Source organism: Sinosporangium album (genome assembly GCF_900100605.1).
Classification (GTDB): domain Bacteria; phylum Actinomycetota; class Actinomycetes; order Streptosporangiales; family Streptosporangiaceae; genus Sinosporangium; species Sinosporangium album.
In genome coordinates this window covers 56,796-112,518 of record NZ_FNCN01000001.1, presented here as the reverse complement: position 1 = coordinate 112,518, position 55,723 = coordinate 56,796, and the positions used below count along the sequence as shown (strand labels likewise).

General features: G+C 68.3%; 53 protein-coding genes and 1 pseudogene (2 of these 54 only partly in view). 30 read left to right on the top strand and 24 right to left on the bottom strand.

Annotation, left to right across the window (positions count from 1 at the left end):
• Both BLQ73_RS00520 and BLQ73_RS00515 read left to right on the top strand, forming a co-directional pair.
• A protein-coding gene (locus BLQ73_RS00520; RefSeq protein WP_218125562.1) for a DUF2975 domain-containing protein crosses the window boundary here: on the top strand, window positions 1–377 show its 3' portion. Its footprint begins 94 nt before the window's first position; the window shows 377 of its 471 coding nt (coding positions 95–471); its start codon lies off the left edge, out of view; the stop codon is at window positions 375–377.
• Window positions 377–598, top strand: coding sequence for a helix-turn-helix domain-containing protein (locus BLQ73_RS00515; protein ID WP_093167090.1), 222 nt, complete (start codon window positions 377–379; stop codon window positions 596–598). Before BLQ73_RS00520 ends, BLQ73_RS00515 begins: the two co-directional genes overlap by 1 nt.
• 204 nt (window positions 599–802) lie before the next feature.
• On the opposite strand, the gene BLQ73_RS00510 is transcribed toward BLQ73_RS00515, so the two are convergent.
• The gene (locus BLQ73_RS00510) at window positions 803–1,582 is read right to left on the bottom strand and encodes an IclR family transcriptional regulator (protein WP_093167088.1); all 780 of its coding nucleotides are present in this window, start codon (window positions 1,580–1,582) and stop codon (window positions 803–805) included.
• A gap of 17 nt (window positions 1,583–1,599) precedes the next feature.
• Window positions 1,600–3,330: an acetolactate synthase catalytic subunit gene (locus BLQ73_RS00505; protein ID WP_093167086.1), complete on the bottom strand. Its 1,731-nt coding sequence runs from the start codon at window positions 3,328–3,330 to the stop codon at window positions 1,600–1,602.
• 153 nt (window positions 3,331–3,483) lie between these two features.
• Between BLQ73_RS00505 and BLQ73_RS00500 the strand changes: the two genes are divergently transcribed.
• Genes BLQ73_RS00500 through BLQ73_RS00490 form a run of 3 tightly spaced genes read left to right on the top strand, consistent with a single transcriptional unit; the run spans window position 3,484 to window position 5,745 of the window.
• Entirely contained in the window at window positions 3,484–4,251 is a 768-nt protein-coding gene (locus tag BLQ73_RS00500) for an alpha/beta fold hydrolase (RefSeq protein WP_176955197.1), read from the top strand.
• A gap of 20 nt (window positions 4,252–4,271) precedes the next feature.
• The gene (locus BLQ73_RS00495) at window positions 4,272–4,754 is read left to right on the top strand and encodes an aldehyde dehydrogenase family protein (protein ID WP_093167082.1); all 483 of its coding nucleotides are present in this window, start codon (window positions 4,272–4,274) and stop codon (window positions 4,752–4,754) included.
• Window positions 4,755–4,773: 19 nt separating this feature from the next.
• Window positions 4,774–5,745, top strand: a complete 972-nt coding sequence (locus BLQ73_RS00490; protein ID WP_093167080.1) for a phosphotriesterase family protein — start codon at window positions 4,774–4,776, stop codon at window positions 5,743–5,745.
• A gap of 26 nt (window positions 5,746–5,771) precedes the next feature.
• On the opposite strand, the gene BLQ73_RS00485 is transcribed toward BLQ73_RS00490, so the two are convergent.
• Window positions 5,772–6,023 carry a hypothetical protein gene (locus BLQ73_RS00485; RefSeq protein WP_093167078.1) on the bottom strand — a complete coding sequence of 84 codons (252 nt, stop codon included), beginning with the start codon at window positions 6,021–6,023 and terminating at the stop codon, window positions 5,772–5,774.
• Window positions 6,024–6,132: 109 nt separating this feature from the next.
• Complete coding sequence (locus BLQ73_RS00480) at window positions 6,133–7,614, bottom strand: MFS transporter (RefSeq protein ID WP_093167076.1); 1,482 nt, start codon at window positions 7,612–7,614, stop codon at window positions 6,133–6,135.
• A 147-nt stretch (window positions 7,615–7,761) separates the two neighbouring features.
• Here BLQ73_RS00480 and BLQ73_RS00475 point away from each other — a divergent pair, with 147 nt between their 5' ends.
• The 3 genes from BLQ73_RS00475 to BLQ73_RS00465 all read left to right on the top strand — a co-directional run bounded on the left by BLQ73_RS00475 (window position 7,762) and on the right by BLQ73_RS00465 (window position 9,118).
• Window positions 7,762–8,349, top strand: coding sequence for a TetR/AcrR family transcriptional regulator (locus tag BLQ73_RS00475; RefSeq protein ID WP_093167074.1), 588 nt, complete (start codon window positions 7,762–7,764; stop codon window positions 8,347–8,349).
• Between the two features lie 86 nt (window positions 8,350–8,435).
• The gene (locus tag BLQ73_RS33725) at window positions 8,436–8,888 is read left to right on the top strand and encodes an SDR family oxidoreductase (protein ID WP_338056568.1); all 453 of its coding nucleotides are present in this window, start codon (window positions 8,436–8,438) and stop codon (window positions 8,886–8,888) included.
• Window positions 8,885–9,118 (top strand): hypothetical protein, encoded by a 234-nt coding sequence (locus BLQ73_RS00465; RefSeq protein ID WP_093167072.1) that lies wholly within the window; start codon window positions 8,885–8,887, stop codon window positions 9,116–9,118. The genes BLQ73_RS33725 and BLQ73_RS00465 overlap by 4 nt, the downstream gene beginning before the upstream one ends.
• On the opposite strand, the gene BLQ73_RS00460 is transcribed toward BLQ73_RS00465, so the two are convergent.
• From BLQ73_RS00460 to BLQ73_RS00450, 3 genes are all read right to left on the bottom strand, one after another.
• Window positions 9,115–9,876, bottom strand: coding sequence for a class I SAM-dependent methyltransferase (locus tag BLQ73_RS00460; protein ID WP_093167070.1), 762 nt, complete (start codon window positions 9,874–9,876; stop codon window positions 9,115–9,117). The two genes, BLQ73_RS00465 and BLQ73_RS00460, sit on opposite strands and share 4 nt — an antisense overlap.
• A gap of 309 nt (window positions 9,877–10,185) precedes the next feature.
• Window positions 10,186–10,476 (bottom strand): DUF1905 domain-containing protein, encoded by a 291-nt coding sequence (locus BLQ73_RS00455; protein WP_093167068.1) that lies wholly within the window; start codon window positions 10,474–10,476, stop codon window positions 10,186–10,188.
• Between the two features lie 483 nt (window positions 10,477–10,959).
• Entirely contained in the window at window positions 10,960–11,319 is a 360-nt protein-coding gene (locus BLQ73_RS00450) for a VOC family protein (RefSeq protein WP_093167066.1), read from the bottom strand.
• Window positions 11,320–11,592: 273 nt separating this feature from the next.
• Here BLQ73_RS00450 and BLQ73_RS00445 point away from each other — a divergent pair, with 273 nt between their 5' ends.
• From BLQ73_RS00445 to BLQ73_RS34805, 4 genes are all read left to right on the top strand, one after another.
• The gene (locus tag BLQ73_RS00445) at window positions 11,593–12,627 is read left to right on the top strand and encodes a sigma-70 family RNA polymerase sigma factor (RefSeq protein ID WP_093167064.1); all 1,035 of its coding nucleotides are present in this window, start codon (window positions 11,593–11,595) and stop codon (window positions 12,625–12,627) included.
• A gap of 130 nt (window positions 12,628–12,757) precedes the next feature.
• Window positions 12,758–13,231, top strand: coding sequence for a WD40 repeat domain-containing protein (locus BLQ73_RS30825; RefSeq protein WP_176955196.1), 474 nt, complete (start codon window positions 12,758–12,760; stop codon window positions 13,229–13,231).
• 156 nt (window positions 13,232–13,387) lie between these two features.
• Window positions 13,388–13,861: a YybH family protein gene (locus BLQ73_RS00435; protein WP_143020057.1), complete on the top strand. Its 474-nt coding sequence runs from the start codon at window positions 13,388–13,390 to the stop codon at window positions 13,859–13,861.
• A gap of 152 nt (window positions 13,862–14,013) precedes the next feature.
• Window positions 14,014–14,589, top strand: coding sequence for an MFS transporter (locus BLQ73_RS34805; RefSeq protein ID WP_218125561.1), 576 nt, complete (start codon window positions 14,014–14,016; stop codon window positions 14,587–14,589).
• A 293-nt stretch (window positions 14,590–14,882) separates the two neighbouring features.
• Here the strand turns inward: BLQ73_RS34805 and BLQ73_RS00425 are convergent, their stop codons facing one another.
• Window positions 14,883–15,353 carry a PepSY domain-containing protein gene (locus BLQ73_RS00425; protein WP_093167059.1) on the bottom strand — a complete coding sequence of 157 codons (471 nt, stop codon included), beginning with the start codon at window positions 15,351–15,353 and terminating at the stop codon, window positions 14,883–14,885.
• A 324-nt stretch (window positions 15,354–15,677) separates the two neighbouring features.
• Between BLQ73_RS00425 and BLQ73_RS00420 the strand changes: the two genes are divergently transcribed.
• From BLQ73_RS00420 to BLQ73_RS00405, 5 genes are all read left to right on the top strand, one after another.
• The gene (locus BLQ73_RS00420) at window positions 15,678–16,712 is read left to right on the top strand and encodes a dipeptidase (protein WP_093167057.1); all 1,035 of its coding nucleotides are present in this window, start codon (window positions 15,678–15,680) and stop codon (window positions 16,710–16,712) included.
• A gap of 34 nt (window positions 16,713–16,746) precedes the next feature.
• Window positions 16,747–18,363 (top strand): ABC transporter substrate-binding protein, encoded by a 1,617-nt coding sequence (locus BLQ73_RS00415; protein WP_176955195.1) that lies wholly within the window; start codon window positions 16,747–16,749, stop codon window positions 18,361–18,363.
• A gap of 84 nt (window positions 18,364–18,447) precedes the next feature.
• The gene (locus BLQ73_RS30820; RefSeq protein ID WP_143020055.1) at window positions 18,448–19,320 is read left to right on the top strand and encodes a tetratricopeptide repeat protein; all 873 of its coding nucleotides are present in this window, start codon (window positions 18,448–18,450) and stop codon (window positions 19,318–19,320) included.
• A 4-nt stretch (window positions 19,321–19,324) separates the two neighbouring features.
• The gene (locus BLQ73_RS30815; protein WP_143020054.1) at window positions 19,325–19,528 is read left to right on the top strand and encodes a tautomerase family protein; all 204 of its coding nucleotides are present in this window, start codon (window positions 19,325–19,327) and stop codon (window positions 19,526–19,528) included.
• Window positions 19,525–20,505, top strand: a complete 981-nt coding sequence (locus tag BLQ73_RS00405; RefSeq protein ID WP_093167053.1) for a D-2-hydroxyacid dehydrogenase — start codon at window positions 19,525–19,527, stop codon at window positions 20,503–20,505. Before BLQ73_RS30815 ends, BLQ73_RS00405 begins: the two co-directional genes overlap by 4 nt.
• A 182-nt stretch (window positions 20,506–20,687) precedes the next feature.
• On the opposite strand, the gene BLQ73_RS00400 is transcribed toward BLQ73_RS00405, so the two are convergent.
• From BLQ73_RS00400 to BLQ73_RS00380, 5 genes are all read right to left on the bottom strand, one after another.
• Entirely contained in the window at window positions 20,688–21,368 is a 681-nt protein-coding gene (locus BLQ73_RS00400; RefSeq protein WP_093167051.1) for a response regulator, read from the bottom strand.
• A gap of 197 nt (window positions 21,369–21,565) precedes the next feature.
• Window positions 21,566–22,237 carry a GntR family transcriptional regulator gene (locus BLQ73_RS00395; protein WP_093167049.1) on the bottom strand — a complete coding sequence of 224 codons (672 nt, stop codon included), beginning with the start codon at window positions 22,235–22,237 and terminating at the stop codon, window positions 21,566–21,568.
• 99 nt (window positions 22,238–22,336) lie between these two features.
• Window positions 22,337–23,788 carry an aldehyde dehydrogenase family protein gene (locus BLQ73_RS00390; protein WP_093167047.1) on the bottom strand — a complete coding sequence of 484 codons (1,452 nt, stop codon included), beginning with the start codon at window positions 23,786–23,788 and terminating at the stop codon, window positions 22,337–22,339.
• A gap of 8 nt (window positions 23,789–23,796) precedes the next feature.
• Window positions 23,797–24,855, bottom strand: coding sequence for an ABC transporter ATP-binding protein (locus tag BLQ73_RS00385; RefSeq protein ID WP_093167045.1), 1,059 nt, complete (start codon window positions 24,853–24,855; stop codon window positions 23,797–23,799).
• Window positions 24,855–25,898, bottom strand: coding sequence for an ABC transporter ATP-binding protein (locus BLQ73_RS00380; protein ID WP_093167043.1), 1,044 nt, complete (start codon window positions 25,896–25,898; stop codon window positions 24,855–24,857). The genes BLQ73_RS00385 and BLQ73_RS00380 overlap by 1 nt, the downstream gene beginning before the upstream one ends.
• 107 nt (window positions 25,899–26,005) lie before the next feature.
• Between BLQ73_RS00380 and BLQ73_RS00375 the strand changes: the two genes are divergently transcribed.
• From BLQ73_RS00375 to BLQ73_RS00365, 3 genes are read left to right on the top strand one after another with little or no spacing between them, the layout of a single operon-like run.
• Window positions 26,006–26,506, top strand: a complete 501-nt coding sequence (locus BLQ73_RS00375; RefSeq protein ID WP_093167041.1) for an Lrp/AsnC family transcriptional regulator — start codon at window positions 26,006–26,008, stop codon at window positions 26,504–26,506.
• A 56-nt stretch (window positions 26,507–26,562) separates the two neighbouring features.
• On the top strand, window positions 26,563–27,510 hold the full coding sequence (gene nikB, locus BLQ73_RS00370; protein ID WP_218125560.1) for a nickel ABC transporter permease: 948 nt from the start codon (window positions 26,563–26,565) through the stop codon (window positions 27,508–27,510).
• Window positions 27,500–28,387, top strand: a complete 888-nt coding sequence (locus tag BLQ73_RS00365; protein WP_093167039.1) for an ABC transporter permease — start codon at window positions 27,500–27,502, stop codon at window positions 28,385–28,387. The genes nikB and BLQ73_RS00365 overlap by 11 nt, the downstream gene beginning before the upstream one ends.
• A gap of 53 nt (window positions 28,388–28,440) precedes the next feature.
• On the opposite strand, the gene BLQ73_RS00360 is transcribed toward BLQ73_RS00365, so the two are convergent.
• Both BLQ73_RS00360 and BLQ73_RS00355 read right to left on the bottom strand, forming a co-directional pair.
• Window positions 28,441–29,811 (bottom strand): amidohydrolase family protein, encoded by a 1,371-nt coding sequence (locus BLQ73_RS00360; RefSeq protein WP_093167038.1) that lies wholly within the window; start codon window positions 29,809–29,811, stop codon window positions 28,441–28,443.
• Window positions 29,812–29,850: 39 nt separating this feature from the next.
• On the bottom strand, window positions 29,851–30,915 hold the full coding sequence (locus tag BLQ73_RS00355) for a DMT family transporter (RefSeq protein WP_093167036.1): 1,065 nt from the start codon (window positions 30,913–30,915) through the stop codon (window positions 29,851–29,853).
• Window positions 30,916–31,157: 242 nt separating this feature from the next.
• On the opposite strand from BLQ73_RS00355, the gene BLQ73_RS00350 reads away from it, so the two are divergent.
• Window positions 31,158–32,057 carry a LysR family transcriptional regulator gene (locus BLQ73_RS00350; protein WP_093167034.1) on the top strand — a complete coding sequence of 300 codons (900 nt, stop codon included), beginning with the start codon at window positions 31,158–31,160 and terminating at the stop codon, window positions 32,055–32,057.
• A gap of 54 nt (window positions 32,058–32,111) precedes the next feature.
• Here BLQ73_RS00350 and BLQ73_RS00345 read toward each other — a convergent pair whose 3' ends face one another.
• From BLQ73_RS00345 to BLQ73_RS00335, 3 genes are all read right to left on the bottom strand, one after another.
• Complete coding sequence (locus BLQ73_RS00345; RefSeq protein ID WP_093167032.1) at window positions 32,112–35,648, bottom strand: S8 family serine peptidase; 3,537 nt, start codon at window positions 35,646–35,648, stop codon at window positions 32,112–32,114.
• Between the two features lie 80 nt (window positions 35,649–35,728).
• Window positions 35,729–39,226 (bottom strand): carboxypeptidase regulatory-like domain-containing protein, encoded by a 3,498-nt coding sequence (locus tag BLQ73_RS00340; RefSeq protein WP_093167031.1) that lies wholly within the window; start codon window positions 39,224–39,226, stop codon window positions 35,729–35,731.
• A gap of 76 nt (window positions 39,227–39,302) precedes the next feature.
• Window positions 39,303–42,887, bottom strand: a complete 3,585-nt coding sequence (locus BLQ73_RS00335) for a carboxypeptidase regulatory-like domain-containing protein (RefSeq protein WP_093167029.1) — start codon at window positions 42,885–42,887, stop codon at window positions 39,303–39,305.
• Between the two features lie 692 nt (window positions 42,888–43,579).
• On the opposite strand from BLQ73_RS00335, the gene BLQ73_RS00330 reads away from it, so the two are divergent.
• The 3 genes from BLQ73_RS00330 (at window position 43,580) to rpmB (ending at window position 45,557) form a co-directional block, all read left to right on the top strand.
• Window positions 43,580–44,713 (top strand): GTP-binding protein, encoded by a 1,134-nt coding sequence (locus tag BLQ73_RS00330; protein WP_245690637.1) that lies wholly within the window; start codon window positions 43,580–43,582, stop codon window positions 44,711–44,713.
• Between the two features lie 61 nt (window positions 44,714–44,774).
• Window positions 44,775–44,939, top strand: a complete 165-nt coding sequence (gene rpmG, locus BLQ73_RS00325) for a 50S ribosomal protein L33 (protein WP_093167026.1) — start codon at window positions 44,775–44,777, stop codon at window positions 44,937–44,939.
• Window positions 44,940–44,984: 45 nt separating this feature from the next.
• Window positions 44,985–45,557: a 50S ribosomal protein L28 gene (rpmB, locus tag BLQ73_RS35235; RefSeq protein ID WP_476712857.1), complete on the top strand. Its 573-nt coding sequence runs from the start codon at window positions 44,985–44,987 to the stop codon at window positions 45,555–45,557.
• 106 nt (window positions 45,558–45,663) lie between these two features.
• Here the strand turns inward: rpmB and BLQ73_RS00315 are convergent, their stop codons facing one another.
• From BLQ73_RS00315 to BLQ73_RS00305, 3 genes are all read right to left on the bottom strand, one after another.
• The gene (locus BLQ73_RS00315; protein WP_093167025.1) at window positions 45,664–46,116 is read right to left on the bottom strand and encodes a hypothetical protein; all 453 of its coding nucleotides are present in this window, start codon (window positions 46,114–46,116) and stop codon (window positions 45,664–45,666) included.
• A 136-nt stretch (window positions 46,117–46,252) separates the two neighbouring features.
• Window positions 46,253–46,540 (bottom strand): hypothetical protein, encoded by a 288-nt coding sequence (locus BLQ73_RS30810; protein ID WP_143020053.1) that lies wholly within the window; start codon window positions 46,538–46,540, stop codon window positions 46,253–46,255.
• Between the two features lie 323 nt (window positions 46,541–46,863).
• Complete coding sequence (locus BLQ73_RS00305; RefSeq protein WP_143020052.1) at window positions 46,864–47,154, bottom strand: hypothetical protein; 291 nt, start codon at window positions 47,152–47,154, stop codon at window positions 46,864–46,866.
• A 268-nt stretch (window positions 47,155–47,422) separates the two neighbouring features.
• Between BLQ73_RS00305 and BLQ73_RS00300 the strand changes: the two genes are divergently transcribed.
• Entirely contained in the window at window positions 47,423–47,647 is a 225-nt protein-coding gene (locus BLQ73_RS00300) for a hypothetical protein (protein ID WP_093167019.1), read from the top strand.
• Window positions 47,648–47,820: 173 nt separating this feature from the next.
• On the opposite strand, the gene BLQ73_RS00295 is transcribed toward BLQ73_RS00300, so the two are convergent.
• Window positions 47,821–48,651 (bottom strand): carbonic anhydrase family protein, encoded by an 831-nt coding sequence (locus tag BLQ73_RS00295; protein ID WP_093167017.1) that lies wholly within the window; start codon window positions 48,649–48,651, stop codon window positions 47,821–47,823.
• A gap of 375 nt (window positions 48,652–49,026) precedes the next feature.
• On the opposite strand from BLQ73_RS00295, the gene BLQ73_RS00290 reads away from it, so the two are divergent.
• The 3 genes from BLQ73_RS00290 (at window position 49,027) to BLQ73_RS00280 (ending at window position 52,898) form a co-directional block, all read left to right on the top strand.
• Window positions 49,027–49,803 carry an aminoglycoside adenylyltransferase family protein gene (locus BLQ73_RS00290; RefSeq protein WP_093167015.1) on the top strand — a complete coding sequence of 259 codons (777 nt, stop codon included), beginning with the start codon at window positions 49,027–49,029 and terminating at the stop codon, window positions 49,801–49,803.
• Window positions 49,804–50,165: 362 nt separating this feature from the next.
• Entirely contained in the window at window positions 50,166–51,719 is a 1,554-nt protein-coding gene (locus BLQ73_RS00285) for a carbohydrate binding domain-containing protein (RefSeq protein ID WP_093167014.1), read from the top strand.
• Window positions 51,720–51,947: 228 nt separating this feature from the next.
• Window positions 51,948–52,898 carry a phosphotransferase gene (locus BLQ73_RS00280; RefSeq protein WP_093167012.1) on the top strand — a complete coding sequence of 317 codons (951 nt, stop codon included), beginning with the start codon at window positions 51,948–51,950 and terminating at the stop codon, window positions 52,896–52,898.
• Between the two features lie 14 nt (window positions 52,899–52,912).
• Here BLQ73_RS00280 and BLQ73_RS00275 read toward each other — a convergent pair.
• Both BLQ73_RS00275 and BLQ73_RS00270 read right to left on the bottom strand, forming a co-directional pair.
• Window positions 52,913–53,152: pseudogene (locus BLQ73_RS00275) on the bottom strand (ATP-dependent Clp protease proteolytic subunit); the annotation flags it as partial.
• Window positions 53,153–53,190: 38 nt separating this feature from the next.
• A complete protein-coding gene (locus tag BLQ73_RS00270; RefSeq protein WP_093167010.1) occupies window positions 53,191–53,862 on the bottom strand; it encodes an ATP-dependent Clp protease proteolytic subunit in 672 nt (223 codons plus the stop codon).
• Between the two features lie 509 nt (window positions 53,863–54,371).
• Between BLQ73_RS00270 and BLQ73_RS00265 the strand changes: the two genes are divergently transcribed.
• Both BLQ73_RS00265 and BLQ73_RS00260 read left to right on the top strand, forming a co-directional pair.
• Entirely contained in the window at window positions 54,372–54,863 is a 492-nt protein-coding gene (locus tag BLQ73_RS00265; RefSeq protein ID WP_176955193.1) for a hypothetical protein, read from the top strand.
• Window positions 54,863–55,723 carry the 5' portion of a hypothetical protein gene (locus tag BLQ73_RS00260; protein WP_093167007.1) on the top strand. It continues 732 nt past the right edge of the window, so the window shows 861 of its 1,593 coding nt (coding positions 1–861); its start codon is at window positions 54,863–54,865; its stop codon lies beyond the right edge, outside the window. Before BLQ73_RS00265 ends, BLQ73_RS00260 begins: the two co-directional genes overlap by 1 nt.

Genomic DNA, 55,723 nt, shown 5'->3' with positions numbered 1-55,723 from the left:
ACGGGTCACTCCCGCTGACCCCGCTGCGCGTGATCACGATCCTGGGCATGGTGTCGGGCCAAGTCGCCCTGGTCGGCGTGTGGCGGCTGGTGACGATGGTGCAACGCGGAACCGTGTTCTCCCGCGCCGCCTTCCGGTACGTGAATGCCGTGATCGGGGCGATCGTGGCGGCTGCCCTCCTGTGGTTCGCGGTCACGGCCCTCAATGCGCCGGGCCAGCGGGCCGACCCGGGCGTCACCGTCATCATGGGCGGGGTCGGCCTGGCCATCCTGGGCTGCGCGCTCATCGTGCTCGTGCTGCGGATGCTGCTCGCCCAGGCCGTCGCGCGCGACGTCGAAGCGGCGCGGATGCAGGCCGAGTTGGACGAGGTGATCTGATGCCGATCGTCGTCGACATCGACGTGATGCTGGCCAGGCGGAAGATGTCCGTGGGCGACCTCGCGGACCGCGTAGGGATCACGCCCGCCAACCTGGCGGTCCTCAAGAACGGCCGCGCTAAGGCGGTGCGCTTCGCGACGCTCGCCGCGCTCTGCGAGGCACTCGAGTGCCAGCCGGGCGACCTGCTGCGCTGGGAGGCCGAGGGCGCCGCAGGCGGATGACGTGTCCCGGCTAGGGCTGCAAGGCCGGGGTGAGTGCGCCGTCACTCCGCTCGGCAAGCTGCTGGACGGCGGCCTCGTAGTGGATCTCTCCGGCCTCTACCTGCGCCCCGAGTAGCTTGATCTGATCTAAGAGGTACAAGAGAAGAAATGATCAACGCGGAACGTCTCACACTTCTCTCACAGCCCCCGATACGGCGTGCGGCCTCACGGTGCGAGACCGAGGACTGCCGTTGCCTTATGTGCTGCGTCGAGCACCGTGCCGACCAGTTTGTCCTGGGCTTCGCTGAACCGAGATGTCGGTGCGACGATTCCGACGGCACCGGCTATGGAACCGTCGTGTTCGAAGAACGGGGAACCGATCGCCGTGATGCCGGGGCTGGAGTCGATGTCAACGGCCCACCCCCGTGTCCGGACCTCCTCGAGTTCTTGGAGCAGAGAGGTGTGAAATCGCCGCTGGGCGGTCGGGGTCATGCCGGTCAGGTTGCGGGCGATGATCTCGTCCCGCAGCGTGGTGTCGGCGTGGGCGAGTACGGCCTTGCCCGCTGCGCGGTGTGGCTCGTTGCCTGTGAGGCCGATGTAGAGCCCGGTGACACGCAGCGGTTGCGATCCTTCGACCAGAATTTTCAAGATCAGGTTCCTGTCGTCGAGAGTCGACAGGAACGAGGTTTCGGCAGTCGTTCCGGCAAGCTCGCTGACGATGCCCGCGAGCTTGTCGTTGATGTTGAAATTGAGCTGGTAGGTCCGGAACAGGGCGCCCACGCCGGCTCCGAGTTGGAGTGTGGCGTCGGCTCGGCGCTCGAGGTAGCCGCGTGCGAGCAGAGTCCGCATCAGGTGGTAGCAGGTCGTGATGTTCAAGCCGAGGCCGACGGAGACCTGTTGCACCGTCGGTGCGGGCTCGGCGGCGGCCACGTACTCGAGAAAGCTCAGCGCTCGCTCGACTGTTTGCAGAGTCTGCGGGGCGGACTTGGCCGAAGTGCTGTTCACTATCTGAAATTATCAGATTACGGGGCGGGTCGGACCCGATGCGGTGGGGTGTTGAGCCGGTCGGTGGACACGTCGAACGCCCGGACAGGCGGATAGGCGTCGGGGTCGACGATCACGTCGATGACCGTGGTGCCGCTGGAGTCCAACGCTTTCCGCAATGCGGGGGCGATGGCGTCCGGATGCTCGACCACGATCCCCGCGGCTCCCACGGCGGTCGCGATGGCGGCGTGGTCCACGGGATCGAGCTCCACACCGGTGGTCGTTTCGCCGAACGCGGCATTCTCGGCATGTCGCTGGGCTCCCAGGACCGAGTTGTTGAGCACCACGACGGTCACCGGAAGGCGCTCTCGCACAGCGGTTTCCAGCTCGGACCAGACGTGTGCGAAGCCACCGTCGCCGACGACCGCGATGACACGCCGCCCAGGTGCGGCGATTTTCGCTCCCAGGGCCAGAGGCAGTCCCCAGCCGAGACCGGCCAGACCTCGTGGCATGAGGAAACGCTGGCCGGGCCGCTTCGCCAGGAGGTAGCCGGCGATCCAGAACGAGGAGTAACTGGCGTCGGCGACCACGATGTCGTCGGGGTCGAGGAGTCGGCCGAGTTCGGCGAAAAGGCGTTCCGGGGCGATAGGGGTCTCACCGGATTCCAGCAGCGGGGTGACGGCCTCGAAGTGCTGCTGACGGCCGGCGGCGATGGTGGCTCTGAGCTCTTCTGACCGGGCGACGCGGAGAGTGAGATCGGTTGCCGCCAGGGCGGCCGTGAGGTCCCCGAGCGCGGCCCGGGCGTCGCCGAGCAGGCGTAGGGACTCATAGTTTCGTCCCACCTCGAGCGGGTCGACATCGATGTGGATATAGGTGGCGTCGGGGGATGTCAGTGTCCAGGCCTCGGTGCCGTTCTCATTCGTCCGGGTACCGACCAGCAGGACGACGTCGGCTCCGGCGATCAAGGGAAGGTGAAAGTGCGCGGGTCCGCGCTCGCCGGTGATGTTGGCGGCGACTCCCAGTGACAGCGGACCCGATTCGTCCACGGCGCCCTTGCCCATGTTCGTCGTGACCACAGGGAGGTGGGCGATCTCCTGCAGCGCGGCCAGTTCGGCCACCGCACCCGAGCCGTGCACTCCGCCGCCCGCGACGACCAGGGGCGACCGCGCCGCGGCGATGAGCTGCGCCGCCCGCGACACCGCGGCGGCGTCAGGCCGGGGACGGTCGAGCGGGAAGGCCCCGAGATCCGCAGTGCGCGCGAATCGCCCCGGCGCAGCGGGCTTTCCGAGGACGTCCCGGGGGAGGAGCAGGACGACCGGCCCGGGTCGTCCGCTGTTCGCCATGGTCAAAGCCTGGTCGATGGTGTCCTCCACGCGCGTGGGGTCATCGATGCGCCGCGTCCACTTCGAGACGCTCGCGAACAGCGCGACGTGGTCCAGTTCCTGGAACGCGTTGCGGTCGCGATTGCCTGACGGCACCTCCTGCACCAGCACGAGCATCGGTATCGACGCTTTGAGCGCTTCTGCCATCGGGGCGACGAGCAGGGTTGCGGCAGGGCCGTTCTGGGCCGCCACCACCCCGATCCGGCCGGAGATCCGCGAGAACCCATCGGCCATCGCGCCGCCCGCGTTCTCCGTGCGGTAGAGGATCTGGCGGATTCCGATGCGCTCGGCGGCGAGCATCAACTCGGTCGGATTGCTTTGGGCCAGGATCGCCTCGACCCCGTGACGGGCCAGTGCGCCTGCGATGACGTCGGAGACAGTGGTCATGTCCCGGACCGTTTCAAACTATGAATCATATGTCAAATATCGAATATTTCATTATTTGAAATGAGATTCGAATATTGACATGCAGTGATGTGGCTCATACCGTCGGACGGTGAGCGCGCCTCGGCCCCTCATCACCGAAGATCTGGAGTTCTCATGACCATCGACACTGGTGAACCGCATCTGAGCCCGGTGCTCTGCCTGCACTCGCTGTTCCTCGATCCGCGCGCCTTCGACGGCCTCGCCGCCGCTGGAGCCGGGCGCTTCCGGTTCATCGCGCCGGAGTTCCTCGGGCAGGCCGGCCGCCTTGACGAGGTCGACGCGACCGTGACCATGGATCAGTGCACCGACGACGTGCTCGCCCTGGTCGACCGGCTCGGCCTCACCTCTGTGTCGATCGTCGGGCAGTCGATGGGCGGCGACGTCGCGGTCCGCATAGCGGCTCGCCGACCCGATCTGGTCGGCAGGCTGGTGCTGATGGGCTCGTCGGCAAGAGCCGAGACCGACGAGCATCTCGACCTGTTCGGAGCGTTCGTCGACAGGTTCGAGCGGGAGGGATTCACCCCGGAGGTCGTGGACTTCGTCAAGGGCATCCTTTTCGCGGCGACCGTTCTCAACGACCCGGCTCGCTCCGACATTCACGAGACGTGGACCAAGCGTCTCGGCGAGCTCTCTCCCAGGCTCGCTCATGCCGCACGGGGCGTCGTCCAGCGGGAGGACGCACTCGCCCTGCTGCCTCTGATCACCGCGCGGACACTCATCATCTCCGGGACCCAGGACCAGGCCCGCCCGCCGGCCTGGTCGGACGAGATGTTCGACGCGATTCCGAACGCCGAACTCTGGCGCATCAAGACCGCAGGTCACAGTCCCTGCCTCGAAGCCCCGGACGCCGTCATCCCGCGTGTCCTCGAGTTTCTCGCCTAGTGCGGGACGGAGAAGGCGACATGACCACTCCTCCCGGGCTTGCGGTGGACTTTCTTGCCTGGTCGCACCCGCTGTTCATCGACGGCGAGTTCGCCGATGCTCTCGACGGCAAGACATTCGAGACGATCGATCCGGGCACCGGCAAAGTGCTCAGCACGGTGGCGGAAGCATCGGAACGGGACGTCGATCGTGCGGTGGCCGCGGCCCGTCGCGCCACGGAAGGTCCATGGTCGGTCATGTCGCCCAGCGAGCGGGGCCGCATCGTGCACCGCATCGGAGACCTGATCGCCGAGCACGCTGAAGAACTCGCGGAACTGGAATCACTCGACACCGGAAAGCCGGCCGGCGCAGCGCTCACCGTCGAGATCCCGCTCGCCGCGGACATGTTCTGGTACATGGCCGGCGCGGCACGGCGGATCAAGCGGAGCGGCTGGGGCCGGGAGAAGGGCGACGCCGTACTGGAGCAGTACCTCGAAACCAAGTCCGTCGTCGTGGCGCTGTGAAATCCGAGAATGGGCAAACATGACCGACATACAGACAGTTGCCGGGCCTGTCGACTCCAGTGGGCTGGGCCGGACGCTCGTCCATGAACACGTCTTCGTGCTCGGCGAGGAGTACCGGCAGAATTACCAGGATGACTGGGACGAGGACCAGAAGGTGGAGCAGGCGGTCCACGACCTCAACGAGCTCAAGGCGCTCGGCATCGACACCATCATGGATCCCACGGTTCTGGGGCTCGGCCGGTACATCCCGCGTATAAAGCGCATCGCCGTGCGAACAAACCTGAACATCATCGTCGCGACCGGGCTCTACACCTTCAACGACCTTCCGCACCAGTTCATCAGTCGCGGGCCCGGCCTGCTCATCGACATCGAGGAACCGCTGACCGAACTGTTCATCCAGGACCTGACGAAGGGGATCGGCGACACCGGCGTGCGCGCCGCATTCCTCAAGTGCGCCATTGATGCGCAAGGTCTCACGCCCGGTGTGGAGCGCACGATGAGGGCGGTCGCGCAGGCCGGCGTCGAGACCGGGGCTCCGATCACCGTGCACACGCACGTCGGATCCGAGTCCGGACTGGTTGCGCAGCGGGTTCTCGCGGAAGAGGGCGTCGATCTGAGCCGGGTGGTGATCGGCCATGCGGGCGACAGTACCGATCTGGATTATCTCTGCCGCCTGGCGGATGCCGGTTCGATGCTGGGCCTCGACCGTTTCGGACTCGACGCGTTCCTGCCGCTCCAGCAGCGGATCGACACCCTCGTGGGCCTCGTGCGACGTGGCTACGCGGAGAGCATCGTTGTTTCGCATGATGCGTCCTGTTTCATGGACTTCGTCTCGGTAGAGGAACGCCCCCGATTGGGGGAGAAATGGAACTACCGCCTCATATCCACGGAGGTCATTCCCGCATTGCTCGAGGCTGGTGTCGCTGACCGCACCATCGAAACCATGCTCGTGGACAACCCTCGCCGGTACTTCGAGGGGGCGAGGGCATGACCGCGGCGAAGGGCCGCCGCCCGGCCTTATCCGCTGCCCTCTGGATTTTCGAGGACTTCGTCGTCGCTGATCTGGAAGCGCAGTCCGTCCATCAGGTGGTCGGGCGCGTGCGGGGCGTCGCCGAATACCGGGTCGGGCCAGGTGGGGTTGAAGGACACGATCACGCGACCGTCGCGGGCGTAGAAGGCGCCTAGATCACGGTCGGCGGCCCCGCTATGCGCCGTGTTCACCATGCGGAGTGAGGCGTTGAGAGAGGGAACCCAGTCATTGCCGACCATGCTGCCGTCAACGCCGATCGCTGCAAAGGTGGATCGGAACGGGTACTCGTCGCACTGCTTATTCGGATCGTCACGCGTGGCGCTTACCTCCTACTCATTATGTGTACCGTCACCCCTCCTTGAGGTCGGGACGCTTTCCGCGCACCACGAAGACCACGATCAGTAGCCCCACCACCGCGAAGAGGGAACCGAGGGTGAAGGCGGCGGAGACGCCCTCCGCCAGGGTCCGGCGAGCCGCCTCGGCCTCGCTCAGCCCGGCCGGGAGACGCTCCTGCGCCGCCCGCAGGGACCGGCCGAACGCCGTGACAAGGAGGGCGAGTCCGAGCGATCCGCCGACGGTCAGCATGGCCTGGAGGACGCCCGAGGCGGCCCCGGTGTCCTCCTCGGGCGTCTCGGACATCACGGTGAGGTTGTGCGAGACGAGCGCGAGCCCGGCGCCCAAGCCGAAGAGGACCAACGGCCCCAGCACCCCGGTGAGGTAGTCGCTGTCGGGGGAGAGCCGGGTGAGCCACGCGGTGGCCAGGCCGACGCTGACGATGCCGGTCACGGCCACCGGCTTGGTGCCGAACCGGGGGAGGATCTTCGGTACGAACTGTGAGGCCCCGAATACCGCGGCGGCCATGGGCAGGAAGGCGAGGCCGGCGGTCAGCGCGTCGTAGCCCAGGACGCCCTGGAGGAACTGGACCAGGAAGAACCACATGCTGGTGAGGGTGGCGGCGAGCAGCAGCAGGTTGACGTAGGCGCCTGCGCGGGTCCGCCGGGTGAACAGCCGCAGCGGCATGATGGGCTGCGCGGCCCGCCGCTCGATCGCAAGGAACGCCGCCATGAGCACGACCCCCACGGTGAAGGAGACCAGCGCCAAGGGGTCGCTCCAGGGGCCCTCGGAGACCCGGATGAAGCCGTAGACCAGGGCGGTCATACCCGCGGTGGAGGTCAGCGCGCCACCCACGTCGAACCGGCCGGGGTTGCGGCCGGTCTCCTTGATGTGGCGCGGAGCCAGGGCGACGACGAGGGCGCCGAACGGGATGTTGATGAACAGGACCCAGCGCCAGGACAGGCCGGTGGTGAGGATGCCGCCGAGGACGAGGCCGAGTGCGAGACCGGAACCGGCGACGGTGGAGTAGATGGCGAAGGCGCGGTTGCGTTCCTTGCCCTCCTGGAAGTTGGTCGCCAGCAGGGCGATGCCGGTCGGCGCGGCGAGGGCGGCGCCGACTCCCTGGAGCGCCCGGGCCGCCACCAGTGTCTCGGCGGTGGGCGCGAGCCCGCCGATCGCGGAGGCCACGGTGAACAGGACGGTGCCCGCGATGAAGACCTTGCGGTGTCCGAGGATGTCTCCGGCCCGCCCGCCGAGCAGCAGCAGTCCGCCGAAGGCGAGGAGGAAGGCGTTGATCACCCAGGAGAGTTGGGCCTCTCCGAAGCCGAGATCCTCCCGCACGGTGGGCAGGGCCACGTTCATGATCGTGGTGTCCAGTTGGAGCATGAACTCGCAGGACACGATGAGGGCGAGCGTGATCGCCGGGTTGCGGGTCAGTAATCCCGCCGCGGGGGTGGTCCCGTCTGCCTGACTCTGCTGCCGTGCTGACTGCGACATGTGCCGACTTTCTCCTGGGGGTTGGGACAGCGGGCGGGCTGTGCCAGGGTGCAAGAGGGGGGCAAGCGGAGATAGTCTCCGTCTGGAGTCAGAACCGTACCGGAGACACTGTCCGTTTTCAATGCGCCCGCGAGACGAGGAGTCCCCATGACCCCGGCCACCCCCGCCGACCAGCGGCGGCCCATGCGCGCCGACGCACGCAGGAACTACGACCTACTGGTGGCCGTGGCCACCGAACTCTTCCGCGAGCAGGGCGCGGACGCGCCCATGGACGACATCGCCAAACGGGCCGGGGTGGGCCCCGGCACCCTCTACCGCCACTTCCCGCACCGCGACGCCCTGCTCGCCGCCGTGGTGGCCGACAGCATCGACGCGCTGTACGCGCGGGCCGAGGAACTGCTCACGGAGGAGGACGCCGACGAGGCGCTCCGGCTGTGGCTCGTCGCCGCCACGCGGCACGCGGGTATCTGCCGAGGTCTCGCCGCGTCCCTGGTCAGCAGCATGTACGACGAGGGCTCGCCGCTGCGCGCCTCCTGCGACCGGATGCACGAGGCCGGGGCCCGGCTCCTGCGCCGCGCCCAGCAGGAGGGCAGCGCACGCGAGGAGTTCGACGCGGCGGTGCTCTTCGAGCTGGTCGCCGCCGTGGCCTGGGTCGCCGAGCGCTCCACCGATGGGCTCGCCTCGGCCGAGCGCCTTCTGCCCGCCCTCTCCAAGGGGCTCATCGCCGGTCGGTGAGCGGGCGCGACGCGCCTGGCCGCAGGCGATGTCGGCGCGCTGAAGCGCCGCAGTGATCTTGTGTACGTCCGGGTGCAGGTAGCTGGGTGGTGGTCAGTGACCCGTGGCCGGCGAGCGACCGGTACGTGGCCCAGCGGGCGCGGGAGAGCGGCTCGTCCTTCGCGGAGGCCGAGCGGGCCGTGGTGGCGGAGGTACGGCCGACTTCGTTGGTGCGGCGGCTGATCCGGCCCGAGGAGGTTGCCGACCTCATCGTGTACCTCGCGTCCGACCGGTCCTCGGCCACCACCGGGGAGCGCTGCGGGTCGACGGCGGCATTGCCCCGGCAGTGTCACCGGGATCGAACAGCACGCCGCTACCGGAGGTGGGACCGCCGGCAGGGCTGGCGCTTGGTTGTGATCCATGCCGCGACTGAGTCGGCGCCACGGAATCCGAAGGCAATGCCGAACAAGACGACAAGCCCGATCATGGCCGCATTGGTCAGCTCGTCTCCGAAGGAGCCGGTCTGTCGGCCTTCGCCGTTCATGACAGCCGCCGGATGATCGTGGTGCCGGAGATTCGGCCGAACAGCAGGACCTCTACGACCCAGCAGAAGGCCGACGTGACCGCGCAAGTGTTGCGCACGGACCGGATTCTCTACGAGGTCGAACAGACCGGCGGTGACGTCCGCCGCATCTGCGACCTTTTCAGCGTCAGCATCGAGACCGCGTTGCGCTATGCCGGCACAATCCTCGGGCCACCTGTCCCCGCCGAGTCCACGCCCACGCGCTAGCCCAGCGGCCGACGGGCTGCGATGAGGTGGCGGCTGGAGTGCGCGATGAACGGCCCGTCCTGCTGGATGCGGTTGTGGAGATCGCGGAGCCGGTCGCGGTACTTCTCGACGGTGAATCCGGGCACCCACCAGATCACCTTCCGCAGCAGGTAGACCACAGCCGCGACGTCATGGATCTCGATGCGCAGCCTCGCTGTTCGCAGATCGACGATCTCCAGTCCGGCGCCTTCCGCCGCTGCGGTCTCGTCGTCGGGGTGGCGTCCTCGGCGGGCCTCGGGCTGCGGGCCGAGGAAGAACTCGATCAGCTCGAACACGCTCGCCGGCCCGACGTGCTGGGCGAAGTAGGTGCCGCCGGGCTGGAGCACGCGGGCGATCTCCTCCCACCAGATCGTCGTGGGATGCCTGCTGGTGACCAGATCGAAGGCCTCATCGGCAAACGGCAGCGGCGGCTGGTCCGGGTCGGCGACGATGACCACGCCGCGTGGATGCAGCACTCGGGTGGCTTTGATGACGTTCGGCGGCCACGATTCCGTTGCGACCGCGGTGGGAGGAAAAGTCTTCGCTTCGGCAAGCACCTCGCCGCCACCGGTCTGGATGTCCAGAGATGCCGACGCCCGGCTGAGCCGGTCGGCGAGCTGCTGGGCGTACCCCCAGGAGGGGCGTTCCTCGGTGGCACGCCCGTCCAGCCAGGAGAAATCCCACCCGGACACGTCAGCGGAGCCGCCGGCTTCCAGCAGCGACTCGAGTGTGTCGGTCATGCTTAGATTCTCCTCTGCCAGAGGGGTCTGCCGCACGAGCATTACGGCGTCCGCTGTCCCACCCGGACAGAGCCCTCAATCGAGGTTGTTCCGATCGTCGGGTGAGAGGACCGGACGGAGGTTCTCATACGTTCATGCGCGGAGCGTCGTGCGCGGACGGCGGGTGAAGACAGCAGACCGCGCACGTTCTCGATGACCACGAGCTGGGGTCGCATCGCGAGAACGACCGCCGGCCGCGCAACGGCAGACATGGGTTCGCAACAGTGCCCTGGATCGTCGCCGGAGTCCGTGAGGACGGATCGGTCTGTATCACGAGCGTCGGTTCTGCAGGCGCACTGTGACGACATCGCCGGTGTCCTTGCCGAGCTGCTTGCGCACTTTCGCGTTGAGAGAAAGCATGTGACCTCCGGTACCGGTGACCATCAGCCCCACGTTCGGCAGCGCGATACCGTCGACGGTTGCGTCTACGCGAACACTCTTCTTGGTGCCCAGGAGTTCGGCTGAGCCTGGAACTTCCACGCAGGTCCAGATGTCACCCTTGATGTCCACACCGATCTTTGCGTCAAAGGTGAAGTCGAGCGGAGTTGATTCGTTGGACATGGCTGCAGTCCTGTCATTACTTCGGATGATTACGTCCGATACGGATTGGTATGTGTGGTGATGGCTTGCTGGGGCCGCTGTGCAAGACAGCTCCGATCAGCCCGGTTCGATCACTTGACGAATCTCGACGCCTGAGACGTAGCTCGCCGCTGTCTCCGGCAAGAGCTCGCCATGCAGCTGGCCTCGTCGAGATTTGAGGCGTCGATTAGATGGAAGCCACCGCCGGTCACCTGGGCGTCCAGGAACGGACCCTGGAATTCCCCGCTGACTCTCCAGCTCGTGACAAGAGGGTCGTCGCTGAGTCGGCCGCTGCGAGTTCGCCGCCCACTGGAACGGCAGCGCCGGCGACCTCGGCGAACCTCTGGTGTCCCCCCTCGATTCTTCGTGCTCGACCGGCCCCGCCTCGGGCCACTCCCTGTGGTCACCGGGGATCAAGGGCTGTACTTCATGGTGTGCTCCGGGTTCGCATCTGCATGGCTCAACTCACGAACCGACGACGCCGATTCGGTTGCCGTCGGGGTCCAAGAACGCCCCGATCTTACCCATCGGGGTCTCCACAGGACCGAAGACGATGGTGCCGCCGACGGAAACGACCCGCTCCAGCGTTGTGGCGACATCGTCGACAGCGAAATACGTCGTAGTGCCGGTGTAGGGACTGTCCGAACCTGCGAGACCGATGCCACCGACCGGGTTCCCTCGGGCGTCCGACATCAGCGAGTAGGTGTCGTCCACCGTTGTGACCTGCCACCCGAACAACGAGGAGTAGAACTCGGCTGTGCGGATCGCGTCGGGGGTGGACACGTCGAACCATGCGGCTGCGTGGCGGTTCTCATTGCTTGTCATGGTGAACTCCTGTGGTTGAGTCTTGAGGTGGTCTCACTGGGTATGACTGCGGCGGGGCGCCGGAATCGTCGGCGCGTACGCGTCACTTTTCTGATCGGCGGGGCCTCGGCCGTCGTGGGCCGATCAGCATCCTCGCGCCACGACGGACGAAACGGGCATCACACGACAGTGACGGGTCGGATGCGCCCCCGTACGCTCCCTCGCCGCCGATCGAGGACCGCGTGGCCCGGCGATCTTTGGATATGACTTCGCTACGGTGGGAGAATCGTCGGTATGGCTCAGGCAGTAGTTGCGTCGAACGTCGACCCGGACGAAGGTTCCGCGTCAGACACTGACCTCACTGCGGCTCGTGCCGGCGACGAGGCAGCCTTCACTCGTCTGATGGCACCGCTGCACCGGGAGTTGCTCGCTCACTGCTACCGGATGCTCGGTTCGTTCCACGACGCTGAAGACGCAGTTCAGGAGACCTTCGTGAGGGCTTGGAAGGGGCTCGCCCGGTTTGAGGGGCGCAGCACTCTCAGGTCCTGGTTGTACACCGTCGCGACACGCGCCTGCCTCGATACCGTCAAGGCCCGCAAGCGCCGAGCACTGCCCATGGACCTCGGGCCCGCAGCCGATCACACGGTGCTCGACTCGGCTCCGCTTGCTGATGCCGACTGGCTCACGCCGTATCCCGACTCGCAACCTGAAGAACGCTCAGAGCGACGCGACACTATGGAACTGGCGTTCATCGCGGCGCTGCAACATCTTCCTGGCAACCAGCGCGCGGCGCTACTTCTGTTCGATGTCTTGGATTTTTCTGCTGCGGAGATCGCCGAGGTCATGGAGACCTCGAGTACTTCCGTGAACTCAGCGCTTGCACGGGCACGGCGGACGATCGCGGCAACCGTACCCTCCCTGTCCTCCAGGAATGATGCGTTCGCAGTCTCCGGCGACGAAGCCCGCACCATTGCCATCCGTTTCGCCACCGCCTTGGAGGAAGGCGACATCGACACTTTCGTATCGCTGCTCACCCAGGACGTTACTTGGACGATGCCACCGCTGCCGCACTGGTACAGCGGCATCGGTCGGGTCGCGGACTTCGCCCTCACGGTGCCGATGACTCTGTGCCCGAGCTGGCGGCACCGAATCGTCTGGGCCAACCGCCAGCCGTCCGTCGCGTTCTATCTCGGCCAGGATGAGTCGAGCGTGCATGAGGCCTGGTCGATCACTGTCCTCGGCCTACGCGAAGACCGCATCTCCATGATCACGTCCTTTCTCGGACCTGACCACTTCGGTGCTTTCGGACTACCGTTGTCCACCCCGTAGACGAACCCCTACTTACCGGGTGCAGGACGGCCTACCGCGAACCGAAGGCGTTGTGCGGCAAGTAGCCGTCATCGACGGCGAATTGCTGAGCGGTTGTCGCGATCGCCTCCTTCTGTTCCCCCTACTCCGTTTGACGCAGGAGCTCTCCACTGCCGCATCCGGCATCGGGGACATGCTTGCGCGGCTCGATGTCGAGCAGGTCGACGAGCGCCACTCCAGCTGGATCGGTAGTCGCCCCCATGTAGCTGCCCATGCAGCGGCGGCGTCGGTCCAACGTTCAGCGCTTGACATTGCCAGGCTCTCGGGACCCCCGACCCCTCCGATCGCTAAGAATGATCATGTTTGGTCCATTGCGATCGGCATGCTCGATGCCGAACCACTCGCGGTCGTCGGCCGGGAGAAAGGCACCGTACAGTTCTGGAACCCGGTCACCGGCCAGCCCCGCAGTGAGCCGCTCGCCGGTCGTGATCAACCCGTGTACTCCGTCGCGCTGACCGGTCTCATCGCCGTCTCCTCCAGTGTCGATGGCACCTTGCGCACCTGGGATCTCACCACCGATCCGCCGACGAGCAACCGCCTGGGCGCCTCCCGGCACACCAGCTGACTCACTCTGGTGGAACGGCGGCACGGATCAGACCGGAAGACTGCGCTGTCGGCCACTTGGTGGCTGTGGCGGTCCTAGGAAAAGGCCACCCTGGTTCGGGCAACTCGGGATTGGCAGGCTCGATGCCATCCTGAACGAACCGCCGAAGGGTGATGAATGTCTGACACGACAACGCAGGCCGAAACCCAGAACGTAGCTGCATTGCAGCGCGACTGGATCTTCGAATGGGACAAGGCGGAGGGCCCTGATCCGCGCGAATTCCGCACCGTCTTCGACCGGTACTACGACTTCGACACCGACGTGATCCTCTTCGACGAGGCCGATCCGCAGCGCCGGACATTCCGCTCCGTTGCCGAGTACGGGGAAGCGTTCTGGCCGACGTTCATGACTATGCAATCGGCAGTGCACGCGATTGCCGAGGGCCCGGAAGTGCTGGTCTCCGGCGACTTCGCCTCTGGATGGATGATTTTCATCGCGATCCTCAAGGCGGCCGACGGAGAAGTGACAAGCGTCAGGTGCCGCAACTCGCACGTCTGGCGACGCACGGAAGACCGCGACTGGCACATTGTCCGTGATCAGACCATCGTTGAACCGATCCCACATGAGGAAGCCGTGCGGTACTTCGACTGAGCACTCAGTGCTCTGATCGTAGATTCAGCAGACGACGACGGCCTTCGTGAAGGCCGTCGTCACAGCTTGAGCGCGGATGGTGTACCGGTACAGGGCGCGCGGCTGAGCTGGTAGCCGCCGAGTCGGCGCCCTGTTGATCCTGGTGAATTCATGTGGCGTACGCGCTGGCCTTTTTCTTCCGTCCGCTCGGCGGACTCCTGCTCGGACGCCTGGCCGACCTGAAAGGGCGGCGTCTGGCCCTGCTGTACTCCATCGCGCTGATGGCGGGCGGCTCGCTGGTGATCGGCCTGCTACCGACGTTCGATCAAATCGGCTGGTTCGCGCCGCTGCTCGTCGCCCGGATCGGCCAGGGCATCGCCGTGGGTGGCGAGGCGGCCGACTCCAACGTCTACCTGGCAGAGCTTGCTTCACCCAGTCACCGCGGTCGATATCGCGTCGGCCATCAGCTCCAGCAGCCGGGTCTTGGTCTTCACATGCCACAGGACGGTGTTCATCCGTACGGCGAGCCGGTCGGCGACGGCCCTGGTCGACAGCGCGTCCAGGCCTCGAGCGTGTGCGGGTCGTCACCGAATACCGGGTCGGGCCAGGTGGGGCTGACGTGGTGCGTGCGGGTGACTGGCGGCCCGATGACGACGGTGGGCTCCGCACGGTCTCGCTGTTCGGTGGCGTCGGGCATGTCGCCCACCCGTCCTGAACGCGCCGGCTGCGGTGCACGCCGTTGGCCGTGAGCGGAGCGAAGTCGGGATCGCGGGACTGAACATCGTGTTCCTTCTCGCGCGGTGCTCCTGAAGGGCGGCGCGTGTCGGGGTCACGCGCCGTCGTCGTGGGTTGAAATGGTTTGAATAGGATCTGTACGGCACAGCCATGTTGGGCGCTGATGTCACGCATGTTGTCGTCGGAGCCGCCGCGAGTGGTGGGGTCGTCCCGGGGCCTTGGACGTCGTTGTCGCGGGTCGCCGGCGCGGCCGTTCGATCGTCATCAGCGCGCTAGGGCGTGCTTGGACCGTGCCCTTGCCGCTGCGCTAGTCGTCGCGGTCGTCGTCGCGGTCGCGCCGGTCGTCCCGGTCATCATTCCGGTCATCGTCGCGGTCGTCGTCCCGGTCGGTCTCCTGCTCGAACTTCGTGATGTCCCCGGTGGCCGCGGAGACGTCCACGTCGTACTCCTGGTCGCCGTTGCGGAGCTCGATCTCCCAGACCGGGCCTCCGTTGTCGTCGTCGTCCAGTTCCACCTCGGTGACCTTCGCGCCGGGGACGCGCTGCTGGGCGATCTCGACGGCCTTGGCCTCGGCGACCGCGGGGGGCGGGCCGCCGGCCGGCGGCACGGCGCCCGTGTCGTCGGCGGGGGTGGTGAAGGGCGGGGGAGTGATGGAGGTGGAGGCGGCGACGGGCTGCGGGGGAGTGGTGTCGGTGCCCGCGAGGGCGGCCCCGGTGCCGATGGCGGCGATGGCGGCGGCGACTGCGGCGGCGAGAGTGAACCTTGTCCTTGTTCGCATGACCCCAGGGTGTCCTGACCTGCGATAGGGGTGCGCTGCGAGAACGCTAAGGAGTCGTTAAGCCGGTCCGGGCTCGCCCAAGGCGGGACGAATCCGGCGCCGCGACTCGTTCCCGCCATGCCCCGCCATGCCCCGATGTGCTGTGCGGCGTACGCCGCGGTCGGCTAGCCGTGCGAGACTCCCGCCGCGATGCTTACAAGCAGATTGACGAAATTCGTCAGTACGGCCCAACTGAGTGACGAGTTCAACGCATATATAGACACGATTGCACAGTTATCGTAGAGTCGCCCGTACCTACCTGATTCGACGCGCTGGGAGGCGACGTTGAACGATGTCGTAGCGAAAGGCGTCCCCCTCTCGCCGCTCGAACTCCACGCCGCCGCCACAGTGATCGACGGAAGCACCGTCATCGAGCTCGGCGACGAGCATCTCAACCGAATCCGCCGCGGTGGCGTCACCGCCGTCAACCACACGGTGACCAGGCCTTATGCCGATACGGTCACTGGCTTGCGTGAAGTCAACGCGTGTCGCCGGTGGATCGACGAGCACTCCGACGCGGTACTGCTCGCGCTGAGTGTCGCCGATATCCGGCGGGCCAAGGCCGAGGGCAAGGAGGCCGTCATCTTCGGCCCCCAGGACACCGAAATGATCGGCGTGGACCTCGACCTGCTCGGCACCTTCCACGACCTGGGTGTGCGCATCCTGCAACTCACCTACCAGCGGCAGAACCTGCTGGGCGCCGGCTGCGGTGAGAGCACCGACCCGGGGTTGACCCACCAGGGCCGTGCTTTCGTGCGGGCGATGAATGAACTGGGCATCCTTGTCGATGTCTCCCACTGCGGTGAGCAAACGGGACTCGACGCGATGGACGCCTCCGACAAGCCCGTCGTGGTGACCCATTCATTCTGCGATGTGCTCTCTCCGCATATCCGGGCCAAGTCAGATGCCTTCCTGCGGCGCTTGGGTGAGCAGCGCGGCGTCATCGGCATCACGACCCTGTCGGCGTTCCTCTACCACCCGGATGAACCGCAACGCCGCCCTGACCTCGCACGCTTCGTCGAACACGTCTCCCGTGTCGTCGACGTGGCCGGTGTCGACCATGTCGCCATCGCGACCGACTATGACGAAACGCTCACCGAGGCGATGCGTGCCGAGCAGCAGAAGACGAAGGAGCTCCGGAACCTGCTCGGCGACTGGCCATGGGACCAGCGCCGAGCTGAGGGAATGGACGATGCCTCACAGTTCGGGAACTTCACCTCCGCCCTTCTGGACGGCGGATTCTCACCGGAGGAGGTCATCAAGATCCTCGGGGGCAACTGGCTACGAGTTTTCGGGGAGGCGTGGAAATCCGCTCCTTAGCGCCGCACCCACCCCCCCACGAAGGAGGGATCCGTTGAGAGCCCGGGTTCTGTATCACACGCTGGCGGCCGGAGCCGCCCTGACCTTCCTCGCCGCCTGCGGTTCGGGCGGCGCGCCTCCGCCCGCCGCCGGTGGCGCCACCCCCTCCAATGACGGACTGTCCAGCAATGTTCGCCTGCAGGATGAAACGCAGTCGTCCTCGGCTCCCAAGTCCGGCGGCCGGCTCAGCATCATGATCCGGCTCGACGCCGTCGAACTCGACCCTCACCGCATGTCGGAGACCTCGGCCTTCGTCATCAACGAGCAGGTCTACGACTCCTTGGTCCAGTCGTATCGCGGCGAGATCAAACCGGGGCTGGCCGAGTCGTGGGAGCAGAGCGTCGACGGCAAGACGCTGACCTTCAAACTGCGTGACAACGCGTACTTCCACAGCGGTCGGAAGGTGACCGCGAAAGACGTGAAGTATTCGTTGGAACGTATCAAAGACCCGAAGACCCGGGCGCCGAGAGCACGGAGCTACGAGTCGATCTCGTCGGTCGAGGCCAAGGACGACCACACCGTGGTCATCACGCTGTCCCAGACCAACGCTGCGATCCTCACCCTGCTGTCCACCACGGCGTCCTCCATTGTCGACTCCACGGTCGTGGAGGCCGGCGGGCTCAACGGCAAGGTCGACGGAGGCAGTGGACCGTTCAAACTGGCGTCGCGGGTGACCGGCCAGGCCATCAAGCTCGACAAGCACGACAAGTACTGGGAGAAGGACCTCCCCTACCTCGACGGCATGGATTTCACCTTCAATCCCGACGACAACGCGCGCGCCGCCGCCGTCCGCAGCGGCACGATCGACTTCCTGTGGCGTCCGGCCCCCGAATTCATCGACGCGCTGAAGAAGGATGAAACGCTCAAGTGGTACGGCGGGTCCGGTTCCCTGTCGCTGCATCTGCGGCTCAACACCTCTAAGGCGCCCTACGACAACGTCAAGGTCCGGCAGGCGATCTATCACGCGCTGGACCGCCAGGAGATCCTCAACGTCGCCAACTCCGGCTTCGGAACCGCGTTGAACGCCGGCTACCTGCCCCCGGACCGCTTCGGCGCGGTGTCCAAGCCGCTGTACGGCAAGGCCGACATCGAGAAGGCCAAGGCGCTGCTGGCCGAAGCCGGGTATCCGGACGGTTTCGAGGCCAAGCTCATGGTCATCGCGACCTCCGCGTTCCAGGTGCGCTCCGCCGAAGTGGAGCAGCAGCAACTCGCCAAGATCGGCATCAAGGTGACCATCGAGTCGGTCGAGGCCACCACCGCCGACACCAAGACCAAGTCCGGCGACTTCGACATGTACCAGTCCGGCTTCGGACTGACCTACGACCCGGATGAGCGGTTCTCCGCCAGCTTCCTCAAGGGCGGCGGCCTGAACTACGGCGACTGGAGCGATCCAGAGTACGAGAAGCTGGTCGTTCAGGCTCGCTCAGAGCTCGACGAGGCGAAGCGCGCCGCGCTGTACCAGCAGGCGGAGACCATCCTGGCCGAGCGCGGACCGGTGGCGATGACGTTCCTGAACGCCGATTTCGACGTCGTGAGGAAGGACGTCATGGGCTACCAAGGCGATCCCACCCCGACCTACCGCTTCTACCGCAAGCTCTGGCTCGATCGCTGACCTATCGCCGACCTGGGGAGGGCGCGGTCGCATCCTTGGCCGCCCCTCTCCTCCGCGACCGGCACCAACCGTCGAAAGGGAATCATGGTGTCTCTGCCGCTCACCGATCGCTACATCATCGCCGCGCGGCTCAAGGGCTATCTGAGTAAGCACGCCGAAGCCGTCGCGCTGCTCACCGAGGCGCTGGAGCAGGAGCCGGGCAGCGCCCGCCTGCTGCGCTTCCGCGGCCACCGCCGTATATCGATCCGCGACTACACCGGGGCGATCGAGGATCTGCGCACGGCCGCCGCGCAGCTCGACCAGGTCGAGGACGAGTACGAGATGTACCAGCCCGAGGTGGAGAAGGACATCGTCAGCCTCATCCTGGGCCGGCCCGAAGCGGTGCGTCCGCAGCACCTCTCCGACACCCGGGCCGCGGCCGACCCGCAGGTGCTCGGCCGCTACATGGCCACCCTGCACACCTCCGTCTGGTACCACCTCGGTGTCGCGCAGTACCTTCGCGGCGACTTCGCGGACTGCCTCCCGTCCTTCCGCGAGGCGGAGCGTACGTCCCGCCACCAGGAGGGCACCGTGGCCGCCCTCGACTGGCAGTACATGGCGCTGCGCCGACTCGGTCGCGCCGAGGAGGCGGAGGAGGTGCTGGACCGGTTCCGCGAGGTCGACCTCGTCACCGAGGACCATTACGTCGGCTATGAGAACAGGATGCGTCTGTACACGGGCGACATCTCCCCCGAAGAGCTCCAGAAGACGCTGGACGGCGACGACCTGCGCACCGCCACCGAGGGATACGGCCTGGGCAACTGGTACTACTACCGGGGCGACACGGCCAAGGCCCGCGAGGTCTTCGACGCGGTGCTGCGCACCGGCGTCTCGCATTCTTTCGCCTACCTGGCCGTACAGGCTGAATACTCCCGTAACCCCGATTTCGCCGACGCGTCGGCACCCCAGGAGGACTGATCCCATGGCCAACATCCGTGTCGAGCTCTCCCCTCGCGACCAGGCGACCCGAGAGGCGATCATCGCCGAGTTGACCGACGTCATGGTGAAGTACGGTTCACCCCGTGAAAGCACGCAGGTCATCCTGTTCGAGGTCTCGCATGACGTGTGGGCCAAGGGCGGGGTGACCTACGCCAAGCGCATGCAGCAGCGCGAAGGGACGGCGTGACCGCCGCCCAGTCCGGGCCGCACGTACTGATCAGCGCGAACCTGGCCGGGATGCTGCCCCAGTTGACCGGGCGCTACCCGGCCAGTCGCTTCACTCCGGTGCCGGACGAGGGGCCGCTGCTGGAGGAGTACGTCGACGCCGAGGTGCTGTTCTGCAGCTCGATGGGGGAGGAGATGCTGAACGGCATCCTCGGCAAGGCCCGTGAGCTGCGCTGGATCCAGGTCACCACCGCCGGCTTCGACTGGTTCGGTGGCGATCTCCTGTCGCAGCGGCTGGCCGAGGGCGTTACGCTCACCCGGTCGTCCCACTCCTACTGCGTGCCGATCGGTGAATACGTCATCGGCGCCGCCCTCATGTGTTCGCGGGCCTTTCCGGAGTTGCAGGCGGCACAGGAACGGCGGGAGTGGGTACGGCTGGTCGCCACCGACTTCGCCGGCAGCACGATGCTGGTCTTCGGCACCGGATCGATCGGCGGGGAGGTGGCCTGGCGGGCCAAGGCCCTCGGTGCCGCGGTGATCGGTGTCAGCCGCAGCGGCCGGGCATGTGAGGGGTTCGACCGGGTGGTGCCCGCCGACCGGTGCATGGACGTCCTCCCCGAGGCCGATTGGGTGGTGCTGGCGATGCCGCTGACCCCGGAGACCGCCTATATGATCCGCGCCGAGCACTTCGCGGCGATGAAGGACACCGCGGTACTGATCAACGTGGGCCGGGGCGCGCTGATCGCCGAGGAGGACTTCGTGGACGCGGTGACCCGGGGCACGATCGCGGGCGCCGTACTCGATGTCTTCGAGGAAGAGCCGCTGTCTCCCGGCAGCCGGTTCTGGGGGCTGCCGCGCACCATCGTCACCCCCCACACCTCGTTCCGGGCCTCGGGCAATCTGCAGCGCCTCTGCGAGGATTTCATTGCGAATTTCGACCGCTACCTGGCTGGAGAGACACTGATGGGCACGATGCGCGAGCCCAGCCTCGGCTACTGAGGCCGGCGGGGCCGCGGCCCGAATCGAGGAGGAGGGTGAGCTCGCCTCACCCTGTGGGTCGGACGGACCGGAGACGCCGATCTTCGAGTCGGCCGATCGGCCGGCGCGCGTAGCGTGCCTCACGCCCGGGCCGTCGCCGTACGGCCCGGGTCGCCCGGCCCGAGGACGGCTGACGGCCGGCGCTACCGGCGCGGCCGGCTTCCCCGCTCGTCGAGGTAGCGCAGGACGGCGGCCACGCGCCGGTCCGTCCGATCGGTGGGCGCCAGGTCGAGCTTGGCGAAGATGCTGCGTATGTGCTTGTGGACGGCGCCGGGGGTGACGAAGAGTTTCTCGGCGATGGCGGCGTTCCCCAGCCCCTCCGCCATCAGGGCCAGAACGTTGAGTTCGCGCGGGCTGAGCCGTTCCAGCCGGTAATCCGACCGGGTGCGCGTGAGGAGCTGGGCGATGACCTCCGGATCGATGGCCGTCCCTCCCTCCACCACCCGGCGCAGCGCCGCCAGGAACTCCTGGACCCGCCCGACACGCTCCTTGAGCAGATATCCCAGGCGGGCGCTTCCCTGAGCGAGCAGGTCGGTGGCGAAGGCCTGCTCCACGTAGGCCGACAGCACGAGTACGGCCAAGCCCGGATGGCGGCGCCGGGCCTCGACCGCCGCCGCGATGCCCTCATCGGTGTGGGTCGGCGGCATCCGGACGTCGACGATGGCGACGTCGGGTTCGTGGGCGTCGACGGCGGCCAGTAATCCGTCGGGATCGGCGGCGGTGGCCACGACGTCGAGCGACTCGGCGCGCAGCAGCAGCGCGAGGCCTTCGCGCAGGAGAGGGTCGTCCTCGGCGATCACAATCCGCGTGGAGTGGACCGGCATCCTCAACTCCCGTTTGGGCTGACATATCCCCCATGCCAGATCATCGGTTGAGAGTACAGCCTGCTGTACCTCCGCATGGTCGCGAGGCACGAGCTCGGGGTCGGCACACGCCGCCGCAAGCGGTGAGATGCCGAACGGCAGCACCGGCCGGCCCCGGACCCCCACCCTGGGGCCGGCCTTCGGCGTTCGGCGCACGGTCAGCGCTTGTCCCTCAGCGCCGGTTCAAGGATCTCGACCGTCCGCGCGTAGTGCGCGCGCAACCGGGCCTCCGCAGCGTCCGTGTCCCGGGCCAACGTCGCCTCAAGGATCCCCTTGTGCTCGCCCGCCACGTCGCGGTCGGGATCGCGCGTCTGCGACCAACGCCGATAGAACTCCGCCGCGTCCCGCAGCCCGCGCGCGATGTCGAGCAATCGAGGGCTGCCGCACCCGTCGAGCAGGGTCGCGTGGAAACACCCGTGGGCGGACTCCCAGTCTTCCGCGATCCGCGCCGGATCGTCGGCACTCACCATCGGTGTGCGCTCAAGCCGGTGGTGCGCCGCGACCACGCGGGACTCCCACTCCACGTCGCCGCGTTCGATCGCGTAACGCAGCGCCAGCGACTCGATGTCGATCCGGGTGGCCGTCAGGTCCTTCAAGTCCTGGAGGGAGACATCCCGCACACGGAACCCGATCCTCGGCTCCGCGATCACGAGTCCCTCCCCGGCCAGGTGGGTCAGCGCCTCGCGGATGACGCTCACGCTCGCGCCGTACCGTTCGCACAGGGGTGAGAACTTGAGTTTCTCCCCCGGCTGATGCACCCCGGCCAGGAGATCCGCCCGGATGAGAGCGTGCACGACCTCGGTGCTGGCACGGGCCTTCTCCGGGGGCATGGGCTCATCGTAGCAGGATGCGTAGATCTGAGAATATTCGAATATTTTCCATGACGCTGTGCAGCAGGGGGGTGGGTGTCGTGGATGTCGTGGCCGGGTTCACCATCCCGTGTAGCAGGTTACGGGCACGGTGTAGAAGTCACGGGCGTAGACGCCCTGCTCGCGCGGGCCGTGGTTGGACGCCCCGCTGCCACCGAAGGGCAGGTGCAGCTCGGTCCCGGCCGTGGAGAGGTTGACGGTGACGATGCCCGACCGGGACAGCGACTTGAACCGTTCCGCGGCGGACAGGGAGGTCGTGATGATCCCTGAGGACAGGCCGAACGGCGTGTCGTTGGCCACGCCGACCGCCTCGTCGAAGCCGTCGACCCGGATGACGCAGCTCACCGGGCCGAAAATCTCCTCACGGGCCAGGCGCATGTCATTGCGCGCGTCGACGAACAGGGTGGGCCGCATGAACTGCCCCTCGTCCGCCGTGTGCTGCCCCCCTGCGACGACGGTCGCGCCCTCCCTGCGGCCGATCTCGACGTATTCGAGGTTCTGGGTGAGCTGGTCGGCACTTGCCACCGGTCCGAGCCGACTGTGCTCGTCCAGCGGGTCGCCGACCCGCAGAGCCTGCGTGGCCTTGGTGAGCGCGTCCACGAACCGGTCGTGGACGCCGGCTTGGACGATCAGGCGGCTGGAGGCGGTGCAGCGCTGCCCGGTGCTGAAGAAGCTGCCGTCGAGAGCGCAGCGCACCGCGATCGAAAGGTCGGCGTCGTCCAGCACGACGAGCGGGTTCTTGCCACCCATTTCCAGTTGGAACCGTTTGTTGCCGTGTGCGATGCACTGCTGTGCGACATGCCGGCCGGTGGCCGTACCGCCGGTGAACGTGATGCCGTCGATCCGGGCGGAGGTCAGCAGTTCCTCGCCGACCGTACGGCCGCTGCCCATCACCAGGTTGAACACGCCCGGCGGCAGCCCGGACCCGGCGATGATCCGGGCGAGCTCGCCGGCGGAGGCGGTGACGAGCTCGGCCGGTTTGAGGACCACGGCGTTGCCGTACGCCAACGCGGGGGCGACCTTCCACGCGGGGATGGCCCAGGGGTAGTTCCACGGGGTGATGACACCCACGACGCCCAGGGGGCGGCGGCGCACCTCGGCGTAGACGCGTTCGCGTGTGCTTGGGTAGAGCTCACCTTGCGGCTGGAGCAGTTGGTGGGCGTAGTAGCGGAACGTCTGGCCTGCACGGGTGACTTCGGCGCGGGCCTCGCCGAGAAGTTTGCCCTCTTCGCGGGAGAGCAGAACGGCGAGTTCCTCCACGCGCCCCAGGATGGTGGTGCCGATTCGGTCGAGGATCTCCATCCGCCGCCCGACCGGGGTCGAGGCCCAGCCGGGCTGTGCGCGGCCAGCGGCGTCGACGGCCGCTTGGACGTCGGCCGGTTCGGCCCTGGCGTACTCCGCGACGACCTCCCCCGGGCGGGCGGGGTTGGTGTTGGGGCGCCGTTCGCCGTCGACCCAGCGGCCGTCGACAAGGTTGAGATAGTGCGGAACCGGGGGGATTCGCCTGGTCATACGAGACCTCATCTGTCGGCCGGAGTCGGCTGCGGCGCCGGGGCCGACGTTTCGGGGAAATGGCAGGCGGCCTGGTGGCCGGAGTTCCTGGAGGTGAGCGTCGGCGTCTCTGTCGCGCAGATCTCCTGGGCCTTCCAGCACCGCGTCCGGAAGCGGCATCCGGAGGGCGGGCTGAGCGGGCTGGGCACGTCGCCCACGAGGATGCGGCGGCGGCGCTCTGTCTCGACTAATGGGTCGGGTATGGGCACCGCGGATAGGAGCGCCTGGGTGTAGGGGTGTTGCGGCTGGTTGTAGAGGGTCTCGCAGTCGCCGATCTCGACGACGGTGCCGAGGTACATCACCGCGATGCGGTCGCAGAGATGGCGCACCACGGCCAGGTCGTGGGCGATGAACAGAATCGTGAGGCCGAGATCCTCCTGCAGTGACTCCAGCAGGTTGACGATCTGGGCCTGGATCGAGACGTCCAGGGCCGACACCGGTTCGTCGGCGACGATGAAGTCGGGGTTGCTGACGAGCGCGCGGGCGATGCCCACACGCTGCCGCTGACCGCCGGAGAGTTCATGCGGGTAGCGTTCGTGCCATCGGGCGTTGAGTCCCACCAGGTCCATGGTTTCGAGCGCCCTGGCCCGCCGCTCGCGCGCCGTCGCGCCTGAGTGCACGAGGAGGGGTTCCTCGATGAGTTCGCCGATCGTCATCCGCGGGTTGAGCGACGCGTACGGGTCCTGGAAGATCATTTGCATCCGGCGGCGCATCGCGCGCATGCGGCCGCGGGGCAGTGTGGTGAGTTCGACCCCGTCGAAGGTGACCGTACCCTGGCTGGGTTTGAGGAGCTGCAGGATGGCCCGGCCGGTGGTGGACTTGCCGCAGCCCGACTCGCCGACCACCCCGAGGATCTCGCCTCGCATGGCGTCGAGGTTCACTCCTGCCACGGCGCGCAGGGACGCGGCCCGCAGTGATCCCTTGGTCGGCACTTTGAAGTCGACGGCGAGGTCGCGCACCTGCAGCAGCGGGCGGACCTCGGGCGGCGCCACGGCCGCGTTTCCGGCGGCGGGGGTCGGCTGGGACATCACTTCTCCTGGTTCAGCTGATCGGCATACCGGTCCTTGAGCGACAGCCATCCGCCCTCGGGCACGTCCTGCATTCCCCAGCACCGGGTCAGTTGGACGTCATCGACTCCGCCGCGTACCGGCGTCAGCGCCGGCGAGGATTCGACACAGACGTCCCGCGCATGTGTACAGCGGGGGCCGAAGCGGCAACCGGGCGGCATCGCGGACAGTTCCGGCGGCTGCCCGGCGATAGGGCGCAGCTTGCCGCCGCGCACCTGGTCGAGCCGGGGCACCGAGCCGAGCAGTCCCCAGGTGTAGGGCATCTGCGGGCGGTGGAAGAGTTCCACGGTGTCGGCTCGCTCGACGATCTGACCCGCGTACATGACGTTCACCCGCTCGGCCATGCCCGCGACGACGCCGAGGTCGTGGGTGATGAAGAGCACCGCGGTGCCGGTCTCGGCGGCCAGGTCGCGCAGGAGGTCCAGGATCTGCGCCTGGATCGTGACATCGAGGGCCGTGGTGATCTCGTCGGCGAGGATCAGCCGGGGCTCGCAGGACAGGGCCATCGCGATCATCACGCGCTGGCGCATGCCGCCGGAGAGCTGATGGGGGTACGAGCTCAACCGTGTCTCCGGTGCCGGGATCCGCACCATCTCCAGAAGTTCGACCGCCCGCGCACGGGCGGCCCTGCCGCTCAGTCCGAGGTGCAGGCGCAGTGATTCGGTGAGCTGTTTGCCGATGGTGAGGACCGGGTTCAGCGAGGTCATGGGGTCCTGGAAGATCATCGCGATCCCCTTGCCCCGGACGGCGCGCAGCTCGCCGGCTTTCATGGTGAGCAGGTCCCTTCCCTCGAAGAGGACCTTTCCGCCGGTCACCTGCCCGACCGGCGGGACGATCAGCCCCATGATCGACTGGGCTGTGGCCGACTTTCCACACCCGGATTCACCGACCAAGGCCACCATCTCACCCGCGTCGACGCTGAACGACACTCCGTCGACAGCCGTCACCGAGCCCTGCGCGGCACGGAACTCGGTACGCAGATCCTGTACTTCAAGTAGGGGCATCGAAGCTCCTCTACGTCACACCAAAGTGTCGCAATTCGTCAATTAGGAGTCTTGCACATCCGATCATCGTCGTCTAGGCTCACTTAAACGCCGAATATGACACTTCTATGAGATTGGACATCATGGCCTCCAAGAGCTCGATCGAGAAGGATCGCAGCATCATCCGCGAGCTGATCAGAGATGCCCGCCAGACGAACGTGGCGCTTGCAGCGAAGGTCGGCCTGTCGGAGGGGGCCGTGAGACGGCGCGTGGAGAGGCTGCTGGCCGAAGGCCAGTTCCATTTCGCGGTGATCCCCAGTCCCTCGTTCATGGGTCGGCCCGTGCACACGATGTTCGAGATCCAGAGTGCCCCCGGCGCCACAGAGCAGCTCATCGAGCAGCTCGTCGCAATGCCCGAAATCTCCTACGTCTACCACGTAACCGGACAGTTCGACATCGTTGCCGTCGGCTACTTCACGTCCAGCAATGAAATGCGCACATTCTGGACCGAACGGCTGGGCAACCTCGACGGACTGATGGAAAGCCGGACCCTCATGGTGCTGCGCGTCGCCAAGCGGGCGCACGAATGGGCCCGGGAAATGGCCACCGACGAGGCCGACCCCGACTGAAGTTGAACTCAGACCCCGGGTGGCCAGCTCCACCCCCCACACCTGGGAGTTGACCGTTGCTGCGCATCACGCTGACCCGACTGGTCTCGGTCGTGCCGGTTTTACTCGGCATCTCGATCATCTCGTTCTTCGTGATCCGGATGATCCCCGGAGACGTCATCAGTTCGATCATGGGCCAAGATTTCGGCGACCCCCAGGTCGAAGCCGAGATGCGCCGCTACTTCGGCTTGGACATGCCGCTGCACGAACAGTTCCTGCACTGGTTCGGCGGACTGCTCCAAGGTGATCTCGGCACGTCGATGCGCACCGGTCAGCCCGTGCTGAGCGAGATCGCCGAGCGCTTCCCCGCCACGCTGGTCTTGGCCGTCTCCGCGCTGGTGGTGTCAATACTCATCTCGATCCCGTTCGGCGTGATCAGCGCCACCAAGCGCAACGGCCTCCTCGACGCGGCGTCGCGCCTCATCTCGCTGATCGGCCTGTCCCTCCCCAACTTCTGGCTCGGCATCCTCCTCGTCTACGTCTTCTCCGTCTCCCTGGGGTGGCTCCCCTCCCAGGGTGCCGGAGAAGGCGAGGGCGTCCTCGACAACCTGCGTTATCTCATCCTTCCGGCCGTCACGCTGGGCGCCGGCCTGGCCGCGATCAGCATGCGCATGACCAGATCGAGCATGCTGGAAGTGCTCAACCAGGACTATGTGCGCACCGCCCGCGCCAAAGGACTCGGCGAAACCGTCGTCGTCACCCGCCACGCCCTGCGCAACTCCCTGATACCGGTGGTCACCGTTCTGGGCATCCAGGCGGGAGCCCTGCTCGGCGGCACCGTGGTGGTGGAGCAGGTCTTCTCATGGCCGGGCCTGGGCACCATGGTGATCCGCGGGATCAGCCAGCGCGACTACCCCGTGGTCCAGGGCACCCTCCTGTTCCTCGCCCTCTTCTACGTCGTGGTCAACCTGCTCGTAGACCTCATCTACGTCTACCTGGATCCGAGGCTCCGTAGTGGTCACTGAAGTCGCTCCCGCACCGGCGCCGCCGCCGGTCGCCCGTGCCGGCGGCCGGCACCTGCTCCACCTGATCCTCAGAGACCGTATCGGTGCTATCGGCGTGGTCATCGTGATCGTGATGACGCTGGCGGCGGTGTTCGCCCCGCTGCTCGCGCCGTACGACCCCACCGCGATGTCCGGCCATCGACTCGCGCCACCGAGCGGCACCTTCCCGCTGGGCGCCGACGAGGCGGGGCGCGACCTGCTCAGCCGTACGCTCTACGGCGCCAGGACGTCGCTGACCGTCAGCCTGATCGTGGTGTCCTTCGCCGGGGTCATCGGCGTCGTGCTGGGCCTTCTGGCCGGGTACTACCGGGGTCTGCTCGACGGCGTGATCAGCCCGATGATGGACGTGCTGTTCTCCTTCCCGACCCTGCTGCTGGCCCTGGCCGTCGTGGCCGCCCGGGGGCCCGGCACCGAGAACCTCATCCTGGCGCTGGTCATCGTCTTCATCCCCAACTTCGCCCGCGTCGTGCGCGGTACCGCGCTGTCGGTCAGCAAGGAACCGTACGTCGAGTCGGCCCGCGCGGTCGGGCTGAGCAACACCCGCATCATCTTCAAATACGTGCTGCCGAACTCCGTGGCGCCCATCGCGGTGCAGTTCACCACGACCCTGGCCTACGCGATCCTCATCGAGGCATCGCTGGGATACCTCGGGCTCGGCGTGCAGCCCCCGGAGCCGTCCTGGGGATCGATGCTGTCCTCGGGCAAGGCCTTCATGGAGCTGTCCCTGTGGCCCTCGCTGGTACCGGGGATGTGCATCATGATCACCGTGCTCGGCTTCAACCTGCTGGGCGACACACTGCGCGACGCCCTCGACCCGCGGCTGCGCGGGCGCCGCTGAGCGGATGTCGAGCCGGCCGTCGGTCACCTTCACCGTGTACCGGCGGACGTGGCTCAGGCGGGCAGCGGCATCCCCGCGGCATGGAACAGCCTGTCCCGGGAGGCCGCCGCCTGCTCGAAGACGGCCTCGCCGCCCTTGAGCACGCCGTTCTCCTTGAGGATCCGGCCGGCCACGACGACCAGGTCGACGTTGCCTGCGTGACCTCCCGCGACGATCGAGGCGGCGACGTCGGTGGCCGGAAGCAGGTTCGGGTGGTCGAGGCGGATCATGATCAGGTCGGCCTCCTTGCCGGGTGTCAGGCTCCCGGTGCGGTCGTCGATTCCGCAGGCCCGCGCGCCTTCGATGGTGGCGAAGGAGATGAGGTCGGCGGCGTCGAAGGTCGGCAGGCCGGGCTCGCGGTCCATCGGTCCCGCGGCCCCGGCGATGACGAGCTGCTGGTAGGCCAGTGCAGCGCGCATGACCCCGAACATGTCGCCGCTGACGATCGTCTCCGTGTCGACACTGAGGCTGGGCCGTACCCCCGCGGCGAGCAGCCGGTTGGTCGCGGGCTGGCCCAGGCCGGGCATGAAGACCTCAAGTGCCGACGCCACGGACGCGGTCGCCCCGTGGGCGGCCAGTAGCCTCAGCTCCTCGTCGGTCGACGTGCAGCAGTGGATGAAGGTCATGTCCGCCGCGAGGAGGCCGGACTCGTGGAGCTGCCGGATGGCCTGCTGCTTGGCACCCCATTCGCCCAGACCCACGTGCAGGCTGATGCGAAGACCCAGCTCCCGCGCCAGCCGGATGTCCTGCTCGGCGACCTCGGGGGTGGACATCTCCGGCCCGCGCAGCATGGCGTTGAGTGTCACACGGGCCGAGTCGTCGGCGAGCACGTCGTTCCGGACGCGCCGGATGTCGTCCGGATGCGTGCGCGAGCTGCCGAACTGCCATTCCTCGGCGTCCGTGGAGGGCCATCCGTGATCGAAGACGGCGCGGATCCCGGACTCCCAGTGCGCCGCGATCGCCGCGTCGGTGTGTTCGGGGCTGTTGCTGATGTGCGACTCGTCGCGGACCGTCGTGACGCCCGCGTCGATGGACAGCGTGTCCGCGGTCAGGTTGCCGATGTGGACGTCTCTCGGCTCGAAGTACTGGCCGAGTCCGATCTGGATCGCGGCGCGGTATTCCTTGTAGGTCCAGGCGGGGCCGAGGTTGCGGAGCGCTCCCTGCCAGTTGTGGCGGTGTGTGTCGATGAATCCGGGGAGGACGGCGTTGCCCCTCCCGTCTATGACGCGTGCACGATCGTCCTCAAGCTTCCGGCCGACTTCCTTGATCTTGCCGTTCGCGATGAGGATGTCACCGACGGCGTTGCCGAGTGCCCCGTCCTGGGTCATCACATACGCGCCCTTAATCAGGATGCGTTCCGTTCCTTGGGTTTTGTCGTGAGACACCGTGTAGTTCCTTCCGTGCCCGTGGGGCACTGGTGTGCTTTATGTTGACTCGTCGTGCGGACGTCGGGAGGCGATCCAGACGGCCGCGAAGGTGAGGATCGCGCCGACGACGGTGAGGGTGCCGGGGGAGCGGCTCCCCGACGGAATGAGGAGGTCCAAGGCGATCGAGCTCGCCAGCTGCCCTGCTATCAACGCCATGGTCAGCAGCAGCACCCCTATTCGGCGGACGAGGAAGGCGGAGGCCCCGATGAACAGCACTCCGCACAGCCCTCCGAGGTAGATCCACCAGTCGGTGGGGAGCGGGTGTCCGCCGACCCCCTGAATGATCGCCTTGATACCCCAGGCCAGGGCGAGGAAGATCGCTCCGGCGCAGAAGCTCACCCAGGTGGCGGCGAGAGGCGATCCGGCCGCTGCCCCGGTTGCTCCATTGAGGGCTTGTTGCAGGCCGAGCAGGAAGCCCGCGCCGAGTGCGACCAGCGCCGGCAGCAGGACCTCACCCGGGGTCGGGGCGCTGGAAAGCCCGGGTACGGCCGAGATGAGGGCGCCTACCAGGACGACGGCCGCGCCGATGAGGCGCCGCCGATCCGGACGCTGCTTGAGGCCGCCGCCGATGCCGCGGGCGTCCACGATCAGGCCGCTGAGCGTCTGGCCGGCGATGACCGACATCGTGAACACCGCGATCCCTGTGATCAGTGCGGCGGTGGACTGAGCGAGAGCGAGCGTTCCTCCGAAGACACCGGCGAACAGGTAGCGGAGGGGAAGCCGGCGCTGTCGTACGGCGGTGGCGAGAGTCTGAAGCGCCCGACGCCGGCGAGGGAAGCAGACGACTAGGACGGTCGTGAGGATCAGGCCGCCGGTGAAGTTGAGGGCGGCCGCCGCGATGCCGTCGTCGAGGCGGTGGCTCAGCTCGCTGTTCAGCCGGGCCTGCACTGGGACCACCATGCCGGCGGCGACGGCTCCCACGATGAAGAGGAATCGCGGGCCGGACGAGTCGGCGGCTTCCGCGGGCGCCTGGGCGGTGGACGCCTGTGGGGTGGTTCGGGCATGTCGAGCATTTCGGGCATGCGGTAGGTCGGACCCCGACAACGCTGGGGGTGTGGTCATGCTGTCCTCCTCCCGGAGGTGGGCGCCGTGGATTCACTGGCCGCGGCGAGTTCATAGAGCGTCTCCCCGTCGGACAGGCGATACGCGCATGCTTCCTTCCTTCGTGGACAGGTCGGGGAGCTCGGCCACACCGCCGGACCGGGTCCCCGGGGGCCGCACGACCACCCTCGCGCCTCCCGGCTATCGTGTCCAACGAAGAATTCCGATGACGTAATCGCCACCGTCGGTGAATTGGAGGAGCGGTGGACCAAAGGCGGCTGGAATACTTCGTCGCCGTGGCGGAGGAGCTGAACTTCACGCGCGCCGCCCAGCGCCTCCACGTCACGCAGTCGACGTTGTCGGCGGGCATCAAGGCGCTGGAGGCCGACCTCAAGACGGAACTCCTCACCCGGTCGACCCGGTCCACCACGCTCACCGAGGCCGGATTCGCCTTCTTGCCGGAGGCCAAGGCGGCCTTGGAGGCCCTCGATCGGGCCCGCGCGGCCGTTGAGCCGCTCTCCGCGGGCCTGCGCGGGAGCCTGACGGTCGGCATGCTCAGCGGCCTGACGCTCGTCGACGTCCCCGGCTTGGCAGGCGAGTTCCACAGGCGGCATCCGGGGGTGCGGCTCCGCATCGAGGTGTCGCAGCGCGGCACCTCGGGGTTGATCGAAAAGATCAAGGAAAGTCACATCGACGTGGCGTTCGTGGGGGCCGACCTGCGTGACGAGCAGTTGCGGGTCGCGCCGATCAAGAAGTACGACCTCCAGCTGCTCGTGGCCGAGGATCATCCGCTGGGCGGGCGGGATGCCGTACGGCTCGAAGAGATCGCCGACGAGCCGTTCGTGGAGATGCCCATCGGGTTCGGTCAGCGGGAGATGGTCGACAGCGCCTTCGCCAAGGCCGGGTTGACGCGCCGCGTCCTCATTGAGGTGTCCGACATGACCACGATCCCTGCGTACGTGGCCCATGGGCTCGGCGTGGCCTTCTTGCCCGCCGCGTTCGCGGAGACCGTCGAGCCGCGCGTACGGGCCGTGCCCTTGGCGGACGCGGAGCTGTCATGGACGCTCAGCGTGGTGACCTCGGCCACGCGCACCCCCACGCGTGCGCTGCACGCGTTCCTCAACCTGCTGCCCCATCACATACGGCTCGACCGGGTGTTCTGAGGGGTCCGCCCCGCCCGACGGCGAGGGCGGATCCCGGTCTTGTGCGCGTGCGGGTTACGGGGTGGTCCGGTCGGGGCGGTCGGAGACGCGGACGGTGCTGACGATGGGGGTGCCGGTGCGGGAGACGAAGCGGATGTTGAGCCGGCCGTCGGTCACCTTCACGGTGTACTGGCGCACGGTGGCGGTGCGGACGCCGACCTCCTGGGCGAGGTCGAGGGCGGGCACGGCCAGGTCGCCTTCGGCGTACACGTCGAAGACGCGGCGCTCGGGGCGGCTGTTGCGGGTTTCGGCGAAGCCGAGTTCGACGGTGTAGTAGCCGCTCGCGAGGTTGTCGAAGCGGTATTCGCTCATGGCCGCCCGGGCCTGCTGGAACAGGGCCTGGTCGGCGGTGTCCTTGATCGTCGCGGTGGTGGAGTGGGTCCGGTTCCGCGTGCTCACGTAGCCGTGGCCGCCGGCGGTGTAGGGGCGGTCGGCGGTCCAGCGTTCGCCTGCGGAGTCCACGGTGTCGCGGGTGCCGCCGGCGTCGACCGCGATGCGCGTCGAGGGGATCACCAGGGTGACCGGGATGTCGATCTGCGGGTTCCGCCCGCTGGCCGACCGCACCTTCACCGTTCCCTTGCGGTAGGTGCCGCTCGGGACGCCGGAGCTGTCGGCCGTGAGGGTGACGGTGGTCGACGCGCCGGGGGCGAGCGTGCCTTCGGCGGGGGTGGCGGTGAGCCAGGCGGCGACCGGCTCGACGTGCAGGGTGTAGGGGGCGGCGGAGCCGCCCAGGTTGGTGAGGACGAAGGTGACGCTCTTGGTGGAGTTCGCCGGCGTGAGCAGGTCGGTCTCCCCGAGGGAGGCGCTCACCCTTCCGGTGATGAGGGCCGCGTCGAGCCGCGCGTGGCCGCCGGCGGTGACCGTCGCGGGCCGGGTGAGGGGGCCGTAGTGCTCCTTGGACATGGTGATCCGGTGGTCGCCGATCGGCACATGTGTGATGTAGGCGCCGTCCTGCCCCGTGGTGACGGTGAGGCTGTCGCCGATGGCGACCCTGGCCCCGGCGAGGGGCTTGCCGTCGTTGGCGTCGGTGACGGTCCCGGTGAGCACGCCGTGGGGGCTGGTGAACGTGATGCTCTGGCCGTCGGTGAGAGCGGGGGTCTCGTGGGCGAAGGAGAAGGCGGTGCCGTCACTGCTCTCGATGCCGATGGTGGCACTCGCGCCCGCGGCGAGCTCGTCGCGGACTCCCCGGTAGCGGAGGCTGATCGTGCCGGTCTCGCCGAGCAGCGCCGAGACCGAGACGCGGGCCGTCGGGTGCCCGTGGAATGCGACGTCACGCCATTCGACGACGAAGGTGCGGGAGGGGGCGGTGCCGAGGACGGCCGTGTAGACCCCGGCTTGGCCGTCGATCACCAGATCGTCCCAGAGGGGAAGGACGGCCGGCGTGCGGTAGGGGCCGGGCACCGGCCGGTTGAACCACGACCGTCCGCCGTGGAAGTCGAGGGCGGCGCCGGCGCCGACCCACACCGTGGAGTGGGCTTCGCCGTAGAACGGGAACGCGAACGGCAGAGCCACCTGCGTGCTGGCGGCCCGGCCGACGAGCGGGAGCCTGGTGGTGCCGGCGACATACGGCTCCTTGCCGCGCACGCATCCGTAGCCGAAGGCGTCGGTACGGCGGGGCAGTGCGATGTCCTTGGTCGTATCGCCGGCGACGGTCACCTGCACGTCGGTGGCGCGGCTGCACCGGCCGGCGGGAGGGGCGACCTTGAGGGTGTAGGTCCCGGCGGGCAGGGACAGTCGATACCGGCCCGCCGCGTCGGTGGCGGTCCTCTCCGGCGTGTCGACCGCCTCCACCGCGACCGGCGAGTCGGGGGCGCTGTCGTCGGTGACGGTTCCCGTCACCGTGTGCCTGGGCTGCAGGGCGAGCGTGAGGTCCTGCACCGCGGTCTGGCCGGCGGTGACGGTCACGGTGGTGTTGGCGATGTCGTAGCCGAACTTGCGTGCGGTGAGCTGGTAGGTCCCCGGGCGCACATGGGTCAGGGCGTAGGTCCCGTCCGCCTTCGTGGTGGTCTTGCGCTTCGACGGCCCGGCGAGGGCCACGACGGCGTCGGCCACGGGCTCCGTCCCCGACCGGAGAGTGCCCCGCAGGCCCGCGTTGAGCGCCGGTGCCTCGCGGACGGCGGCGAAGGCGTCGAGCCGCCCCTCGCCCCAGACGTTGTTGTTGGCCGCGGTGCCGCCGCAACTGGTGTCGTCGACGTCGATCGCGGTGCTGTCGAGCAGTTCGCGCGTGGCCGCCACGTCCCCCTTGATGTGGGGCGCGGCCGACCAGATCAGGGCCACGGCGGCTGCGACATGGGGCGAGGCCATCGAGGTGCCGGAGCTGCTGTAGTAGCCGCTGTTGCGCCCCGCCGAGCGCACGTTGACCCCGGGGGCGGCGATGTTGGGCTTGACCTGGCCGTCCCCGCTCGCCCCGCGGCCCGAGAAGGGGGCGATGGCGCCTGCGGTGTCGAACGCCCCGGCGCTGTACGCCTCGATGTTGTCGCCGGGGGAGTCGCTGGTCGCACAGGCGGGCCCGCGGTTGCCGTTGGCGAAAGCGGGGAAGATGCCCGCCGCGATCCAGGCGTCCAGGACCGGCTTGTACCACCACCGCTGCGCGGGAGCTCCGCCCCAGGAGTTGTTGATCACATGGGGGGCGAGGTCGGGCCGGGGGTTGCGCCCGGTGAGGTCGGTCGGAGCCAGGAGCCACTGCCCCGCCGCGATCAACTCCCCGTCGGAGCAGTGTTCCCAGTCGCAGACCGAGGCCGCGATCCACTTCGCGTTCGGAGCGACGCCGATGGTCTCGGTGGGAACGCCGCCGACCATGGTGCCCATGGTGTGCGTGCCGTGGCTGTCCCAGTCACACGGCACCGTGCGCGGGTTGCATTCGGAGCTGCCGTTCCAGTTGTAGTTGTGGTCGAAGGTGCCGTCGGCCTTGCGGCCGCGGTACTTCTCGACGAGCGCAGGGTGGTCGTACTGCACGCCGGTGTCGATGTTGGCGACCACGATGCCGTCGCCCCGGGCGCCGAGCTCGTTCCACGCCTTGGGCGCGTTGACGCGGTCGATGTTCCACTCCACCGCGTTGACCTTGGGCAGCTCCTTGCCGGGCGCCGCCGTGGGGCGCGGGAGTTCGCGGTCGGGTTCGATGCTCTCGACCTCGGCCAGGGCCGCGATCTCGTCGGCGAGCGCGGAGCCGCCCTTCACCTTGACCGCGTTGACGATCCAGAACGGGGTGAACTCGGCCTTGCGCGAGGTGAGGAGCGTGCGAAGGCCGGCCTGGGACTTGTCGGCGTGGGCGGACTTGGCGGCGAGCACGTGGGCGCCCTTGTCGGCCTTGGAGGCGGCCTTGGCCGCCGCGCCCAGGTCGGTGACCTCCTTGAGGCGGACGAGGAAGTCGGTCGCCCGTCCCGCGCTCAGCTCCGACCGGAGGGCCTTATGGATTTTCACGGACACGGACGCGGACACGGACGCGGGCGCGGGTTCGGGCGCGGCCTGCGCCGCGCCGTGCGGGAGGACGAGGGCGAGGGCGGTGAGGGTGCTGAGAAGCACCGGTCGCCACCGCCGGAGGGAGCGTGGCATAGAGGTCTCCTTGACGCACAGCGGGGGGTGGGCGCGGTCGCCGGGTTCGCCTCCCGGCGACCGCGCCGGTATACGGTCGCCTACGGGGCGGTCTTGTCGGGGCGTTCGGTGACCCGGACGGAGCTGACGAGCGGCGTGCCGGTCTGCGCGGCGAAGCGCAGGTTGAGCTGTCCGTCGGTGACCTTCACGGTGTAGCGGTGCGTCAGCGCCGTGTCCGCGCCGGCCTCCTGCGCCAGGTCCAGCAGGGGTACGGCGAGCCGCCCCTCGGCCAGCACGTCGAAGACGCGTGTCCCCGGCCGTGCCCCCTTGGTCTCGGCGAAGCCGAGCTCGACCGTGTAGACGCCTGCGGGCACGTGGTCGAAGCGGTACTCCGTCATGGACTCGCGGGCGGTCCTGAACAGTTCCTGGTCGTCGGTGTCCCGGATCGCCCTCGTGGTGGACACGGCCCTGCTGCGCGAGCCGAGGTAGCCGTATGCGCCCGCCGCGTAGGCGCGGTCGGCGGCCCAGCGTTCACCCTGGGAGTCGACGACCTCGTGGCCGCCGCCAGCGTCGACGGCGACCTGGTGCCTGGTCACCGCGAGGGTCACCGGGATCTCCAGCGCGGTTCCGCCACCCGAGCGCACCAGCAGCCTCCCGGTGCGGACGGCGCCGGGATGCAGGCCCGTGGCGTCGCCGGTCACCGTCACCGTGGCCGACGCGCCTGGCGCGAGCTGCCCGCTCGCGGGCATCACACTCACCCGGTCCAGCGCGGGGTCGACGCCGGCGGTGTACGTCGCAGCGGAGGTGCCCTTGTTGGTCAGCTTGACCGTGCGGCTCTTGGAAGCCCCGGCGGTCGTCAGCAGCTCGACCTCCGCCACCGAGGCGCCTATGTCGTCGGCGGCCAGGGAGGCGCTGACGCGGCTCCTGGCGCCGACGCTCACGTTGACCGTCTGGGTGACGCTGCCGTACGGCTCCTTTTCGATGGTGACCCGCTGCTCGCCCGCCGGCACGTATCCGAGGAAACCGCCGTCGGCATCGCTGGTGAGGACGGCGCCTCCGGCCTTCACCGCCGCCCCCGCCAGCGGCCTGCCGCCGGCGTCGGTGACGGTGCCGGTCAGCAGTCCGTGCCTGGACGGGGCGAAGGTGAGCACCTGGCCGTCGACGACGCTCGCCTGCCGGTGGGAGAACACGAAGGCGTCGGTGCCCCTCTCGTTCTCCAGGCCGATGACGGCAGGTCGCTGGCCGGTGACGCCCTGGCCGCTGTATTGGAACCTGACCGAGCCGTCCTCCCCGAGAAGCACCGCGTACGAGACACGCTGCGCCAGGTCGCTGTTGACGTAGAAGTCACGCCATTCAACGACAAAGGTGCGCGCGGGCGCCACGCCGAACGTCCCGGTGTACATCTCGGCCCCACTGCTGGTCTGCGCGGCACCGAGGAAGGGGAACAGCGCCGCGTTCGGAGCGGCGGTGGAGGGCAGGAAGCGCTGGTGCACCTGGTCGGTTTCGATGAAGCTCGCGAAGCCGTCGTTCGAGACCCACACGCCCTTGTACGTGCCTTCGTAGAAGGGAAACGCGAACGGCAGGGCCACCTTGACCGTCGACCTCCCGTAGGGGTCGATGGGCAACCGCTCGGTGCCCCGGGTGAACGGCGCGGTGCCGCTCTCGCAGGTGTAGCCGAAGGAGTCGGTACGGCGCGGCAGTGTGATGTCCTTGACCGTGGCGCCGTGCACCGTGACCGGCACGGTGTTCGGCCCCGTGCACAGGGCGGGCGGCGGGGCGGCCTTCAGCTCGTGAGCGCCGGCGGGCAGGTCGAGCCGGTAGCGGCCCGCCGCGTCGGTGGTCGCCTCCACCGCCAGGCCCGGCACGGTGACGACCGCGCCCGCCTGCGGAGCGCCGCCGGGGGCGGTGACGGTGCCCGAGACCGCGTGCAGTGGCGCCGACGTCAGCGCGATGTCGCGCACCGCCGTCTGGTTCGCCGCCACGGTGACGGTCGCGGTGGCGTCGCCGTACCCGGGCTTGCGCACGGTGACCCGGTAGTCCCCGACCGGCAGGCGCGGCAGTGCGTAGGTGCCGTCCTTGCCCGTGGCGGTCTGGCGGCTCACCGGTCCGCTGAGGGTGAGGGTTGCCAGGCCGACGGGCGCGCCGCCCGAGGTGACCGTGCCCGACAGGCCGCCGATCCGGTCGATCGGCGCGGCGCGTACGGCCGCGTAGGCGTCGAGGCGGCCTTCGCCGTAGATGTTGTTCTTCTCGGGGGTGCCGCCGCAGGTGGAGTTGGCCGTGTCGATCGCGGTGCGGCCGAGCAGCGCCCGGGTGGCGGCGACGTCACCCTTCAGGGAGGGGACCGCCGACCAGAGCAGCGCCACCGTGCCCGAGACGTGGGACACGGCCGCGAAGTCGCCCGTGGCGACGGCGTAGCGGCCGTCTGCGGTGGAGGTGCGCACGTTGACACCGGGGGCGGTGATGTCGGGCTTGATCTCACCGTTCTCGCCGGAGCCGCGGCCTGAATAGCTCCAGGCCCTGTCGGTCTCGTCCAGCAGGCCCACGCTGTAGGCGTTGGCTCCGGCGGCGGGGGAGTGGACCGTGTTGCAGGTGAAGAGGTAATTGGAGGTGGTGAACGCGGGGAAGATCCCGGCGGCGATCCACGCGTCGATCACGGGGGCGAACCAGGGATCGATGCCCCAGTCCTCCCACGTGTTGTTGATGATGTCGGGCGCGAGGTCGGGGCGGGGGTTGCGACCGTTGAGGTCGGTGGGGGCGAGCATCCACTGGGCGGCGGCGAGCAGGTCCGACGCCCAGCTGCAGCAGCCGTGGGCCGCTATCCACTTCGCGCCGGGGGCGACGCCGATGGTGTCGGTGTCGGTCCCGCCGACCGCGACTCCCAGGCCGCGGGTGCCGCCCTCGGCCCTCCGCCGGTCGCAGGGTGCCTCGGTGGGGCACAACCGCGCCGGGTCGAACCAGTTGTAGTTGTGGTCGACGGTGCCGTCGGCCTTCCTCCCGCGGTACTTGCCGAGGAGGGCGGGATGGTCGTACTTCACGCCGTCGGAGAGGTCGGCCACCACGATGCCGTCGCCGCGTGTGCCGAACTCGCTCCACACGCGGGGGGCGCCGATGCGGTCGATGTTCCATTCGACCGCGTTGACCTTGGGCACCTCCTTGCCCGTGGCCTGCTGGGGCTGGGGGATGGCGCGGTCGGGTTCGATGCGCTGGACCTCGGGCAGTTCGGCGATCTCGGCGGCGAGGCCGGCGTCGCCCGTCACCTTGACGGCGTTGACGATCCAGAACGGTGTGAACTCCGCCTTCTTCGCAGTGAGCAGTGTGCGGAGGGCCTTCTGCGAGGCGGTGGCATGGGTGGTTTTGGCCTGGAACACCTCTGCGCCTTTGGCCGCCTTGGTGGTGGCCTTGGCCGCGGCGGAGAGGGTGGCGTTCCCGTGGAGACGCACGAGGAAGGTCGCGGGGGCCTTCGTCAAGGCCGCGGCCAGCGTCTTGTCGATCTTGGCGGGGTCGGGTGCGGCGTGGGCCACCCCGTGCGGGAGCAGGAGCGCGAGGGCGGCGGCCGTGCCTGCGAGAGCCGTACGCCATCGGCTGCGGGGTTGGGACATGCAGTCTCCTTCGAACCGGGGGAGAACGCCCCCGGGAGCCCGTCCCGCCGACGCCGGCGGGACGGGCTCTCCGTCGCTAGGGGAGGGTCTTGTCGGGGCGCTCGGTCACGCGGATGGTGTTGACCAGCGGGGTGCCGCGCTGCCCGACGAAGCGGAGGTTGAGCCGGCCGTCGGTGACCTTCACCGCATAGCGCCGGGTGGTGGCGGTGCGCACACCGGCCTCGGCGGCCACGTCGAGGCCGGGAACGGCGAGCCGCCCCTCAGCGGTGACGGTGAAGATGCGCTGTCCAGGGCGTGTGTCCCGGGTTTCGGCGAAGCCGAGTTCCACGGTGTAGACGCCGGTGGGCAGGCCGTCGAAGCGGTATTCGAGCATGGACTCGCGGGCGGTCTTGCACAGCTCCTGGTCCGCGGTGCCCCGGATCGGGCCGGTCGCGGTATGTGTCCTGCTCTGGTCCCCCAGGTAGCCGTAGCCTCCCGCGCTGTAGGCACGGTCGGCGCTCCACCGGTGACCGGCGGCGTCCCGGGTGTCGCGGATGCCGCCGGCGTCCACGGCGATCTCGGTCTTGGGCGCCACCACGCTCGCCGGGATGTGGAAGACCGGGGTGCCGGCACTGGCCGACCGGACGATCAACCTGCCGTTGCGGAAGGTCCCCGCGGCGAGACCCGCAGCGCTCCCGGTGACCGTGACCACGGCCGAGGCGCCCGGGGCGAGGTCGCCGCTGCCCGGCGACACGCTCAGCCACCCGCCTACGGCATCGGCCTCCACCGAGTACGGCGCAGCCGCCTTGCCCAGGTTGGTGAGTGTGAACGTGGCGCTCGCCGCCGGCTCGCCTCCACGCGCCACCAGCTCCACGGCCGTGGTGTCGGCGGACACCCGGCCGGTGACCAGGGAGACGTCGGCGTTGGACCGCTCGCCGATGCGGACCGCGGCCTGGCGGCTGACCGTGCCGTACCTTTCCTTGGACACGGTGACCTGGTACTCGCCGGGCGGTATGAGCCCGGTGAAGGTGCCGTCGCCGGCGGTCGTCAGCGTGGCCACGTCGCCGACCTTCACCGTCGCTCCGCCGACCGGGGTGCTGTCGTTGGCGTTGAGGACGGTGCCGGAGAGCAGCCCGCGCCCGGTCGGGGTGAAGGTCACACTCCGGCCGTCGGCGAGCGCCGACCGGTGGCTCGCGTACTCGATGGCGGAATTGTCGGTGAACCCGCCCTGGATGCCGATGGTCGCGCTGCTCCCCTCGGAGAGGCCGGGGGAGGTCCCGCGGTAGCGGAAGCCGATGGAGCCGTCTTCGTGGAGGAGCGCCGCGAAGGAGACGCGCTTGGTGCGGTCACCTCTGAAGGTGACGTTGCGCCACTCCACGACGAACGTGCGGCGGGGGGCGGTGCCCATCGCCGTGGTGTAGATGCCGGCCTGGTCGTCCAGCCAGAGGTCGTCCCAGAAGGGCAGGATCGCGGGGCGCTGCAACTGGAAACTGGGCAGGTTGTCGTTCCACGGCGTGTCGCCGTCGGGGGTGAAGCCCACGTAGCCCGTCATGGACGGCCAGATCCTGCCGTGGCTGCCGCGGTAGAACGGGAAGGAGAACGGCACGTCGACGGCCGGTGGCACCCACTGCGCCGGCGGTGTGACCTTGTGGGTGCCCGCGATCCACGGCTCCGTCCCGGTGGAGCAGGTGTAGCCGAAGACGTCGGCGCGGGGCGGCAGGGCGATGTCCTTGGTCATGTCGCCCGTCACCGATATCCGCGCGTTCGCCGTACCCGCGCACGGCGAGAGGGAGGCGGGGGTGACCTTGAGCTCGTGGTCGCCGTCGGGCAGCGTGAGCCGGTAGCGCCCGGCCGCGTCGGTGGTCGCGTTGTCGGCCGTGCCGACGACATGCACGTTCGCGCCGGCGGCCGACGCGCCGTCGCCCGTCACGGTGCCGGTCACGGTGCGCGTCGGCACGGAGCTGAGCGCGACGTCGTGTACGGCGGAGCCGCCGGCGGTGACGGTGACCGTTCCGGTGGCGGTGCCGTACCCCGGCTTCCGCACTGTGACCTGGTGGGTGCCGGCGGCGAGCCGGGGGATGCGGTAGGTCCCGTCGGCCGCGGTCACCACGGTGCGGGCGCCGGGAGCGGCCGTGGTGACCGTCACCAGGGCCAGTGGCGTGCCGCCCGCGGTGACGGTGCCGGTCAGGGCGCCGGTCCCGCCGGTGGGTGCGGCCTTCACCGCCGCGTGGACATCGAGGCGGCCCTCACCCCAGACGTTGTTCTTCTGCGCGCTTCCACCGCAGCTGGTGTCCGCCACGTCGGCCGCGGTGCGGTCGAGCAGAGCACGGGTGGCCGGGACATCCCTATACAGACTGGGAGCGGCCGACCAGAGCAGTGCCACGGCGCCGGCGACGTGAGCGGCGGAGTACCCGCTGCTGCTGCTGACGTAGTAGTTGTTGCCGGGCCAGCTGGTGAGCACATCCACACCGGGCGCGGCGATATCCGGTTTGACCTGGCCGTTCTCGCCCGGGCCGCGGGTGGACCACTGCCAGATCGCGTTGTCGGCGCCGAAGGTGCCCGCCGTGTAGGCGTTGGCGAAACCGCCGGGCGCCACGGCCGACCCGCAGGCGCCGCTCTCGTTGAAAGAGTTGTCGAGGACCGGGAAGATGCCGGCGGCCACCCAGGCGTCAAGGACCTCCCGGTACCACCGGGGGAAGCCGATGTTCACGCTGCTGTCCGACGAGGGGAAACGCCAGAAACTGGTGACGATGTCCGGAGCGAGATCGGGACGGGGATGTCGGCCCGCCCGGTCGGTCGGGGCGAGCATCCACTGCCCCGCCGCGAGCAGCGCGCTCATGTAGCAGAGCTGCTCGCAGGCGTTCACCCCCATCCAGGTGGCCCCCGGGGCGACACCGATCGACTGCGTCTCGGTGCCGCCGACCATGACCCCGAGCACGTAGGTGGCGCCCTCGCCCGCCCCGTGGCACATGCCGTCCTGGTGCGTGGAGCACGTCGTGGTGTCGTGCCAGTTGTAGGAGTGGTCCAGGCTGCCGTCGGCCATCTTGCCGCGGTAGCGGGAGGCGTAGGCCGGGTGGTCGAACTGTACGCCGGAGGCGATGACGCCCACCGTGACGCCCTCGCCGCGGGCGCCGAACTCGCTCCACACCCGATTGGCGCCGATCCGGTCGATGTTCCACTCGACCCCGTCGACCTTGGCACGCGCCGCCGACGGCGCCCGCTTGGCGGTGGGCTCGGGCACCTGGACGGCGATGTCGGGCTCCAGGCGCTCCACCTCGGGGAGCGCGGCGATCTCTTCGGCGAGGTCGGCGTCGCCCGTCACCTTGGCGGCGTTCGCTATCCACAGGGGGGTGAAGTCGGCCTTGCGCGCGGTGAGCAGGGAGCGCAGGCCCGCCTGGGAGGCGGTGGCGAGGGCCGTTTTGGCCTGGTAGACCTGTGCGGCCTTCCCCGCCTTGGTCGGGGCGGCGTGGGCGGCAGCGAGGTTCGCGCCGCCTTTCAGCCGCACCAGGAAGTCGGTCTTCCCCTTGCCGGCCAGATCGGCCAGGAGCGCCTTGTCGATCTTGTCGATCTTGTCCGGCGCGGCGGGGGGTGCGGCATGGGCGGCCCCTTGGGGGAGTAGGAGTGTGAGGGCGGTGGCGGTTCCCGTCAGGATCGCCCGCCACCGCTGGGGGGTGCGGGGCATGCGGTCTCCTTCAGGACAGGGGGGAGCGGTCCGCCAACGGCGACAGCGCTGAATGATCTCCGCGGCTCATGCGCTGCATGTTCTATTGGTGTCGGGGCTTTTTCAAGCCGTGGACCGTTGGAAAATCAAGCGAATTCAGATTTAAGGTTATGAGAGCGTTCTTTTGTGGGGGCGGGGCCGATGGGGGCGGTTGACCAGGGAGAACTTCCTTATCGATTCGCGGATCGGTCTTTTCGATCGGTCCCGCGCGGCCGATCGGATCCGACCGGTTTCGCATTATCCGCGCTCCCATGGCCGCTAATTCGGTGATATCAGCGCCGACCGGCCGGCGAGTTCGATCCCCTGGTCGTAGGTCTATGCGCCGCGGAGGGCGGTGGCGGTGCCCTCCATCCGGGCGACCGGCCCCTGGTAGAGGATCCGGCCGCCGTGCCTGCCGGGGCCGGGGCCGAGATCGCCCGCCTCCTCGACAGCGAGCCGGACTCCTTACCTTCCGCCGGCTGATCGCGCCGGTCCAGGGACTTCAGGGCGGGGGTTGAGAATACACGGGCGTGTGATCTTGTTGACGGCTGATAAGGAAAGGTCCGTGTGAGCTGGTTCGCCTTGGCCGCGATGGTCGGGGTGGCATGATATTGATAACCGTTTCTGTCCTTGATGGGGGCTCGATGTCCGTTCCTGTCGTGGTAGTGGCTGGGATGCATGACACCGCCCGCGTGCCTGTCGTCGAGCGGCTGCTGCGTGAGACCCCCGGGGCGCTGGCATTCCACCATGACCTGGGCGGGATCGCCGGCGGCGTGGCGGTGCGCACCGTGCGGGGGGCGGCGGCGGTGCTGGACAGGACGGCGGTCGGACTGAAGCACGGCTGCGTGACCTGCGCGCTCCGCCAGGACCTGGTCCCTCAGCTGCTTCGCTATGCCGATCATGCCCCACTGCTGGTGGTGGACCTGTGGGACTGCGTCGAGCCGCGGCTGGTCACCGAGGTTCTCGCCGAGGTGCTCGACCATCCGGCCTGGGGCGGTGCCATCCGGCTCACCGGTGTGCTGACCGCGCTGGACGCGCAGCTCATGCCGGTCGACATCTGCCGGGGCGACCGGCTGTCGGACATCGGCAAGGCGAGCGACACCGGCGACGAACGTTATCTGGCCGGGGTGCTCGCCCACCAGATCGAGGACGCCACCGCTCTCGTGGTCGTGGACGAGGTGCCCGCTCCGCTGCCTCCGGCGGACGAGGAGGATCTCCACCTGTGCCGGGAACTGCTCGGGCACCTCGCGCCGATGACGCCGGTCATCATGCCCGGCGATCCGCTGCCGAGGGTCACCGGTCCCGCGCTGTGCACCCGGGAGTTGGCCGCGCGGGTCGACCCGGCCACCGCTCAGCTTCCCTGCCGGACGTACACCTCCGCGGTGGACACCGTGGTGTGGCGGCGCACGGGCCCGTTGCATCCGGCCAGGTTCTTCGCCGCCGTCGGCTTCCTCGCCGGTGAGTCGGTGCGCAGCCGCGGCAGGTTCTGGCTCGCCAACCGGCCCGACCGGATGCTGGCCTGGGAGGCGGCGGCCGGCGCCGTCACGCTGCGGGACGCCGGCCCCTGGCTCGCGGCGCTTCCCGACGCTGCCTGGGAGGCGGTCTCGCCCGTCCGAAGGCTGACCGCCTCGCTGGACTGGTCTCCCGACCATGGCGACCGCGTCCAGCATCTCGTCCTCACCGGCCCCGGGCTCGACGAGGACCGGATCCACGCGCTGCTCGACTCCTGCCTGCTGGGTCCGGGCGAGCCCGCCGGCGACCTGGACGACCCTTTCGCCGCCGTTTTCGATCTCGACGCCACCGGCTGAGGCAACCCGTCCCGGGACGGCGAGGCGCGGTTTCTGGGGCGCTTCGACTTGGAGAAACCCGTTGGCAAGAAACGACATACGTCCCCTGATCAAGCTGCGTTCGACGGCGGGCACCGGCTACACCTACGTGACCCGCAAGAACCGGCGGAACACTCCCGACCGGCTCGCCCTGCGCAAATACGACCCGGTCGTCCGCCGCCACGTGCTGTTCCGCGAGGAGCGGTAGCCCCGCCGCCCCACCGGTTCCCCCGCGACAGAGGAGGAAGGTCTCATGTCCGCCCACTGCCAGCTCACCAGCATCAAGCCGGTGTTCGGCAACAACATCTCCCATTCCCATCGGCGTACACGCCGCCGGTGGGTCCCCAACATCCAGAACCGCCGCTTCTGGCTGCCCAGCGAGAACCGATTCGTACGACTGACGCTGAGCACCCCGGGCGATCAAGACGATCGACAAGATCGGCATCGAGGCGGCCGTGGCCCGGATCCGGGCGCGAGGAGAGAGAATCTGATGGCCAAGAAGAGCAAGATCGCGGCCAACGAACGACGCGAGGCCGTCGTCAGCCGCTACGCCGAACGCAGAGCCGAGCGGGCGGCTGGCGGTGAAGCAGGAAGGCCGACCGGTGACGGTTGGAATCCCCTCCCTTCAGGGAGGGGAGGATGCCAAGAAATGCCCACGCTGTTCCGCTTCCCTGGGCCGGGATGCGAGCATGTCCGCGCGTGGTCGGGCTCGGCAACCTCGCCGATCCACCTGTCGGAACACCTGGTGCGCGCGCCCGGTGCCGGGGACCGGTGTGACTTGGGGTGGCGGTCCGGGGGCGAGCCCTCCCCCAGACCGCCGAGGTGAGGATAGCGGGGATCTGCGACAGGAGTCCCGGACCGGGAGCGAAAAATGGTTACCGCGGATCGCCGTGGAGGGGGTGGCAGGCCACCCGCAGGGGGCGGATGTCCGCCTATTCGTGGTGCCTCCTGCGGTCCTCGTCGTCTTGCCGCCGTCCCGGCACCAGGGGTTTGGTGCGTTTGTCATCTTTCTTTTTTTCTTTACTCTTGCGGCGCTTTTTGAAGAAGGGGTGACCGGTCTCCCAATATCGCCACCCCTCGACTCGGGAGGGGACGTTGGCGATGCCGGAGGTGATTTTGACCTGATGGCAGGAGCCGAGGGTCGACCAGGCCGACCAGCCGATGCGGTAGCCGAAGACCCGGTACCACATATTGCCGTACCTGCCTTTTCTGATTTTATGCGAGTACTCGTGCCCGACAAAAACCATGTGCCGGAGTTCGAGGTGTGGCGTCACCTGCTTGCGCAATCGGCGGATCAGGTCCTCGACGGTGATTTCCAGTTGTCTTTCGTTCTCGTGCTCGATGAAGGCGCGCACCTCGTGTTCGCGGGTGACCGTCACGGTCATCGTGCCGCCCGGGCCGTCGACAAAGCGGGTGCGGGGGACGAAGAAGTTCCGCGGCGCGAGGGATTCGACCCGGTAGAAGTTTCCCTCTTCGCAGATCTTGGGCCGGGGGGTGCTGGAGGCGGAGGGGGACGAGGATTCACTGGGCGTCGGCGTCGGCGTCGGCGTCGGCGTGGGGGTGGGGGTGCGTGCGGCGGTTGCTGTGGGAGCGGGGGCAGGAGCCGGGGCAGGAGCGGGGGCAGGGGCGGCGGGGGCCGCGGGCCAGGCGGCGGCGCCGACGGCGGGGGTGGGGTTGGGGAGAGGCGTCGGGACTGCGGATCCGTCCGGCTTCGGCGGTTCGAACTCCTGCCGGGATGCGAAGGCGGTCGGGGTCGGCGGCATGACCAACGTCATGGAGAGGGTGCCCGCGGTGGTCAGCGTCGTCCATCTTCTGATCCCGTGGGCACGGGAGGGCGCGGCGTTCGCTCGGAGCCTTGGCGCGGGCATGCGGGCACCATTCTCTGCGGAATGCGGCACGGCCGCTTTCCCCCAACCTGATGGCAAAAATGCTCACAGGTGCCGCTTGCGGTTTTGTGACGCCACGCCGTACGGAAGTCTCCCGCCAGAGGAAAGCGGAGGTGAAAATAGGTCAACCTCCGGCCGGTGTCACACCGTTTCCGGCCTCCGGGATTTCGGTGGGGGAGGGCCGGGGAGGGGCGGTTATGCACGCCACCTCCCCGCAGGTGCGCCCGGGTGGGTGATAGTCAGGTCTTAATTGCAGTGGGTCATACTGGTGGACATGTCGTTCGTCCACCGCCAGGAATTGCGGTGTTCGCCGCCCGGCGCCACCACGGCCACGTAATTCGGGTAAGGGATGTATTGCCGCACGCAGATCCGCTGGTTGGCGTTCGAGCAGTTGTACCAGACGGCATCGTTGCCGACGCGGTGCGGGCCGCCGCACGGGCGGGCGGCGTCGGGGGCCGACGGGGAGGCCGCCGCCGCGGTGGCGGAGCCGGCGGCGAGCAGCATTGCGGCCCCCAGGGTGGCCAGCGCTTTCCTCATCACGCTTCTGTCCTTTCCGTGGAGAAAGTCGAGGCCCGGGCCTGTTACGGACCGGGTCATGACGGGATTTCGACTTATCGTAAACAGATCATTACTCAGGGCAACTGGTCTGGCCTGATGAGGACAGCGCGGCATAACCGGTTTACTCGCAGGCGGACCGCTGACGGCGCCGTGTCGATAGCCGCCGCGGGTGGACAGGTGCGGGCGTCTCCGGTGTGGCGGCGGCGATATCGCTGCGCAGGGAGGCTGTTCGGAGCACACTTGCCCCATGAGCGACAAGGGTGGCGTTCGCGGCATCGACGCGTCGGGGGAGGCCGCACCCGTGCCAAAGGAGAAGCTGCCGGTGCTGCGCATGATCGACAGTCTGCGCTCCACTCGGGACGGCCGCGTCCTGCTGGACGGCAAGCAACTCCCGCCGGGGCGCTATCTGCTGGTCACCGACGACGGCACCATTGTTCTGCGGGTCGGTGAACGGGAGAACAGGTCTCACTGACAGCGGGATCGTCGCCGCCCACCCGAAGACCATCTGCCTGGAAGCCGCCTGCCCGGCAGGCTTCTCCTCGGGAGCCGTCTGCTGGGAGCCGTGCTGGGGAAACGCGCGGGGGGAAGTCCCGCCGGGCGTGTCAAGCCATGGCGGGACACCCGCTTTCCGGCGCTGCCGCCGTACTAGCAGACGGAGATCGCAGTGACGATGGGAGAGGCGTTCGTGGCCGGCTTCGCGTTTCTGTTGGGGAAGTCGCGCAGGGGCCAGATCGATCGGTAGTGCTCCCAGACGGCCCAGTCGACCGCCATGGTCTCCTGGAAGACGATCCAGTCCACGGGCTTGTGGTAGTCGGCGTCGCCGTTCGCCTTCGTCGTGAGGGATCCCCTGTACCACCAGGCGCTTCCGGGGGGCGGCAGCAGGTCGCGCACGATGATGTCCGGCCTGACGGCCGACATCGGTGTGGCGCAGGTTTCGGAGGGCAGCGCCTGCGCGCCCGTCCCGTTCGCCAAGAGCGCGTCGTGCTGGGAGCCGTTCGTGGCGCTCATGGTCAGGCGCACCGCCAACACCAAGAGCTTTCTGGGTCTGGCGGGTGTGGGGGTGTGAACGGTCTCGTGAAGGAGGTGGGCTTCGCCGTCCAGTTGAACGCCGTCGACGTTGTGCTCGGAGACGGCGTGGTAATGAATGTTCTTCAGCTCGTATTCTCGTCCGCCGAAGTCGATCCTGTTGCGGGTCGAGAACTCGCCGCGGACGTCCTCCATCGCGTGGCGGCGGTCGCAGGAGGGGCGGCCGTGATACGTCATGGTGACCGTTTGCGAGGGCGTGTCATATCCCCAGAGGTCAATGCTGCGGCCCCACGGATCGGGGGTGATGACCCTTGCGGTGTCGATGTCGATGGGGCTTTCGACGGCGGACACGCCCCCGGCGGCAGCCGCGTCGGCCGAGAGGGAGCACGAGGAGGTCGGGAGTCGTGAGATGGGGACGGTTGTCGTGAGCCGGGCAAGGTGTTGCTCCATGATGGGGGTGCCTTTCGAGGTGTGCGGCCCGCGCTGAATACGCGTTGCCGATCAGATGTGGGTGTGGCGGTGTGACGGCAGCCGAACGGCTAGCAGCACATTATTTCGCGTATTTACGCAGATCTACGGCGGCGAATGTTCTCTTGAGAAATGTCCTCTTGTGGACATGTGGGAGGAGATTTCAGCGGTACTGAATTCTGCTAATTGTGCACTAGGTCGGATTTGGTGAAGGGGTCGATGAAAGGCGGCCGAGGGGCTGGGCTGGGCTGCGCCCGCCCGCATGGGGAATCGCGCCGTGAAATTCGATGGCTTCGGGGCCGGGGTACTCCGTAGGATGCCGCGGGTGTCCGTGGGGTTCTGGGAGAGGCGGGGTTCGTGGGCGAAGGCGCGGGGACGCAGGCGGCCGATGTCGTGGGCCTGGTCCGTGAGGTGCTCGGGGCCGACGTCGTGGGGGCCTACATGCTCGGCTCCGCCGTTCTCGGCGGGTTGCGGTCGAGCAGCGACGTCGACGTGTTCGCGGTCGTGCGGCGGCCTGTCGCGGGGGAGGAGCGGCGCACCCTGGTCGACAGGCTGATGGCGATTTCCGGGCCGGTGGCGGCTCCCGGCGGGGCCCGCCCCGTCGAGCTGACGATCGTCGTGCAGTCCGAGGTGCGTCCGTGGCGCTATCCGCCGGTGTGCGAGTTCCAGTACGGCGAGTGGCTCCGTGAGGAATACGAGCGCGGTGAGGTGCCGGTTCCGGTGGCGAGTCCTGATCTCGCCACGTTGATCACGATGGTTCTCCAGGGGGACACGGCGTTGTACGGGCCGCCTCCGCGGGAGGTTCTCGACGCGGTGCCGCAGAAGGACCTCGCCCGGGGGAGTGCGGCCGTCGTGCCGGAGCTGCTGGAGGAGCTGGAGACCGACACCCGCAACGCCGTTCTGACGCTGACCCGCGTGTGGTCGACCCTCGCGACCGGTGAGATCCGGTCAAAGGACACGGCTGCCGCGTGGGCGCTGGGCAGGCTTCCGGAGGAGCGCCGGCCGGTTCTCGCGCATGCGCGGGCGGTGTATCTCGGGGAGGAGCGGGAGCGGTGGGACGACCTGCTGCCGGGCCTCCGGCCGTACGCGGACCACGTGATCGCCGAGATCGACAGTCTGACGCCCACGGATTGACGCCCACGGACTACGCCCGCGAATTGACGGACGCCGCCGCTGCGGCGTCCCGCTGTTGAGACATCCCGCCGTATCGAAAACCATTCACGGTGACAGCCGTTTAATCTCCCGCCTTCCTCGCTTTCCGCGTGGAGTCGCAGATCGTACGCGCGATGCTTCCCTGGCCCGGGAATCGATGAGATGTGCCCTCCAGGTCATTGAAATATTGACCTGACCGGATTCGCACTTCTCGTGGACATTGATCAAGTTTGTCTTGATAATTTCGGGTGCTGCTCGCGAGCCTCCACCGCGGCCTCGCAACCCTGCGCCATGCCGTCGTGCCCGGAAACCCTTTCTCCGGGCAACAGAAGGGTTGTTTTTCCATGAAGAGAACCCCCCGCCTGCTGGTCCTGGCAGTGTCCTTACTGCTGAGCGTCGCAGGCGTCTTCATCACGCAGACGTCGGCCTACGCCGCCAACCTGCTCGCCAACCCCGGCTTCGAGTCCGGCTCCCTGTCTCCGTGGTCGTGCGGCGGAGGGCTGGGATCGGTCGTCACGACCCCGGTCCGCACCGGCACCAAGGCGCTCAGCGGCGCGGTGGGCGGATCCGACATCGCCAAGTGCACGCAGTCGGTGTCCGTCCAGCCCAACACCGCGTACACCGTGAGCGCCTGGGTGCGCGGCGGCTACGTCTACCTCGGAGTGACCGGCGGCGGATCCCGCTGGGCCTCCTCGGCGACGGACTACACCGAGCTGAAGGTCTCCTTCACGACCGGCGCCACGCAGACCACCGCGGAGGTATACCTGCACGGATGGTACGGCCAGGGCACCTACTACGCCGACGACGTGAGCCTCGACGGCCCCGGAGGCCCGTCGCCGTCGGTGTCCCCGTCGAGCTCGCCCTCGCCGTCGGTGTCGCCGTCCACATCCCCGTCCCCGTCCCCGTCGACCTCGCCCTCGCCGTCGGTGTCGCCCACGGGCGAGACGTGCGCGCTGAAGGGCAAGCCGGCGGGCAAGGTCCTCCACGGCTACTGGGAGAACTGGGACGGCGCGGTGAACGGTGTGCACCCGCCGCTCGGGTGGATCCCGATCACCGACTCCCGCATCACGGCCCACGGTTACAACGTGATCAACGCTGCCTTCCCGGTCATCCGCTCCGACGGCACGGTCCTGTGGGAAGACGGCATGGACTCCACCGTCAAGGTCGCCACGCCCGCCGAGATGTGTGAGGCCAAGGCCAAGGGCCTGACGATCCTGATGTCCATCGGCGGCGCCACCGCCGGGATCGACCTCAGCTCCGCCACCGTCGCCGACCGCTTCATCGCGACCGTCGTGCCGATCCTCAAGAAGTACAACTTCGACGGCATCGACATCGACATCGAAACCGGCCTCTCCGGCAGCGGCAGCATCAACCAGTTGTCCACCTCGCAGGCCAACCTGATCCGCATCATCGACGGCGTGCTCGCCCAGATGCCGTCGAACTTCGGCCTGACCATGGCCCCCGAGACCGCGTACGTCACCGGCGGCAGCGTCGTGTACGGCTCGATCTGGGGCTCGTACCTGCCGATCATCAAGAAGTACGCCGACAACGGCCGCCTGTGGTGGCTGAACATGCAGTACTACAACGGCAGCATGTACGGCTGCTCCGGCGACTCCTACGCCGCAGGCACGGTCGAAGGGTTCACCGCCCAGACCACCTGCCTGAACAACGGCCTGGTCATCCAGGGCACCACGATCAAGGTCCCCTACGACAAGCAGGTGCCGGGCCTCCCCGCCCAGGTGGGCGCCGGCGGCGGCCACATGGCCCCCTCCCTCGTCACTCAGGCATGGAACAACTTCAACGGCAACCTCAAGGGCCTGATGACCTGGTCCATCAACTGGGACGGCTCTAAGGGCTGGACCTTCGGCGACAACGTCAAGGCGATCCAGGGGCGCTGACCGCCCCCGAGTGCCGCTCCCGCACCCCGGGAGCGGCCCTCGGCCCACCACCGACGTACGGCCCCGCAGTCCCGGGAGGAGTTCAGGCGCCGCCACCTACCACATCCTCGCCTTCGCCCTCGCCTCCGCCGGAGGTGCGGGAGGGGGAAAGCGGCGACGGGACGGATGGCAGCGACCGGACATCGTGTGTGCTTGGGTCCGCCGGCGGTGCCGTGAAATGATCGAAACATGGCCGATTTCCAGACACCGCAACACATCGCCCGCCGCACCTCCGCTGCGGTCGACGCGGCCGTGGGTGCAGGTCGCGATCTCGGACTCAGCGTGACCGATGCCGCGGTGCTCTACGATCTGTTCTCCGTTGTTGTCCACCTCGCGCCGTCACCGGTCGTAGCCCGGATCCCCGTCGTCCTGCCGCACACCACAGACCTTGATGCGCTGGAGCGCCGCCAGCAGGCGGAACTGGACGTGGCACGGTGGCTCGCGGACCAGGGAATCCCCGTGATTCCTCCCAGCCCTCTCGTGCCACGGGAGCCCGTTCAGCGCGACGGGCTTTCGATGACGTTCTGGCAGTTCGTGGAGGAAGACCGAGGCAAAGAGCCCGACTACGTGGCGAACTGCGAATTCGTGCCGGACCTGCACGCCGCGATGCGCGCATATCCGGGTCGGCTGTCGTTTCTGTCCGCCGCCGAACCGCAGTTCATCACCGAAAGCCTTGCTCTGCTTGAAAAGCACTCCGACCTCATCGGTCCGGCCGAGCTGGAGCGCGCACGCCGCGAATGGAAGGTCCTGGAGCCTCTCGTGCGCTCCCGCACGGCATTCGAAAAGGCGTTTCCAGGGATCGATCTCCAGCCGGTCCACGGAGACTGCCCGCCCGCGAACATCTTCTCAGGAGTGGACGGGGACCTCTACTCCGACTTCGAACTGGTCACGCTGGGCCCCGTCGAGTGGGACCTGGCCGCCCTCGGCCCCGACTTGGAATCCGCCTACAACCGGGGCGCGCAGCGCAACGGCATGAGGCCGTTGAACGGCGACGTCATGGGTTTTGTGAACGCCGTGGGGATGCTGCGGGCCATCACCGTACTCACGCTCGCGCCGCAACTGCCCCCGTTGGTGGAGTATGTGAAGCCGGCCATCGACCAATGGCAGACGATGCCATTCGCCGGCGGCATGGCCGACTGACGCCGACGGGTACGCATCGCGGTGAACGAGCCGCCCGGCGAGTCGATGTACATGCTGATGTCCCGGTCGGGGTCCGTGGACTCCAGGGTGAGCAACTGAGCCATTACATCGTTGGCGGAGGTGTCGTCGACCTGGACGCCGAGAAAGATGATCCGGTCTTCGAACAGTTTGTTGTAGGGGGTTGTCTCTTTGACGCCGTAGGTGGTCCGCTCGACGAATGAGGGAAGGACGTGGCGGCTCTCGAACATGGCCATGCTCTTCAATGCTCCTCGGGGCTCTTGAGGGGGTCGGATCAGGAGGCCGAGGGGCCGCCGGCGGGGCCTGAGGGCGACACCTCCGCGGTCCGGGTCACCACGTGGTCGATCAGGCCGTATTCCTTGGCCTCCGACGCGGTGAACCAGCGGTCGCGGTCCCAGTCGTGGCGGACCCGCTCAACGGATTGGCCGCTGTGGAAGGCGATCCGCTCGGCCAGGTTCTGCTTCACGTAGAGCATTTGCTCGGCCTGGATGGCGATGTCGGACGCGGTGCCGCCGATCCCTCCCAACGGCTGATGCATCATGATCCGCGAGCTGGAAAGGGAAAGCCGTTTGCCGGGCGCGCCCGCTGTCAGCAGGACTTGGCCCATGGAAGCGGCCGCTCCCAGCGCGACCGTGGAGACGTCATTGGGGATGAACTGCATCACGTCGTAGATCGCCATTCCGGCGCTGACGGAACCGCCCGGAGAGTTGATGTAGAGGGAGATGTCGCGCTCGGAGTTCTCGGCGCTCAGCAGCAGCAACTCGGCGCAGATGCGGTTGGCCACATCATCGTCGACCTCTTGGCCGAGGAAGATGATGCGCTGCTTGAGCAGGCGGTGATATGTGTCCTCGACGGGTTGTGCCGACGGGCCCTGCGTGCCGTGCACGCGGGAGCGTCCGGCGTGGTCGGGGGCGGCTTCGGGCCGGTTGATCTGCCATGGGTTCATGTGGTTCACCTAAACCTCGACAAGCGATGGTGTGTCTTCCCTGAAGGAGTGGATCGACATTAACGCGCGCTCGGTGAGTGGCGTCAGGGATTTTGCTTCCAGCTAATTTCTCTGCCGGTGAAATCGTTTCTTTGAAAGCGTAATCAGCTATAAGCGTATTAAGCTTGCGGCGAATTTGCCGGTGGAATTTGAATTTCTCGTGATAGGGGGCGCGGCTGCCACGTCGCCCTGTCTCGGGCTGCTCGGGACGTGCTTGGCGGGCTGCGGTGCCCGCCGGGGCGGCGGCTGTGGAGGCGGCCGAGGGGCGCCCGCCGTACTCGAAGGTCTGGGCTTTCGGCTGTTGACCTGCGTGGATGTCGGCCGAGGGGCTGAGTCTGTCTGACTTCTTTCACCGCGGCGCAGCAACTGTCGGTGGCGCCCGGTAGCTTCGCGGTTCATTGATCAGCCGAGCGCATGGCGCTGACGTCCAGTCGGCGTGCGCGAAATGACGGGTTTGGAGGTTGAAAGTCGTGGACGCGGACAGCGTCGCATGGGAGCGGCGCAGTGTGGTGAGGGTGGTGCCGCCCGTAGAGCCGCGCAAGTTGGCGAAGGTGCCGTTTGTCGAGTTGGCCGACGGCCGGTTGCAGGGCGTGGTGTCGAGCGGGTCGGACATTTCTCGCGTATATGTGTCGTCGATTACGGCGGGCACCCACGCCTTGAGTTGCAGCACGAACAACAACCGGCCGTGCGGCGGCTTGCACGGCTCCGCGTGCAAGCACCTGCACGCCCTGGCTGGTGAGGCCGTGCTGCAATACGGACTCGACCGGGTCGCCCGTTACCTCCGCGTCGAGGTTTCCGAAGGCGGGTCCCTGATGGGCTGCCTGAACGGCCGGCCGGAGCGTGCTCAGGCCGCGGTGGTGTTCAGCCGGTTCCTCCGTCACCTGGCCTATCTGGAGGTGCCCGACAGCACCGAACCGCTGCCCGAGCTGCACTGGTTCCCGGCGATGGCGGGGGTGCGCTGATGTTGGACGCGCAATGCGGTGAACTGCTGCGCGCCGAGCCGCCGGGTGTCGCCGAGGCGCTCGACGTCGTGGCGGGGTTCGACGACGCCCTGGTGCATGGGTTCGCCAGGCTCCGCGAGGAACAGGCCGCCGCGCTCGGCGCCCTGCGTGACGCGGCGGCGGGCAGTCCGCTCGGAGATGGCGTCGCCGAGGCGGTGGAGAAGACCATCGCGGGGTCGGCCTCCCATGGAAACCTGGCCGTTCTCGCCGGCGGGCGTGCCGCGCTCTTCGGCGCGGTGCACGACGCCCTGCTCGCGAGTCTGGACGGCGCCCTCGGGCGCACCCGCGCGACGTGGCAGGCCCCTGCTGTTGCTTCCGACCCGGCCGCCTCGGCCGCCGCTTCCGCCTCGGCCGGTGCGCCCGCTACGGAGGGAGGCGCGTCGCCGGAGACGCCGCCGACCGGTGGGTCGGCTTCGGCGCCCGAGCCCGGCGGGGCTACGCCCGGGGCATTGGCCGGGGCGGTGGCCGGAGCGTCGGCCGGAGCGGTGGACAACCTGCTCGGCGGGTGCCGTTCTTGGCTGAGCGAGGTGGCCATCGCGGGATGGCGGGGTGTTGACCACGATCTGGTGTCCGCCGCCGACCAGGCCATCGAGGCGCTTCTCGCTGTCCCGCACCTGCGGGGGCTCGCGGTGCTGCTGGACGGTCTGGCGGCCGAGCTGCGCGCCTCTTCCCCCGTCGCGACGGCCGAACGGCTGCCCGCCAGGCGGTGGGCGGACCTGTGGACGCGGGCCTTGCTGCTCTCGCAGTCTCCCTCTCCCGGCGCGCGGGCGGAGGGGAGCGGTGGTGGTCCGGCCGACTCCTGGCGCGGCGGCGCCGAGGCG

Bases quoted from the DNA above. Each gene is read 5' to 3' on its own strand.
- BLQ73_RS00450 (WP_093167066.1), bottom strand. From the start codon at position 11,319: ATGACAAGCAATGAGAACCGCCACGCAGCCGCATGGTTCGACGTGTCC.
- BLQ73_RS00385 (WP_093167045.1), bottom strand. From the start codon at position 24,855: ATGTCCCAGCCGACCCCCGCCGCCGGAAACGCGGCCGTGGCGCCGCCC.
- BLQ73_RS30820 (WP_143020055.1), top strand. From the start codon at position 18,448: ATGGTGTCTCTGCCGCTCACCGATCGCTACATCATCGCCGCGCGGCTC.
- BLQ73_RS00465 (WP_093167072.1), top strand. From the start codon at position 8,885: ATGATCGTGGTGCCGGAGATTCGGCCGAACAGCAGGACCTCTACGACC.
- BLQ73_RS00305 (WP_143020052.1), bottom strand. From the start codon at position 47,154: ATGAGGAAAGCGCTGGCCACCCTGGGGGCCGCAATGCTGCTCGCCGCC.
- BLQ73_RS30815 (WP_143020054.1), top strand. From the start codon at position 19,325: ATGGCCAACATCCGTGTCGAGCTCTCCCCTCGCGACCAGGCGACCCGA.
- BLQ73_RS00380 (WP_093167043.1), bottom strand. From the start codon at position 25,898: ATGCCCCTACTTGAAGTACAGGATCTGCGTACCGAGTTCCGTGCCGCG.
- BLQ73_RS00335 (WP_093167029.1), bottom strand. From the start codon at position 42,887: ATGCCCCGCACCCCCCAGCGGTGGCGGGCGATCCTGACGGGAACCGCC.
- BLQ73_RS00435 (WP_143020057.1), top strand. From the start codon at position 13,388: ATGTCTGACACGACAACGCAGGCCGAAACCCAGAACGTAGCTGCATTG.
- BLQ73_RS00345 (WP_093167032.1), bottom strand. From the start codon at position 35,648: ATGCCACGCTCCCTCCGGCGGTGGCGACCGGTGCTTCTCAGCACCCTC.
- BLQ73_RS00460 (WP_093167070.1), bottom strand. From the start codon at position 9,876: ATGACCGACACACTCGAGTCGCTGCTGGAAGCCGGCGGCTCCGCTGAC.
- BLQ73_RS00315 (WP_093167025.1), bottom strand. From the start codon at position 46,116: ATGACCGTGACGGTCACCCGCGAACACGAGGTGCGCGCCTTCATCGAG.
- BLQ73_RS00300 (WP_093167019.1), top strand. From the start codon at position 47,423: ATGAGCGACAAGGGTGGCGTTCGCGGCATCGACGCGTCGGGGGAGGCC.
- BLQ73_RS00395 (WP_093167049.1), bottom strand. From the start codon at position 22,237: ATGCCCCCGGAGAAGGCCCGTGCCAGCACCGAGGTCGTGCACGCTCTC.
- BLQ73_RS00505 (WP_093167086.1), bottom strand. From the start codon at position 3,330: ATGACCACTGTCTCCGACGTCATCGCAGGCGCACTGGCCCGTCACGGG.
- BLQ73_RS00425 (WP_093167059.1), bottom strand. From the start codon at position 15,353: ATGCGAACAAGGACAAGGTTCACTCTCGCCGCCGCAGTCGCCGCCGCC.
- BLQ73_RS00375 (WP_093167041.1), top strand. From the start codon at position 26,006: ATGAGATTGGACATCATGGCCTCCAAGAGCTCGATCGAGAAGGATCGC.
- BLQ73_RS00485 (WP_093167078.1), bottom strand. From the start codon at position 6,023: ATGGTCGGCAATGACTGGGTTCCCTCTCTCAACGCCTCACTCCGCATG.
- BLQ73_RS00480 (WP_093167076.1), bottom strand. From the start codon at position 7,614: ATGTCGCAGTCAGCACGGCAGCAGAGTCAGGCAGACGGGACCACCCCC.
- BLQ73_RS00295 (WP_093167017.1), bottom strand. From the start codon at position 48,651: ATGGAGCAACACCTTGCCCGGCTCACGACAACCGTCCCCATCTCACGA.
- BLQ73_RS30810 (WP_143020053.1), bottom strand. From the start codon at position 46,540: ATGGACGACGCTGACCACCGCGGGCACCCTCTCCATGACGTTGGTCAT.
- BLQ73_RS00390 (WP_093167047.1), bottom strand. From the start codon at position 23,788: ATGACCAGGCGAATCCCCCCGGTTCCGCACTATCTCAACCTTGTCGAC.
- BLQ73_RS00270 (WP_093167010.1), bottom strand. From the start codon at position 53,862: ATGAACCCATGGCAGATCAACCGGCCCGAAGCCGCCCCCGACCACGCC.
- BLQ73_RS00495 (WP_093167082.1), top strand. From the start codon at position 4,272: ATGACCACTCCTCCCGGGCTTGCGGTGGACTTTCTTGCCTGGTCGCAC.
- BLQ73_RS00490 (WP_093167080.1), top strand. From the start codon at position 4,774: ATGACCGACATACAGACAGTTGCCGGGCCTGTCGACTCCAGTGGGCTG.
- BLQ73_RS00515 (WP_093167090.1), top strand. From the start codon at position 377: ATGCCGATCGTCGTCGACATCGACGTGATGCTGGCCAGGCGGAAGATG.
- BLQ73_RS00400 (WP_093167051.1), bottom strand. From the start codon at position 21,368: ATGCCGGTCCACTCCACGCGGATTGTGATCGCCGAGGACGACCCTCTC.
- BLQ73_RS00280 (WP_093167012.1), top strand. From the start codon at position 51,948: ATGGCCGATTTCCAGACACCGCAACACATCGCCCGCCGCACCTCCGCT.
- BLQ73_RS00475 (WP_093167074.1), top strand. From the start codon at position 7,762: ATGACCCCGGCCACCCCCGCCGACCAGCGGCGGCCCATGCGCGCCGAC.
- BLQ73_RS00500 (WP_176955197.1), top strand. From the start codon at position 3,484: ATGACCATCGACACTGGTGAACCGCATCTGAGCCCGGTGCTCTGCCTG.
- BLQ73_RS00285 (WP_093167014.1), top strand. From the start codon at position 50,166: ATGAAGAGAACCCCCCGCCTGCTGGTCCTGGCAGTGTCCTTACTGCTG.
- BLQ73_RS00455 (WP_093167068.1), bottom strand. From the start codon at position 10,476: ATGTCCAACGAATCAACTCCGCTCGACTTCACCTTTGACGCAAAGATC.
- rpmB (WP_476712857.1), top strand. From the start codon at position 44,985: ATGTCCGCCCACTGCCAGCTCACCAGCATCAAGCCGGTGTTCGGCAAC.
- BLQ73_RS00340 (WP_093167031.1), bottom strand. From the start codon at position 39,226: ATGTCCCAACCCCGCAGCCGATGGCGTACGGCTCTCGCAGGCACGGCC.
- BLQ73_RS00445 (WP_093167064.1), top strand. From the start codon at position 11,593: ATGGCTCAGGCAGTAGTTGCGTCGAACGTCGACCCGGACGAAGGTTCC.
- BLQ73_RS00330 (WP_245690637.1), top strand. From the start codon at position 43,580: ATGCATGACACCGCCCGCGTGCCTGTCGTCGAGCGGCTGCTGCGTGAG.
- BLQ73_RS00355 (WP_093167036.1), bottom strand. From the start codon at position 30,915: ATGACCACACCCCCAGCGTTGTCGGGGTCCGACCTACCGCATGCCCGA.